The sequence below is a fragment of the Coleofasciculus sp. FACHB-1120 genome, from assembly GCF_014698845.1.
Lineage (GTDB): Bacteria > Cyanobacteriota > Cyanobacteriia > Cyanobacteriales > FACHB-T130 > FACHB-T130.
Map to the genome: position 1 here is coordinate 57,672 of NZ_JACJTV010000004.1, position 57,671 is coordinate 115,342.

General features: G+C 47.3%; 49 protein-coding genes and 1 pseudogene (2 of these 50 cut by a window edge). 25 read left to right on the plus strand and 25 right to left on the minus strand.

Annotated elements, in window-relative coordinates:
• From H6H02_RS05815 to H6H02_RS05850, 8 genes are all read left to right on the plus strand, one after another.
• On the plus strand, nucleotides 1-286 hold the 3' portion of the coding sequence (locus H6H02_RS05815) for a hypothetical protein (RefSeq protein WP_190815549.1). It extends 116 nt beyond the left edge of the window; 286 of the gene's 402 nt are visible here — the last part of the coding sequence; its start codon lies off the left edge, out of view; it ends in the stop codon at nucleotides 284-286.
• Between the two features lie 92 nt (nucleotides 287-378).
• A complete protein-coding gene (locus H6H02_RS05820; RefSeq protein ID WP_190815551.1) occupies nucleotides 379-816 on the plus strand; it encodes a hypothetical protein in 438 nt (145 codons plus the stop codon).
• 239 nt (nucleotides 817-1,055) lie between these two features.
• Nucleotides 1,056-2,222, plus strand: a complete 1,167-nt coding sequence (locus tag H6H02_RS05825; protein WP_347342567.1) for a glycosyltransferase — start codon at nucleotides 1,056-1,058, stop codon at nucleotides 2,220-2,222.
• A 160-nt stretch (nucleotides 2,223-2,382) separates the two neighbouring features.
• Nucleotides 2,383-3,132, plus strand: coding sequence for a sugar transferase (locus H6H02_RS05830; RefSeq protein ID WP_190815555.1), 750 nt, complete (start codon nucleotides 2,383-2,385; stop codon nucleotides 3,130-3,132).
• A 554-nt stretch (nucleotides 3,133-3,686) separates the two neighbouring features.
• The gene (gmd, locus tag H6H02_RS05835; RefSeq protein ID WP_190815558.1) at nucleotides 3,687-4,766 is read left to right on the plus strand and encodes a GDP-mannose 4,6-dehydratase; all 1,080 of its coding nucleotides are present in this window, start codon (nucleotides 3,687-3,689) and stop codon (nucleotides 4,764-4,766) included.
• Nucleotides 4,767-4,895: 129 nt separating this feature from the next.
• Complete coding sequence (locus tag H6H02_RS05840; protein ID WP_190815560.1) at nucleotides 4,896-5,840, plus strand: GDP-L-fucose synthase; 945 nt, start codon at nucleotides 4,896-4,898, stop codon at nucleotides 5,838-5,840.
• A 161-nt stretch (nucleotides 5,841-6,001) separates the two neighbouring features.
• Nucleotides 6,002-6,574, plus strand: coding sequence for a 5-formyltetrahydrofolate cyclo-ligase (locus H6H02_RS05845; protein WP_347342568.1), 573 nt, complete (start codon nucleotides 6,002-6,004; stop codon nucleotides 6,572-6,574).
• Nucleotides 6,575-6,816: 242 nt separating this feature from the next.
• Nucleotides 6,817-7,695: a carbohydrate ABC transporter permease gene (locus H6H02_RS05850; RefSeq protein WP_190815562.1), complete on the plus strand. Its 879-nt coding sequence runs from the start codon at nucleotides 6,817-6,819 to the stop codon at nucleotides 7,693-7,695.
• Nucleotides 7,696-7,731: 36 nt separating this feature from the next.
• Here the strand turns inward: H6H02_RS05850 and H6H02_RS27535 are convergent, their stop codons facing one another.
• The gene (locus H6H02_RS27535) at nucleotides 7,732-7,866 is read right to left on the minus strand and encodes a hypothetical protein (protein ID WP_277922522.1); all 135 of its coding nucleotides are present in this window, start codon (nucleotides 7,864-7,866) and stop codon (nucleotides 7,732-7,734) included.
• A 161-nt stretch (nucleotides 7,867-8,027) separates the two neighbouring features.
• Here H6H02_RS27535 and H6H02_RS05855 point away from each other — a divergent pair, with 161 nt between their 5' ends.
• Both H6H02_RS05855 and H6H02_RS05860 read left to right on the plus strand, forming a co-directional pair.
• On the plus strand, nucleotides 8,028-8,504 hold the full coding sequence (locus H6H02_RS05855) for a hypothetical protein (RefSeq protein ID WP_190815564.1): 477 nt from the start codon (nucleotides 8,028-8,030) through the stop codon (nucleotides 8,502-8,504).
• Nucleotides 8,505-8,822: 318 nt separating this feature from the next.
• Nucleotides 8,823-9,485, plus strand: a complete 663-nt coding sequence (locus tag H6H02_RS05860) for an ElyC/SanA/YdcF family protein (protein WP_347342569.1) — start codon at nucleotides 8,823-8,825, stop codon at nucleotides 9,483-9,485.
• Between the two features lie 82 nt (nucleotides 9,486-9,567).
• Here H6H02_RS05860 and H6H02_RS05865 read toward each other — a convergent pair whose 3' ends face one another.
• On the minus strand, nucleotides 9,568-11,079 hold the full coding sequence (locus tag H6H02_RS05865) for a CIA30 family protein (RefSeq protein ID WP_190815566.1): 1,512 nt from the start codon (nucleotides 11,077-11,079) through the stop codon (nucleotides 9,568-9,570).
• A gap of 78 nt (nucleotides 11,080-11,157) precedes the next feature.
• Between H6H02_RS05865 and H6H02_RS05870 the strand changes: the two genes are divergently transcribed.
• Nucleotides 11,158-11,703, plus strand: a complete 546-nt coding sequence (locus tag H6H02_RS05870) for an HAD-IIIA family hydrolase (protein ID WP_190815567.1) — start codon at nucleotides 11,158-11,160, stop codon at nucleotides 11,701-11,703.
• Nucleotides 11,704-11,959: 256 nt separating this feature from the next.
• Nucleotides 11,960-12,880: an alpha/beta hydrolase gene (locus H6H02_RS05875; RefSeq protein WP_190815568.1), complete on the plus strand. Its 921-nt coding sequence runs from the start codon at nucleotides 11,960-11,962 to the stop codon at nucleotides 12,878-12,880.
• 50 nt (nucleotides 12,881-12,930) lie between these two features.
• Here H6H02_RS05875 and H6H02_RS05880 read toward each other — a convergent pair whose 3' ends face one another.
• The 3 genes from H6H02_RS05880 to H6H02_RS05890 form a co-directional block, all read right to left on the minus strand.
• Nucleotides 12,931-15,384, minus strand: a complete 2,454-nt coding sequence (locus H6H02_RS05880; protein WP_190815569.1) for an HD family phosphohydrolase — start codon at nucleotides 15,382-15,384, stop codon at nucleotides 12,931-12,933.
• Nucleotides 15,385-15,629: 245 nt separating this feature from the next.
• The gene (locus H6H02_RS05885; RefSeq protein ID WP_190815570.1) at nucleotides 15,630-16,523 is read right to left on the minus strand and encodes an ADP-ribosylglycohydrolase family protein; all 894 of its coding nucleotides are present in this window, start codon (nucleotides 16,521-16,523) and stop codon (nucleotides 15,630-15,632) included.
• 92 nt (nucleotides 16,524-16,615) lie between these two features.
• Nucleotides 16,616-17,302: a hypothetical protein gene (locus tag H6H02_RS05890; protein ID WP_190815572.1), complete on the minus strand. Its 687-nt coding sequence runs from the start codon at nucleotides 17,300-17,302 to the stop codon at nucleotides 16,616-16,618.
• Nucleotides 17,303-17,653: 351 nt separating this feature from the next.
• Here H6H02_RS05890 and H6H02_RS05895 point away from each other — a divergent pair, with 351 nt between their 5' ends.
• Complete coding sequence (locus tag H6H02_RS05895; protein ID WP_190815573.1) at nucleotides 17,654-19,021, plus strand: mechanosensitive ion channel family protein; 1,368 nt, start codon at nucleotides 17,654-17,656, stop codon at nucleotides 19,019-19,021.
• Between the two features lie 39 nt (nucleotides 19,022-19,060).
• Here the strand turns inward: H6H02_RS05895 and H6H02_RS05900 are convergent, their stop codons facing one another.
• From H6H02_RS05900 to H6H02_RS05910, 3 genes are all read right to left on the minus strand, one after another.
• The gene (locus H6H02_RS05900) at nucleotides 19,061-19,888 is read right to left on the minus strand and encodes a DUF3153 domain-containing protein (protein ID WP_347342570.1); all 828 of its coding nucleotides are present in this window, start codon (nucleotides 19,886-19,888) and stop codon (nucleotides 19,061-19,063) included.
• A 72-nt stretch (nucleotides 19,889-19,960) separates the two neighbouring features.
• A complete protein-coding gene (locus tag H6H02_RS05905; RefSeq protein WP_190815975.1) occupies nucleotides 19,961-21,268 on the minus strand; it encodes a metallopeptidase TldD-related protein in 1,308 nt (435 codons plus the stop codon).
• Between the two features lie 291 nt (nucleotides 21,269-21,559).
• On the minus strand, nucleotides 21,560-22,084 hold the full coding sequence (locus tag H6H02_RS05910; RefSeq protein WP_190815575.1) for a hypothetical protein: 525 nt from the start codon (nucleotides 22,082-22,084) through the stop codon (nucleotides 21,560-21,562).
• A gap of 337 nt (nucleotides 22,085-22,421) precedes the next feature.
• On the opposite strand from H6H02_RS05910, the gene H6H02_RS05915 reads away from it, so the two are divergent.
• Nucleotides 22,422-22,985: a hypothetical protein gene (locus H6H02_RS05915; protein ID WP_190815577.1), complete on the plus strand. Its 564-nt coding sequence runs from the start codon at nucleotides 22,422-22,424 to the stop codon at nucleotides 22,983-22,985.
• Here H6H02_RS05915 and argB read toward each other — a convergent pair.
• From argB to H6H02_RS05930, 3 genes are all read right to left on the minus strand, one after another.
• Nucleotides 22,982-23,887, minus strand: a complete 906-nt coding sequence (gene argB, locus H6H02_RS05920; protein ID WP_190815579.1) for an acetylglutamate kinase — start codon at nucleotides 23,885-23,887, stop codon at nucleotides 22,982-22,984. The two genes, H6H02_RS05915 and argB, sit on opposite strands and share 4 nt — an antisense overlap.
• An 89-nt stretch (nucleotides 23,888-23,976) precedes the next feature.
• Entirely contained in the window at nucleotides 23,977-24,552 is a 576-nt protein-coding gene (locus tag H6H02_RS05925; RefSeq protein ID WP_199329015.1) for a shikimate kinase, read from the minus strand.
• A 65-nt stretch (nucleotides 24,553-24,617) separates the two neighbouring features.
• On the minus strand, nucleotides 24,618-26,117 hold the full coding sequence (locus H6H02_RS05930; RefSeq protein ID WP_190815581.1) for an NB-ARC domain-containing protein: 1,500 nt from the start codon (nucleotides 26,115-26,117) through the stop codon (nucleotides 24,618-24,620).
• A gap of 226 nt (nucleotides 26,118-26,343) precedes the next feature.
• On the opposite strand from H6H02_RS05930, the gene H6H02_RS05935 reads away from it, so the two are divergent.
• Nucleotides 26,344-26,571 (plus strand): hypothetical protein, encoded by a 228-nt coding sequence (locus tag H6H02_RS05935; protein WP_190815583.1) that lies wholly within the window; start codon nucleotides 26,344-26,346, stop codon nucleotides 26,569-26,571.
• Nucleotides 26,572-26,685: 114 nt separating this feature from the next.
• Here the strand turns inward: H6H02_RS05935 and H6H02_RS05940 are convergent, their stop codons facing one another.
• Entirely contained in the window at nucleotides 26,686-28,194 is a 1,509-nt protein-coding gene (locus H6H02_RS05940; protein WP_190815585.1) for an NB-ARC domain-containing protein, read from the minus strand.
• 384 nt (nucleotides 28,195-28,578) lie between these two features.
• On the opposite strand from H6H02_RS05940, the gene H6H02_RS05945 reads away from it, so the two are divergent.
• On the plus strand, nucleotides 28,579-28,770 hold the full coding sequence (locus H6H02_RS05945) for a hypothetical protein (protein WP_190815588.1): 192 nt from the start codon (nucleotides 28,579-28,581) through the stop codon (nucleotides 28,768-28,770).
• 141 nt (nucleotides 28,771-28,911) lie between these two features.
• Here H6H02_RS05945 and H6H02_RS05950 read toward each other — a convergent pair whose 3' ends face one another.
• The 4 genes from H6H02_RS05950 to H6H02_RS05965 form a co-directional block, all read right to left on the minus strand.
• On the minus strand, nucleotides 28,912-29,628 hold the full coding sequence (locus H6H02_RS05950; RefSeq protein ID WP_190815590.1) for a LapA family protein: 717 nt from the start codon (nucleotides 29,626-29,628) through the stop codon (nucleotides 28,912-28,914).
• A gap of 79 nt (nucleotides 29,629-29,707) precedes the next feature.
• The gene (locus H6H02_RS05955) at nucleotides 29,708-30,328 is read right to left on the minus strand and encodes a flavin prenyltransferase UbiX (RefSeq protein WP_190815592.1); all 621 of its coding nucleotides are present in this window, start codon (nucleotides 30,326-30,328) and stop codon (nucleotides 29,708-29,710) included.
• Nucleotides 30,329-30,407: 79 nt separating this feature from the next.
• The gene (locus tag H6H02_RS05960) at nucleotides 30,408-32,711 is read right to left on the minus strand and encodes a ribonuclease R family protein (RefSeq protein WP_190815594.1); all 2,304 of its coding nucleotides are present in this window, start codon (nucleotides 32,709-32,711) and stop codon (nucleotides 30,408-30,410) included.
• Nucleotides 32,712-32,793: 82 nt separating this feature from the next.
• Entirely contained in the window at nucleotides 32,794-32,949 is a 156-nt protein-coding gene (locus H6H02_RS05965; protein ID WP_190815596.1) for a hypothetical protein, read from the minus strand.
• 709 nt (nucleotides 32,950-33,658) lie between these two features.
• Here H6H02_RS05965 and H6H02_RS05970 point away from each other — a divergent pair.
• Entirely contained in the window at nucleotides 33,659-34,519 is an 861-nt protein-coding gene (locus H6H02_RS05970) for a hypothetical protein (protein WP_190815598.1), read from the plus strand.
• A 140-nt stretch (nucleotides 34,520-34,659) separates the two neighbouring features.
• Here H6H02_RS05970 and clpP read toward each other — a convergent pair.
• Nucleotides 34,660-35,271: pseudogene (clpP, locus tag H6H02_RS05975) on the minus strand (ATP-dependent Clp endopeptidase proteolytic subunit ClpP); the annotation flags it as partial.
• Nucleotides 35,272-35,502: 231 nt separating this feature from the next.
• Here clpP and H6H02_RS05980 point away from each other — a divergent pair.
• The 4 genes from H6H02_RS05980 (at nucleotide 35,503) to H6H02_RS05995 (ending at nucleotide 39,295) form a co-directional block, all read left to right on the plus strand.
• Entirely contained in the window at nucleotides 35,503-35,793 is a 291-nt protein-coding gene (locus H6H02_RS05980) for a hypothetical protein (RefSeq protein WP_190815603.1), read from the plus strand.
• Nucleotides 35,794-35,810: 17 nt separating this feature from the next.
• The gene (locus H6H02_RS05985) at nucleotides 35,811-36,116 is read left to right on the plus strand and encodes a hypothetical protein (protein ID WP_190815605.1); all 306 of its coding nucleotides are present in this window, start codon (nucleotides 35,811-35,813) and stop codon (nucleotides 36,114-36,116) included.
• 175 nt (nucleotides 36,117-36,291) lie between these two features.
• Complete coding sequence (locus tag H6H02_RS05990) at nucleotides 36,292-37,113, plus strand: hypothetical protein (RefSeq protein WP_190815607.1); 822 nt, start codon at nucleotides 36,292-36,294, stop codon at nucleotides 37,111-37,113.
• Between the two features lie 118 nt (nucleotides 37,114-37,231).
• Nucleotides 37,232-39,295, plus strand: a complete 2,064-nt coding sequence (locus H6H02_RS05995; protein ID WP_190815609.1) for a thioredoxin domain-containing protein — start codon at nucleotides 37,232-37,234, stop codon at nucleotides 39,293-39,295.
• Nucleotides 39,296-39,828: 533 nt separating this feature from the next.
• Here the strand turns inward: H6H02_RS05995 and H6H02_RS06000 are convergent.
• From H6H02_RS06000 to H6H02_RS06010, 3 genes are all read right to left on the minus strand, one after another.
• Nucleotides 39,829-41,484 carry a penicillin-binding protein 2 gene (locus tag H6H02_RS06000; protein WP_199329033.1) on the minus strand — a complete coding sequence of 552 codons (1,656 nt, stop codon included), beginning with the start codon at nucleotides 41,482-41,484 and terminating at the stop codon, nucleotides 39,829-39,831.
• A gap of 336 nt (nucleotides 41,485-41,820) precedes the next feature.
• On the minus strand, nucleotides 41,821-42,345 hold the full coding sequence (locus tag H6H02_RS06005) for a hypothetical protein (protein WP_190815613.1): 525 nt from the start codon (nucleotides 42,343-42,345) through the stop codon (nucleotides 41,821-41,823).
• A gap of 248 nt (nucleotides 42,346-42,593) precedes the next feature.
• Entirely contained in the window at nucleotides 42,594-44,981 is a 2,388-nt protein-coding gene (locus tag H6H02_RS06010) for a GAF domain-containing protein (protein WP_190815616.1), read from the minus strand.
• A gap of 614 nt (nucleotides 44,982-45,595) precedes the next feature.
• Here H6H02_RS06010 and H6H02_RS06015 point away from each other — a divergent pair.
• The 4 genes from H6H02_RS06015 to glgB all read left to right on the plus strand — a co-directional run bounded on the left by H6H02_RS06015 (nucleotide 45,596) and on the right by glgB (nucleotide 49,963).
• Entirely contained in the window at nucleotides 45,596-45,745 is a 150-nt protein-coding gene (locus tag H6H02_RS06015) for a hypothetical protein (RefSeq protein WP_190815618.1), read from the plus strand.
• 292 nt (nucleotides 45,746-46,037) lie between these two features.
• Complete coding sequence (locus tag H6H02_RS06020) at nucleotides 46,038-46,757, plus strand: glutathione S-transferase family protein (protein ID WP_190815620.1); 720 nt, start codon at nucleotides 46,038-46,040, stop codon at nucleotides 46,755-46,757.
• 33 nt (nucleotides 46,758-46,790) lie between these two features.
• Entirely contained in the window at nucleotides 46,791-47,099 is a 309-nt protein-coding gene (locus H6H02_RS06025; protein ID WP_190815622.1) for a hypothetical protein, read from the plus strand.
• Between the two features lie 557 nt (nucleotides 47,100-47,656).
• Nucleotides 47,657-49,963 carry a 1,4-alpha-glucan branching enzyme gene (gene glgB / locus H6H02_RS06030; RefSeq protein WP_190815624.1) on the plus strand — a complete coding sequence of 769 codons (2,307 nt, stop codon included), beginning with the start codon at nucleotides 47,657-47,659 and terminating at the stop codon, nucleotides 49,961-49,963.
• 93 nt (nucleotides 49,964-50,056) lie between these two features.
• Here glgB and H6H02_RS06035 read toward each other — a convergent pair whose 3' ends face one another.
• The 5 genes from H6H02_RS06035 to hpsA form a co-directional block, all read right to left on the minus strand.
• Complete coding sequence (locus tag H6H02_RS06035; protein WP_190815626.1) at nucleotides 50,057-50,593, minus strand: type II secretion system protein; 537 nt, start codon at nucleotides 50,591-50,593, stop codon at nucleotides 50,057-50,059.
• 304 nt (nucleotides 50,594-50,897) lie between these two features.
• Nucleotides 50,898-51,569, minus strand: coding sequence for a prepilin-type N-terminal cleavage/methylation domain-containing protein (locus H6H02_RS06040; RefSeq protein ID WP_190815628.1), 672 nt, complete (start codon nucleotides 51,567-51,569; stop codon nucleotides 50,898-50,900).
• Between the two features lie 45 nt (nucleotides 51,570-51,614).
• The gene (gene hpsC, locus H6H02_RS06045; protein WP_199329017.1) at nucleotides 51,615-52,667 is read right to left on the minus strand and encodes a hormogonium polysaccharide secretion pseudopilin HpsC; all 1,053 of its coding nucleotides are present in this window, start codon (nucleotides 52,665-52,667) and stop codon (nucleotides 51,615-51,617) included.
• Between the two features lie 51 nt (nucleotides 52,668-52,718).
• Nucleotides 52,719-53,510 carry a hormogonium polysaccharide secretion pseudopilin HpsB gene (hpsB, locus tag H6H02_RS06050; protein ID WP_199329018.1) on the minus strand — a complete coding sequence of 264 codons (792 nt, stop codon included), beginning with the start codon at nucleotides 53,508-53,510 and terminating at the stop codon, nucleotides 52,719-52,721.
• Between the two features lie 71 nt (nucleotides 53,511-53,581).
• Nucleotides 53,582-57,671, minus strand: the 3' portion of a protein-coding gene (hpsA, locus tag H6H02_RS06055) for a hormogonium polysaccharide biosynthesis protein HpsA (RefSeq protein ID WP_190815630.1). Its footprint extends 845 nt past the window's final position; only the last 4,090 of its 4,935 coding nucleotides appear in the window; its start codon lies beyond the right edge, outside the window; the stop codon is at nucleotides 53,582-53,584.

The following is a 57,671-nucleotide window of genomic DNA, read 5'->3' on the forward strand; positions in this document are numbered from 1 at the left end:
TGCTCTCACAATTCAAGTACAACAACAGGGAAATCTTAGAGAGGCAGTAATTGCTACCAATGAGACAATTAACCGCCTTGCTGACCGAGTGGATGCCCTCACCATTCAAGTACAAGAACAGGGGCATCAAGTCCAACAGCAGCACTATCAAATTTTTGCCTTAAGTGATGCAGTGCAAACCTTGGCAGAAACCCAAGATGATTCTCTCGTGCGGTTGACGCAACTGACAGAAGCTTTACAACGCCTTGTGGATGCCATCGAAGCAACTGAAGAGACCGAATCTTAATCTCGGTCTCTGGTTTGCTATCGTATCCCGATTGGCTGTCAATCCCAGGGAAATAAAGTGGAAGTCCCCATCAACTCATCAGGAGAGTTTTCATGCACTTTCTTCGTCGGTACGCTGTCATCCTTCCCGTGACTGCCGCCGTCAGTTTCTTGCTCGTCAGTTGCAGCGAAAGCAAAATCACTCAGTGTCAAAAGATATTCAAGATTACCAACGAAACGGTGAATGAAACCAAAACCGTTACCAATGGAGGTCAAAATAGCTCTCCAGAAGCGCTAGTCAAAACAGCCGAGATTTGGGATAAATCAGCTCAAGAAATGACCAGTATCCAAGTCAATGACCCAAAGCTGAAAAAGTTTCAAGCTGATTTTATTAGGATGTATCGAGAGAGTAGTAAGGCAACTCGCGAATATGTTGCAGCTCTCAAAAAAAGGGATTTCCCCGCGGTTGATGCCGGATTTAAAAAATTGCAAAAATCCTATAACCCAGAAAGAAATTTAGTGAATGGGATAAACACCTACTGTGGAAGTTAATCAAAAGTTGCTTGCGATTTCTACCCACTTTCTAAAGCTCAAAAATTAGGAGAAGAGAAGAATCAAGCTATTTTTCTGGGCTAAGTTCTAGGAAGTCTATTTTTGATTCCATGTAATCCAGTGTCAGGCGTGCAAAAGTGCGGTAATGGACTTAGAGCCTACAGCGATCGCTCAAGAGCGATCGATCGCTGGCTGAGGAGTGAGTAAAATTTACACTCAGCCCTTAAGTACGCGCAACTGTGAAGTCAGCTTTGTCATTAAAGTATGCCCTCGTCCATGAATGGTTGACCCCCGAAGCTACTGGCGGGTCAGAACTCGTTGTCCGAGAAATTCTCAAGCACATTGATGCCGACCTCTATGCCCTCATTGACTTTGAATCCACCAATTCCGAAAGTTATCTCTTCAATCGCCCCATTGGCACCACATTCCTGCAACACTTCCCGAAAGCCCGCAGTGGCATTCAAAAATATCTCCCCCTATTGCCGCTAGCGATTGAACAGCTGGACTTACGCGACTATGACGTAATTCTCTCCTCTGCCCACGCTGTCGCCAAAGGAGTCCTCACCAGTCCGCAACAACTGCATATCTGCTACTGCCATACGCCCATGCGCTACGCCTGGGATTTAACTTTTGATTATCTAGACAGTAGCCGACTAGGACGGGGTCTCCCAGGCATCCTGACGCGGTATCTCCTTCATCAACTGCGTCAGTGGGATGTCCTCTCCGCAAACCGCGTTGATTATTTCATCGCCAACTCCCAACACACCGCACGTCGCATCTGGCGCTGCTATCGGCGGGAAGCAGAAGTCATTTATCCACCCGTCAATATCGAGCGGTTTTCCTTTCAGCCCCATAAAGAAGATTTTTACCTCACCGTTTCCCGGCTGGTGAGTTACAAGCAAGTATCTTTAATTGTCCGATCTTTTAACCAACTGGGACGCCCGCTTGTGGTGATTGGCACGGGTCCGGAACTTGACGAAATGCGCCAACTAGCGAAACCCAATGTAAAAGTGCTAGGGTCACAACCAGATGATGTTGTTGAGCAGTATATGGCTCAAGCAAAAGCATTTGTGTATGCAGCCTGTGAAGACTTTGGCATGGCGTTGGTAGAAGCCCAAGCTTGTGGCACTCCTGCGATCGCCTATGGTGCTGGTGGGGCATTAGAAACCGTTCTGGATATTCGGGAACACCCGACACAGGGGACTGGCTTATTTTTTCCAGCCCAAACAGAAGCGGCTTTGATAGAAGCGGTAAAAACCTTTGAAGCATCGCAAGGATTATTTAATCCGGAGATTGCTAGAGTCCGCGCTTCTCAGTTCGCCCCTCAAACTTTCCAGAAGCGCTATCTAGCCTTTCTAGAGAGCTGTTATCAAGAATTTCAGTCATCCTCAGCCATTCGTCCCTAATCATCCGTCATGCTCTTTAGCCGGTTGCTAAAAACCCATGACTAATGACCAATGACCAATGGTTAATGACCAAATTCCATTTTCTGGGACTCTATTAGCTGTCTTCAGGCGTCTTGTGGCTTTATGATCGGGACTGTGTGGTGTGAAGTGAAGGAGTAAGATGACTGCCGAAAGCCAACTTATCTCCGGCAAGATGTTGTGGGCGTTCGTGAAGCGAGGTTTTCAACCACTCGCGCCGACAGGTAGGCCCAGAGGTTTGAGCAAACAGCGAGACCTCCCCCTACAGCGTCTAGACCGAGATTTCGCTAAGCGATGTTTTGATGTTCTGTTTTCACTGTCGGTTTTGATTTTGTTTTCTCCCGTTTACCTGCTGTTGGCCTTGCTGATTGCCCTTAGCACACGAGGCCCGGTTTTTTATCTCCAGGAACGAATCGGGAAAAATTACCAGCCTTTTGGTTGCCTCAAATTCAGAACGATGGTGCCAAATGCAGACGAAGTGTTGTTGCAAATGATGGCAACCTCACCCCATCTGCGTCAGGAATTCGAGGATAATTTCAAACTCAAAGACGACCCTCGAATTACATGGATTGGTAAATTTCTACGGGTGACTAGCCTGGATGAGTTTCCCCAATTCTGGAACGTTCTGAAAGGGGATATGAGTGTTGTTGGACCAAGACCTCTAGTTGCTGAGGAGTTGTCAAAATACGGACATCACATTGACAAAGTGTTGACGATTCGACCTGGAATCACCGGATTGTGGCAGGTTTCTGGGCGTAATGACATCCCTTACCCGCGCCGAGTGCAGATAGATGTCTATTACGTCAATGCCAGGAATTTCTGGCTCGATTTGTGGCTGATTGTAAAAACAATTGGCGTTGTCGTTTCCCCTAAAGACAATGGTGCCTACTGACAAATAGCTGACGTTCGGCCATCTATCACTCAAATAAAGTTCTTTAAACAACGACTCCTACAGCTTTCCTCCTTACGTGGAGAGAGCTGTAGGACTTTGTGATTCATTAGTTTGATGAGTCTTAGAAGACTGTGGAGTTCCGCTTGCCTCTAGAGCGGGTAGACTCTTCATACCTGATTTTACGGTCTAGATCAGTGAGTTGTTGTGATGGCGATTAATCAATTTGTCTCGCTCGGAATTTATGCAACAGGTATTGTAGGTACTCTTGCAAGAAGCTTTTCTCCTCTTCTTGGCTCAACATTTAGTCCACCGTTGAAATACGTAAGTCTTATTGCCGATGCTTAGAAGAATCTACGTATATTCCTGATGTTGCGCCAGAGATTTTAAGTTAACGTAAGGAGTGAATTAAGGATTTCCTCTACTTACAGAGGGATTTTTCATAAAATTGGGTGCAAGTGACTCTTGCTGCAACGTTAGCGAGAGAAAACTTACAGGATAATTACCACTTACTGTTAAGACGATTGTTTCGTCACAGGCTATAGGGAATACTAAGTATGACGCAACGCAAGCGAGCGCTAATTACGGGCATTACAGGACAAGACGGTTCTTACTTAAGTGAATTTTTGCTTGAGCAAGGCTATGAGGTTCACGGGATCATTCGCCGGACTTCTACATTTAATACAGACCGGATCGATTATATGTATGAAGACCCTCACAAAGAGGGTGTGCGGTTGTTTCTGCACTATGGTGATTTAACCGATGGCACGACGCTACGCCGGATCTTAGAACAAGTCCAGCCGGTAGAAATTTATAATTTAGGTGCCCAATCCCACGTCCGCGTTAGTTTTGACTCGCCGGAATACACGGTTGATGCAGTCGGGATGGGGACGTTACGCCTTTTGGAAGCGATTCGGGACTACCAACAACGTACCGGCATTGAGGTACGGTTTTATCAGGCAGGTTCTTCTGAGATGTTTGGTAAGGTACAAGAAGTACCTCAGAAGGAAACCACACCGTTTTACCCCCGCAGTCCTTATGCCTGTGCGAAGCTTTACGCTCACTGGCAAACGGTAAATTACCGGGAATCCTACGGTCTATTTGCGTGTAATGGGATACTCTTCAACCACGAAAGTCCACGGAGAGGAGAGACGTTTGTAACGCGCAAGATTACCAGAGCGATCGCTCGCATTGTTGCCGGGAAGCAGAAAAAAATCTACCTGGGTAATCTCGATTCCAAGCGGGATTGGGGCTACGCAAAAGACTATGTAAGAGCAATGTGGCTAATGCTACAGCAGCAGGAAGCGGATGATTACGTTGTAGCAACGGGAGAAACTTACTCCATTCGTCAATTCCTGGATATTGCCTTTGAGCACGTCAATCTAGATTGGAAAGACTACGTAGAGTTTGACGAACGCTATTTACGTCCAGCTGAAGTGGATTTGCTGATCGGCGATCCCACGAAGGCTTACCAAAAGCTGGGTTGGAAACCATCGGTTACTTTTGAAGAATTAGTTCGCTTAATGGTGGAAGCGGATATGCAAGCTTTGGGTTTGAATTGTCCGAATGGCAACGGTTTGCACTCGCCTCTGGATCTTGCCACGATTCGCCAGAATGTCGGTAGTATGCACGATTAAATCGTTTTGACTTGTCGGGGCAAGGGCGATCCCCGTGCCCTACTGAGTGATGAGTGATGAGTTTTGCATTAACTCATCACTCATCAATTTTTGGAGATATCCTGAATCCAGTGGAGGATGGCAAGAGATATGGCAACTTTAGATTTGAGCGATAAGCGAATTCTCGTCACTGGCGGAGCTGGTTTTTTGGGGCGTCAGGTCGTAGATCGGTTGTGTAAAGCCGGAGCCGATCAAAACAAGATTACGATACCGCGATCGCGCGAGTACGATCTCCGCTCCTTAGAAGACTGTCAACGCGCCGTTGAGCAGCAGGATGTCGTGATTCACCTCGCCGCTCACGTCGGTGGCATCGGTCTGAATCTGGTAAAACCCGCTGAATTATTCTATGACAACCTGATGATGGGCGCTCAACTGATTCATGCTGCCTATCAAGCAGGGGTTCAAAAATTTGTTTGTGTAGGGACTATCTGCGCTTATCCCAAGTTCACTCCAGTACCATTCAAAGAAGATGACCTCTGGAATGGTTATCCGGAAGAAACTAATGCTCCCTATGGCGTTGCTAAGAAAGCTTTACTGGTGCAACTCCAATCCTACCGGCAGCAGTATGGCTTTAACGGCATTTACCTGTTGCCAGTAAACTTGTACGGGCCGGAAGATAACTTCGATCCCAAGAGTTCCCACGTGATCCCTGCCTTAATTCGCAAAGTACATGAAGCTCAAGCTAGAGGCGATAAGCAGCTACCTGTATGGGGCGATGGGAGTCCCACTCGCGAGTTTCTCTACTCTACGGATGCCGCTTTGGGTATCGTCATGGGTACGCAGGACTACAATGGCGCAGAACCCGTCAATTTGGGAACGGGTTATGAAATTTCTATCAAGGATTTGGTAGAACTGATTTGCGAACTGATGGGCTATCAGGGCGAAATTATCTGGGAAACCGATAAGCCGAACGGTCAACCGCGCCGCTGTTTAGATACAGAACGGGCGAAGCAAGAGTTTGGCTTCACTGCCCAAGTGGACTTCAAGGAAGGGCTGAAGAACACAATCGATTGGTATCGGCAACACGCTGAGTAAGTGTGAAAAACTTGCGATTGTGAAAAACCCGTTTTGCTAAACAAAACGGGTTTCTGCGTTTTCAGGAGGGAAAATAGCGATCGCAAAACAAGTCCGCAGGATATCGAGTCAGGATATGGACGATAGGCTCCCCTCGGCACAAACCTAATTTATTAAGACTTGTGAACAAAGTCAATCATCAACTGGATAAACAGCAATTGAGGCGATCGCTTCTCAAAACACGGCAATTGATGCCTGTGGAGGAATGGAGAGAAAAGAGCGATCGCATCTGCACCCACCTCGAATCTTCCTACCTATTTACCCAATCCAAAACTGTCTTAGCTTATTTCAGTTTTCGACAAGAACCTGACCTCAGCCCTCTAATTAGCGATTGTCGCCAATGGGGATTTCCTCGCTGTGTTGGCGATAGTCTTATTTGGCATCTCTGGAAACCCGGAGACTCCCTACAAAAAGGCGCTTATGGTATTCTTGAACCGCACCCAGATAGCCCCGTTTTACACTCAACCGAGGTAGATTTAATTCTTGTGCCATCTGTAGCTTGTGATGTGCGGGGATATCGTTTAGGTTATGGTGGCGGTTATTACGATCGCTTGCTCAATTCATCCGAATGGTCAACCAAATTAACTATCGGCATTGTCTTCGACCTTGCTTGCTCCCTAGAGCTGCCGATTGATAGCTGGGATAAATCTTTGCAGGGTGTCTGTACAGAAATGGGGTTGAGAATGATGCGATGAAGTCTCAAAATCTCAATTTTAAATTTTCAATTTCCGCGCAGAGGACATTGTCCTCTGCGCTCCAACCACCTACTTAGAACAAGCATTTGGTTAGACAAATATACTTACTATAATATGACTTAATTATATTAAAAGCAAGAGTTTTCTCAAAAACAAATATTATAACTTGTCGGTAAAAACAGCAATATTTATTCATTTTACATTGACAAATTTAAAGTAGAAAAAGCAGCTATTATCGCCCAATGATAAATCCTAAAACTCAAAAAACAAACGCAATTTCTCGCATTTTTACCAATCAAAACTCAAAAGTTAAAACTTTTTGGATGTATGGGTTACTAGGAGCGATCGCGCTAGTGATGCTTTTTCCCCTACTTTGGCTCATCAGTACCTCCTTAAAATCTCCCACTGAAAATATTTTTCAGTTCCCACCCCAGTTAGTGCCACGAGAGCCAACATTCCAAAACTTCATCACAGTTTGGCAAACCAATCCCTTTGGTCAGTATTTGTTCAACAGTACCCTGGTGGCAGTGCTGACGGTGGGCTTAAATCTGCTGTTCTGCTCGCTTGCCGCTTACCCGCTGGCACGGCTGGATTTCCGAGGACGAGACATGGTTTTTGCGGCTGTCGTCTCCACGATTATGATTCCGTTCCAAATCGTGATGATTCCCCTGTACATCTTGACCGTGCAGCTAGGTTTGAGAAATACCTATTTGGGTGTTATTTTGCCAAGCATCGCCTCTGCCTTCGGGATTTTCCTGCTGCGGCAAGCATTTCAGGGCGTTCCCAAAGAACTGGAAGAAGCCGCTCGGATGGATGGCTGCTCGGAGCTGGGCTTGTGGTGGCACGTCATGCTTCCGGCAATTCGCCCAGCACTGGTGACGCTGGCAATCTTTGTGTTTATCGGTTCTTGGAGTGATTTCCTCTGGCCCTTAATTGTCCTCGACCGACCCGAATATTACACCCTCCCCTTAGGCGTCGCCACCCTTGCCGGGGCATTATCCCTAGATTGGCGACTGGTTGCGGCGGGTTCTGTCATTTCCATTACTCCAGTGCTGCTTGTCTTCCTCTTTTTGCAGCGATATATTGTGCCGACAGATGTAGGTAGCGGCGTCAAAGGTTAATGGCGCTTCAGATCAAGGCGATCGCGCAAAGATTTATCAAACCACCCTATCCAACCAGGGATTTCCCTTAGAAACAGACACAGCGGTGCCACTGTTAGCTTGATTTTCAGTTCCAAGAGTCCTAAATTCAACGCGAAAGCGATCGCGCACGAGAGATTTAAGTGGATTCATCTCGATTTAAGTCATGCAATCGGGTGATGAAAACTCACCCAATCGGGTGAATTTTGGGGGAGCAACCTGGCTGTTTGCGAAATTTCAATGACTCAGCTGGATGTTTCAGAAGTACCGATTTAAATTCTTGCAGCGATTTCCTTCAGGAGCAGTCACTCTCTATGATTCACCACATTTCTCTCCCCGCTGAAAATCCCCTTCACGTCGCCAATGTCTTTGCAGAGATATGGAATGGAAAGGTTGCCCCATTCCCACCAAACCCAGGCAGTTATATCGTTATTGCCGGCGATGAGTACGGGACGATGATTGAGATTTATCCGGTTGGTACCGAAATGATACCTGGTGAAGGTTACGAGCAGGCAGCATTCATTCAAAACGTTTTGTACTCACCGTTTACAGCTACCCATGCTGCCATATCTGTACCGACGAGCCAAGAACAGATTGAGAAAATTGCCACCCGTGAAGGCTGGCGTGTGCTGCGCTGTAACCGGGACTCGTTTTTTGACGTGATCGAGTTGTGGATTGAGAACAAGCTATTGATTGAACTGCTTCCCCCAGAGATTGCTCCTCAATACGTAGCATTTATGCAGCCACAAAACTTGGAGAAGTTGTTCTTTGCCACTGCTACAGCAGCGTGAAACGTCAATTAGGTAGGGTAAGTATTTCCCACCCTGCCTAATCAGACAAAGTTGATTCGCTCGTTAATCTTTTAAATTCTGCTCGGAAGAACAACTGAAGACGTAAGAGGCATAGAAATTAGATTTCTTCCGGATATTTCTACATTGTCTATGTAAAACAAAGATTAGTTAGATGCACCCTGATATTTACCCCTGGACACAAGCCAGGGGTTTTTCTTTTGAAGGGGTTATTTTGACCGATTGATATTTTCCGGAGTTGGGATGTAATTCCTTGAGGCTAGCTAGAACAGATTTCTGATAATCTTTGGGGGAGTTTGAGTGAGCGTTCGTCAATGGTTGTTGTCTAACTGGCGTCGTGTTTTTCTACTCCTCGTGTTGGGAAGTGCCGCGATCGCTCCAGCGACGATCTACTATGTGAGTGCAGTTACCAGAAGCGATCGCTACACCGATCCCGCCCAGGTTCCGGCTCAGCACGTCGCCATTGTTCTTGGTGCAGGCGTATTGCCCGACGGTAGCCCAACGCCGATGCTAGCCGATCGGGTGGAAGCGGCTGTGCAACTTTATCAGATGGGTCGTGTTAAAAAACTCTTGATGACGGGCGATAATAGTCGCACCGACTACGATGAGGTGAGCGTGATGCAACGCTACGCAAGCGATCGCGGTGTACCTGCTGCTGATATTACTCTGGATTATGCGGGTTTCAGCACTTATGAAAGTTGCTATCGCGCACGAGAGATTTTTGGTGTGACGCAGGCGGTTGTCATCACGCAGCAGTTCCACCTGTCACGCGCCGTGTATACTTGCCGTCAATTAGGTGTGAATGCGATCGGCTTGGGTACACCCGATTGGGGACGGTATGGAGATGAGGTAATGAAATCCTATTCGACGCGGGAAGCACTAGCGACTGTAAAAGCCGTTTTGGAGGTTAATCTTATCCGCCCTCAACCAACTTTTTTAGGACAATTTGAGGGAATAAAGTAGGGGTAGGCAAATATTAGTAAAGATAGTAGACTTCTTGCACGGAGTTTTTTATAAAACCCCAGAGGCAAGAAGTCTATTTGTTTTACGATTTGATTGCTGCGACGCGATCGCTTTGCAAGCTAGAGAATAAACTTTCCCAGTCGGGAGAACTTTTACTCTCTTCTGCCTCTTTTACCTCAAAGGTGAGATTACACGCTTTGGGTTGTTCTAGCGAGCGCACGCACAATTCAGCAATATCTTCCCGGCTGACTTTGCCCCGAATATTGTCACCTTGCTCGAAAATTAACGCCTTGCCTCCCGGTTCTTCAGTCAACGCACAAGGTCTAATAATTGTGTAAGGAATTCCACTTTCGCGGATACTCTCTTCTCCGCGCAATTTCCAAGTCAGGATTCCTCCTAGTTGGTCGTTCATTCTCACCGCTGGTGGTTCTTCCTCTAAATTAATGCCAGGACGACCAGGACGAGTCACACCTGCCGAACTGATCATGACAAATTGAGGCATCGCGCCGCCATAAGCTTTGATAGATTCCACCTGCAAAGCAAAGCCGCCTGGTGAAAATTTTGGATTTAGTTCTCCGTCGTATTCAAACTTGCTCAACATCAATTGGAACGAGCAAATTTTGCTGGGATTAATGGGTTCGCCATCTTGCAAAGTTTTGGCACGAAAGACAGGAGTTAAGTCAGCGAAGGGAACGCGAACATCGATCCAGGTATTGGCTATGGTATCAAAGGAATAAGAATACGCAACGCCATCCCATCTGGATTCTGTGCGGATGAAAAATTTGTAGCGTTTTCCATCGCCTCTAACGCGCAATTCCACACCCTCGTATCCTGCCAAATTAATCGGAGTGTCGAAGTTGCGGGTGCGAACGGAAGCAAAACCACCAGAGTTGTCGGTTGACACGTTGCCAGCAAAAAGCGCCGTGCCTTCCACCAGTTGTATCCCACTCTGGCTTACGCCACCCATCACGACATCATCCACCGCGCCCCAAGTATTCTTGATGTCATCTGAAAGGTTGCTAAAATCAAATACTACTTTTTCAGCTCCCCCCTTCGTCTGAGGGCTAAAGTAGTTGGCAGCAACTTGCACTAAGTTCTTGATGCCTTGATAATCCACGATTTCCGGGCTGTCTATGACTTCGGGCATATAAAACTTGATACCCTGATAATACTTCGCCCGATCCGGTGTATCTCCCTCAACTGGCTGCACTCGAACACCAGTGCAACAAATCACAGCACTAACGTTCGACATCATTTCCGGAGTCAACGTTTCTGGGATGGTGATATCTCCCTCAAAGAGTTCTATATTGTCGCCAAGCATTTCCCGCACTTTCTGAGTATTTCTGACAAGGGCACGCACTGGATAACCCCGTTCAACCAGTCGCCCCACGACTCGCTTACCAACACCACCCGTCGCCCCAGCAACCAATATCACTCCCACGCGCTTTTCTCCAGTAGGTTTGTCTTGATTATCCTTGGTGCGACCTTGCAGCAACCGCTGAAGGCAGTTGAAGAAAGGAATCACCTCGAAATAGGTCAGCGTTTGCAAAAATCTGCCGAAATCCCATTTAGATCGGTTATTTTGATTCGTCATTTTCTTGTAAAATTCACGTTTTTAGCTGATTCCCTTTATCTTTGTTTAATAGCCCACTGATTTGAAAACAACTCTCTAATGGAGCAAGATCCTTCAGCCGTCAATGCTGAGACGAATTTACTCATCCTCGATCTTGATGGCACGGTGCGATCGCCACTCTCAAATCACAAGTTTATCCAGCGTCCCGGCGATCAGCAGATTATTCAAGGCGCTGAGGGAGCGATCGCTTACTTCGCCGCGTCCGGCTGGAAAATTGTCGGCGTAACCAACCAAGGGGGTGTCGCCAGTGGTAAAAAATCTCTGCAAAGTTGCATCAAAGAGCAGCAGTATACTTTGGATTTATTACCAGAGATAGAAGAAGTTTATTTCTGTCCCGACTTTGAAGGAAAAAAATGTTTTTGTGTAACCCGCAGCGATGTTGTTAACCATAGCAAGCATCCTGAATCAGGAAAGTTTCGCAAACCGAATCCAGGAATGCTGAATTTAGCGATAGAAAAGCACTTAGCAGACAAAGTTTTAATGGTAGGCGATCGCTCGGATGATAGAAATGCAGCAAAAGCCGCAGGCATCAAATTTCAGCAAGCAGAAAGCTGGAGGCAAACCTATGGCGATACTGACGTTTGAATAAATGGGGATGAGGATGCGATCGCTGAAGTGCTTTCCAGCCCCGCTCCGCTGGGTGAGTTAACCATTACTGTGCCAGAATCAGTTATCGATACTTACGCAACTGTAATTGCAATTGATTTTGCTCCAGCAAATACAGATTCATAAGTTACTATTTCTTTTAGCCCAAAATTGGCTATTTTTTAACGCAAAGAGCGTAAAAGTACGAGCAAAGATACGCAAAGTAAAGATGTAAGCTTAAGGTTTGTTAGCGCCTATGCTTCAGTTTCAACCGCCTGGTTTTGAGCAAAAAGCCATAGAAACCTCGCTGGGTTCGATGGTTTACTACACCGCAGTAGAGGACTCGTGGTTAGGGCAACGACAAGCTGAATTGCCACCGTTAATCTTCCTGCATGGCTTTGGTGGCGGAGCCTCTGCCTACGAGTGGTCGAAAGTGTACCCGGCTTTTGCGACGACTCACCGCATATTCGCCCCAGATTTAATTGGTTGGGGAGAGTCGGCTCATCCAGTCCGAGATTATCAAATTTCAGACTATTTGAAGACGCTGACGGAGTTTATTGAAAAAATTGCGATTTCTAGAGGAGAGCAAAGCTTTACCCCGGTAAAAGTTGTGGCATCTTTGCTGACGGCGGGTTTCACAATCCGTCTGGCTATTGAACGTCCGGAGTTATTCCATTCGCTGTTTTTAGTTTGTCCATCTGGGTTTGCCGATTTTGGGCAAGACGCTGGGCGCAGATTACCGCTTCAAGTAATTGGAACGCCGCTGTTAGACAAGCTAATTTATACGCTTGGGGCGACAAACGAAGTGGCGGTGCGGAGTTTTCTAGAACGGTTCCTATTTACTCAGCCAGAACGATTGTCTGAAGAGATAGTAGAGGCTTATTTGGCGTCAGCGCAGCAGCCGAATGGGGAATACGCGGCGCTGGCGTTTTTGCGGGGCGATCTTTATTTTGACCTCGCCCTGTATATCCAGCAATTGACGGTGCCGACTTTTATTCTGTGGGGTGAGGAGGCACAATTTATCAGTGTAAATCTAGGGAAGCGTTTGGCTGCACTGAATTCCAAAGCAATTCGCGGGTTTCAGCCAATTGTGGGAACGGGAGTGCTGCCTCATTTAGAGCAACCAGAAGTGGTGATTGGACTGCTTCAAGGTTATTTGTCAGCAGCGAATTGCTAATTGTGTTTTTCTCAGTCTGCGAAATAGAACGTAGCTAAGAGAATTGCCTATTAAACGGATGCTTTACATCCTTTTTCTGCGTTAACTGTGAATTTGGGATAAGCAATGCGTTGGTGATTATATTGTTGCCAGACTTGGACGAAAACTTCAGCAATGCGGGATAATTCTTCTCGCGTTAAACCAGACTCAGCTAACTGGCTGTCTTGCCAACGGGCGCGGAGAATTTTGTTAATCATGGAGAGGGCTTGTTCTGGAGTTGCATCTTTAAGCGATCGCAATGCTGCCTCACAGGAATCTGCCAACATCATTACCCCTGTTTCGCGCGACTGGGGAATCGGCCCGTCATAGCGGAAATCTTCCTCCCGCACAATTTTAGTCGGGTCTTTCTCGGCTATCTGCTGCGCTTGGTGATAAAAATAGGCAATCAACATTGTTCCCTGATGTTCTGGGATAAACCCCTGAATTGCTTTGGGCAACCGGCATCGCCGCGCCATCACCATGCCCTCAGTCACGTGTTTTTTGATAATCTCAGCACTCTTCCAGGGGTCGTTAATTTCATCATGCTTGTTAGGACCGCCCATTTGATTTTCAATAAATCCCAATGGATCGTGCATTTTCCCAATATCGTGGTACAAAGTACCGGCTCTCACGAGTTCTACATTACAGCCCAGTTCCCGTGCTGCGGCTTCTGCTAGGGTGGAAACGAACAGCGTATGTTGAAAAGTTCCGGGTGCTTGGGCGGCTAAACGTTTCAACAAGGGACGGTTTGGGTTTGCGAGTTCTGCCAGACGAATTGGTGTCACCAAGTCAAATACGTGTTCTAGATAGGGACTCAGACCTAGTGCCACAATACTCCAGGCTAAACCGGAAAAACCGCATAAGGCAGCTTCTTGGAGTACGGTGTACCAAATTGAACCCGTTGCGGTACTGAGAATCAGATGCACAATCAGGTAGACTGTGCCTTGAGTTAATCCGACGCCAACGCCAAGGAAAGCGAGTTCTTCGCGCGATCGCATTTTCCCCGCCAGTACGCTCATCATGATTCCACCCGCAGCACCCGCCAGCAAATAATCCCAAGCGATAGGCAGGCTAATTGATAACACGCCACTTAGCAGTCCCACCACGGTGACACCTAATGCAGAACCGTGAAAACTGCCGACTAATAAACCAACTGCTGGCAAATTCGTATAGCGAACACCTAAACTCACTAATACGGGGGTACTCAAAGTCAGCAGCAATATCAGCAAGTGATCTCGCTGCCGAATTTGAGGATGAAATCGCCGTTCCACCCGCCAGAACGTAGCTACGGCACCCGTGACCAGAATTCCAAAACCAAGCAATCCAGACCAACTGAGGCTCCGGCGGCTTAATTGAAAATACTCTAACAGGACAAAATCCTCTTGGGAGATGGTTGCACCGCCACGGACAATCACCTCATCCTTCCGAACTGGGATTATTTGCAGTTCTACCGCTTTTGCTGCCTGTTCTGCCAGTTGTTTCGTTTGTTCTTGATCTTCTGTTAAGTTGGGGCGCAGTCCCCAGAGCAACAGTTGGGTTGCCACCGGCTCAGCTTCCGGGGGAACGAGCAAATTCATCTGTACTCGTAACGCTTCCTGCAAGATACTGTCGGGCAAGCCTGGGGGAATGCCTTGAGTGAGCATCCGTTCGGCAACTTGGGGGATGCCGGTTTTTGTTTGCTCCCAAGTTTCATTTGACAAGTCAAGTAGAGAGGCATCGTAGCGCCTTTCTGGATTGCTATCTAAGAAGGCGGCGGCAGCTTTGGCGTATTGTTCGCGGGCTTTGTTGATGGTGTCAATCAGGGCTGAAAATTCTTGGGGGCTTGCAACCTGATAGTAAGCTTGGAGTTCGGCGACCGCAGGTGTTGCGGAACTATTCGATTGACCGTTAGCATTTGGAAATGAACCCGACGGGGATTGATTTACTTGAATGTCGGTGTCAACCGCTGCCAATATGGAGCGCCACTCCCACTCCGCGCACTTGCGGAGGTCAATCTGAGTGGCAGGAGACAATACGGTAGTCGAAACTATTGGAAAAGAACCAGCTCGTTGTCGGAGGTCTTCGGCAATACGAAGCGATCGCTCCAAATCCTCGTAAACTTGTTCAGTTACGTCCTGCTGGATTGTCAAGACGGGTACGGCACCTGTGCGGGCTGCTTTCCGTTTTTCTTCTGTGGTGAGAGTATCTACCACATTAGCGTCAAACGGTGCCCGAATCGTCTGCGGTGCTATCTTGCCTACGGCAAGCTTCGGCGCATTGTAGTAGCGTTCTCCCATCGTTCCGGTAAGGGACACCACTGCCAGCACCCAGACAATCCGGGGACGGTTTCTGCGGTTTTGAAGAGTAGCACTAAGACCTAATCCTAGACCTTGCGCCGGTATAGCGGCAGGCGAATCAAAAAATCGGGATGGTAAAAGACTGCGAAGGGGCTTGTACGTTTGCCGCCATTGAGCAAGCTGGTTTGTCAATGACTGAAGCGTCTTCATGTTTATAGTATGCCTGTCGTTTTAGGCGACAGGAGTAATAGGAGCGAAAAGTAGATTGGCATTGATAAAAGGCACCTTACAGCAATCTTTATCCGTGGCGGCACCCGATTGTTAGCTTCATCCTACCTTACAAAACACTTTCAAAAATGCCTATCCCCCAAGGGGGATTTATCCGATTAGATTTAATTTTCTTTGACCAGCTTAGCTTGCAGGGAGTAGCCATTGCTGGCGTTTAAAAATAAAGATTAACGCGGTTGAATGACACGGGGCGCTGCGATCGCGCTCATTTGCTGGACTTGCTTTGCTGTTGAGGCATCATAAACACCAGACCAGACAGCGAAGAGATTGTCTGCTAGTTGAAACAAGTGGGAATCTGAGGTGATTCCCCACCTAGGTTGATTCCAAGATAGCCGCCATCCCGCAGGAATGCCTACTGTACTGTTGTACGCTCCTGACAAAGCACCTGTGATGGTGCAGGTAATGGGGGCTTGGTAGCCGCTACGGGCAGCGCGGGCGACACTCAGGCGAAAATCTTCTAGAGTACTCAGAAAGCAGTAAAAACTGAGAGCGATGGGGGTACTCTGAGGCTGGGCATTCCGACATAGCTGAGTACGAGCCAATTCTAAGCTCGCATTTTCTTCTAATAAAATTTGGACTTGCTGTAATTGTTGCACCAGAGGCGTCTGAGAATCTGCTAAGAAGGCAAGGGTTTTGGGAATCAGAGTCGCCCGATTGAGTTTTTCTCGAAGGCATTGGGCGATCGCGTATCCCACTGCTAACGCCCCATCTCTTAACTCTGGCTCATCTTGCCAGATGCTGACAACTTGTTCTAAATTTTGCCGCAGTTTGGCTTTATATTCATGGGAGAACAGCACAATTGGCAGCGTAGCAATAATGGCTCCTGGCGTAGGCGCGTTAGCACTGTTGGCGTCTAACTCTAAAAATTTTTCCGTGAGGTGACGCCAATCTGCCAAATCAAACTTACCCTGCTCAATTAAGCTTTCTGTTCCCCAAACCGCCATTTTGCCCCAGCTCGTAGGCTGCTGAGACTGTTTTTTACTCAAAGGGGTGAAATCTAAATCTCCCAATGCAGCCCCCCATAAGGTGCCACGAAACCGATTTAAAAGAGAGTAGCGCATGATTTCTATCGTAGAGGCGATCGCGCCTTAGATGGCGTTCTCTCCACATCTGCCGTGCTAGAGCCTACCATGTCCCCAGTACAATTGCCTCTTTACTCAAGATTTTCCCTTGTAATGACTTCTCCTGTTTGGATATTTTTCAAAAAGGGAATTCCTATTCCAACTTCTATCAAAAAATTATAAGATGAATTGTAATCATCGACGATATAACATCCATTAAAGCTGCGAGTTTTCTTGAGGGAAATATTCCAACTTGGTGGAGATACACTCCAATATTTAGCTTTGTCACTAATTTCGTTTTGTAAATTTGTTCTACTAATTTTATAGGGGGATTCAACAATATCGATTAGCTCATAACTGTATTCATATTTGTCCAAAACTCTTAGAATATCTTCCCAATTTTGAACTTTTATTTTCTTGTCAAAAATTTTTGAATTCAACCAGGAGTCCCCAATTTCAACCAGTTGTTTGGCGATTGATTCTACCCGCAGCTTGTCTTGCTTGAGAAACTCTAAATCTTCTGGAAGTAATACCCTGTTGGGTAGGATAGTCCAAACTTCAAAGGAAGTCTCTGTATCCAGTGAAAAGGTAGATTTTTTTATACCTGGTATATCTTCAAAAACTTGCACAGCACTAATGGGTGCTAAGGAATCTAAATATTTAGATTTCGTAGAGCCTGTTTCAACCTCCGGTAAATCCTTAGGATAATTCTCAGCTAAATGATAATCTGGAGCCTTACATAGCTCTTCTGGAAGATAGGATTTAGTTGAAGTTTGCACTGCGCTTCTCCTCTGTTAGCTGGGGGTTAAAACCCAATCGGGTCATGCAACTGGTGGAAAATGTGAGTTTAAATAGAGTAGCAGAGCGGGTAAGAGCATTCCGTGTTGCAGTTTACTAAAAATAAATAATTTTTAATCAATCATGTTTTTCATCTGTCCAAAGACAGATAAAGGATAAATAACCAACGCCGAGCGATCGCTCATCAAATTTTATAGAGGGAAAACAAGTCAAGCATGGGGAAGAGAAATGCCACAACTGAAATTTAGGGTAAGGTTCCCTATCTCTAGTAATAAGAATTCAGATGCAAAATGCACGAATTATGCTGGGTCTGGTTGTCCTTGAGAATGGATATGAAAACCCTTTTTCATCGTTGTACTTGGCAGCAAGGCTCACAGCGGCTTCAGATTTTTATAGTCATCACTAGCATTTTCTTGATTACCATTCCATCTGGACTTGCCCAGGAGACTACCTCGCCAAAACCTTCACCCGTAAGGATTTCAACAGAAGAACAATATTTTGCTGATGTTGTTGTCAGAGGACGTCCAGTTTTTCAAGTAGGTAGTTTATCGGGAATCACTGCCCAAGAGCGATCGCAAATTATCAATCGACGGATTGCCAGCATATTGTTGCAATCGGAAGCTTTGGGGTCAGTCACCGTTAAACCGGACGATCCACGGAAGATAGCCACCTTACAACTCAATAACCGTGTCTTAATGACCGTTACTCAACAGGACGCCCGCGACTTTGGGGCGTCTGTAGAGGTACTTGGCGAGAAATGGGCGAATCAATTAAATCAAGCTTTCAAAAAACCGCCCCTAGCGATTGATGTCGGACAGCGACTTTATATTCCTGTACGCGATATGGTGCAGGACGCCATCCGCAGCTTGCCCTCAATTTTAGGAGCGTTGGTCGTCGTTGGCATCACCTGGGTAGGCGCTAGAGGCGTGCGTTACATTGCCTTGAAATGGGCGCAGAAAGAGACAGAAGGCGATCGCAGCACTGAAATTCTAATGGGGCGAGTGGGATACGGCGGAGTCTGCGTAATTGGCTCAGTCGTCGCTCTAGGTGTCTTGGGGCTTGACATTGGGGCCTTACTGGGGGCGTTGGGACTCACTAGCGTCGCGATTGGTTTCGCCCTCAAAGAAGTTTTCAGTAACTACATTTCTGGGATGATTTTACTTGCCGCCCGACCTTTTCGGTTAGGCGATCAAGTGACGATCAAGGAATTTGAGGGAACCGTTACCCAAATCCAACTGCGGGCAACTACTCTAAATACCTATGATGGGCGGAAGGTGTACATCCCGAATCAAGAAGTTTTCCTCGCCAGCATTATTAATAACACCGCTTTCAAGCATCGCCGCAGTTCGGTTACGGTTGGCATTGCCTATGGTGCCAATATTTCTACAGCTAAACAAGTGATTACTGATGCGGTTCTTAAAGTCAAAGGCGTGCAGTCAAAACCAGTACCAGAAGTCCTTGTTCGGGAACTGGATTCTGGAAAGGTGAATTTGGAAATCCGCTTTTGGGTGGATTCTCGGCGTCTGGAGTTTTTAGAAACCACTTCTAAAGCAAATGAGGCGATTAAAGAAGCCTTGCACAAAGCAGAGATTGAAATACCTACCGAAATTTATACATTGCTGGTACGCAAATCGCAGACTGAGGTTGATGTCTATCCTAACGACTGGGATTCCCAGAAGCGGCTTCCGAATGGCAAGTAAGCTGTTCTAGATTCCCAGCCTGTTAGGACCATCACTTTTCTACTGTACTTGTGGCACGGATGGGGGTGCAGAACTAATACCGCTTCCCTTACCTCGGTTGTATTTCAAATAAAACCCTGCGACTACTAACAAGATAATCGCGAGGGTACCAATACCGAGGGGACTGGGAAGCCAGAATACCGCCTCAAGATGGTTCACCTCACCGGGTTTGAGCGTCCAAACTAACAGATGTCCTTTCTCCGAGACAACCGGGTTTATAGCATTCTCCGCCTTCTCAACACTCCGCGCGCCCCAAGGGGTTCTCAAGCTAAAGTCCAAATCGAACAGCGAACCGGGACTAACGATAACGTTACCGTTAGTAGAAAGAACGCCGAGCGATCGCAAATCCAAATCGTAGCTTAAGCGATTCCGTATCCAGAACAGGAAATTCCCCTGTCTCAGAGTCAGGTGGGAATTAATATTTGGTAAATCTGTATCTGTCGCCGCCTGAAAACCTTTCTTTGCAGGAGGATTAAAAAACTGGTTAAACTTCTCCTCCAGTTCCGCGCCGGTAGCGAACGGAATTGTCACCACAACTTCCTGGTTTGAGATGCGCTTCGTTTTCCCTTGCAATTGTCGCGCCCGACGCTGAAGGCTATCTAACCATTCCTGTGCCTGATCGCTGCTTAATGCCGTCAGCTGTTCACCCAACTTGATATGCTGGACAATCTCACCACGGTTCGGATTCTCGAACCTCACCCCAGCATCATACTGAACGCAGCCCGACAGCAATACGACCGCTAACAGCATCGCCCAGAGAACCCGCATTTTCGGCAACACTTTACCGAAAGCATCCCTCACACTCCGACTCAAAACAGCTAACTTCACGCCTTTCTCTCCTCCTTACTCCTCTGATTGCCTTTTCTCGTGCCTGAATCTACTCTTGCCTGAAGTCGTTCCTTACCCTTGTCTCGCCGCTACACCCAACTGCTGGAACAACAAACACGGCAAGAAACTACCCCCGCCTACCCATTCCGGCTTATCGCCCAAATCCACCAGATTTTTAAACGCCTCAAAAATACTACCAGCCACCATCGTATTCTTGACTCGACCGACAATCTGACCTTTTTCTACCTTGTAGCCTAAATCCAGATTGACAGAAAACTCTCCAGCCATTTGATTCGACTGTCCAGCACCGAGAACCTGATCCACAATCACCCCCTCATCCATGCTGGCAATTAAATCCGCTGTCGATGTCTTCCCAGGCGCAAAGCAGAGATTTACCAACTCCGGGTTAGGACGAGACAAACCACCCCGAAAGCCGTTTCCTGTAGACTCACAGCCAGCCCTGGCTGCCCAGCGCCGATCCCAGTAGAATTCTTTGACTGTGCCATTGTCGATAAACACTTTGCGACGGGTAGGCGTCCCTTCATCGTCAAAAGCACAGGCAGATGGTCCGATGCTGGGGTCTTCAAATAAATTTAAGCGTTCGTCAAATAGGGTTTCGCCCAGTTTCCCGACGAGAGGAGAGGCTTTTTGGACGACACTTTGACCGGAGAGAACTGTCTTAAATAAGCGTCCGATGGCACTAGCGGCGGCTCTAGGATTAAAGAGAACGGGGAAAGATCCGCTCTTGATGGTCGCTGGCTGCTCTGCTAGAGCGTATTTTCGTAACAAATCTTCCAGGAGACGGTTAAAATCTGGGACGCCTTCACGGGCAATATCAGAGCTATAAACCTGAAGAAAATCTTCACCCCGTACCAAATTCCCCGAAAGGCTGGCACTGACAACCTGGCTGGTGCGCGAGGCGTAGACATCCTCACTGGTTGCAATCTTTACGTTATTTGCCCGGACGTGAAATCCCACATCTACCAGAATATCGGGGTTATAGTCGTGGATTTGGGAAATTAAGCGATCGCCCACTTCCACTAATTCCTGAGTTGTTGGTGGCGTATATGTTTTTTCGGGTTCCGTCACCTGTACAGCCGCAGCAAATTCAAACTCAGCTTTGTCGCCAATTTCTGAAGTTTGTACGGCAGCATCCACCAAATCTTCCAACCGCGTCAAGTCACTAGAACTGGCAAAACCCAGCCTCCCCTCATGTCGCACCCGCAGCGCAACTCCTTGCAGCGCTTTGGTTTGCAGGGATTTTAAGCGATTATTTTCAAACTCAACTGGTGTGTCTTGGCTTGATAGATAGTAAACCTCAGCGGAGTCGGTTCGTCCCTTCGCCAATTTCAGAATCTGCTCCAGCGTCCCATCAGTCACCATCTCAGGTTCTCCCGCTTCAACCATCCTCATCTTAAAGCTACCAGAGGAACTCGTTGCACTACCGCTGTAAATGCTGTAAATACAGATAGGAATTTTACCGACTGCTGCTAATTGTTCTACGACTTTTGATTAGAGAGAAATCTCCTCAAAAACTTAAACAGAAGCTGGATTTGCGATTAGATGAATTTTATCAACTCAGGAAAGCCCACCCAGTCACGCCATATTAGGCATGAAAAAAAGGCTTGCAAGAAGCCAAACAAGAACCCAATCACCGATAAAATTAGGCGTTCAAAAACTAAACCAAGCCAATCCGCCGAGTGTCAAACCAATAGCAATCAAGGCAACCCAAATAAACAAATTGTCCTTGGTATTTACTTGGCTGAGATCGATAGGTTCCGGTTCTGGACGCTTTTGAGGAGTTTTCGTAGCACCCTTAAGATTGCTCCCCCGGCGAAATTCCGCTTCGCTGTCAGCGAGAGTTGTGAGATCGGGAATCTCAGTCAGCCATTCTGGACGCCTGCTGAGTTGTGGGGCTTCCATAATGTAGAGTAAGCGACGGCTTTGCTTGCTAGTTTGTGGATCGGGATGATGTCGCAGCTGTTTGCACAGAGCGATCGCTTCTGTAGTTTGTCCTGCTGCTTCATAAGCCGTCACTAGCCAAATCTGGATTTCTCCTCCCAATTGGGAGTTCCGCGTCACCAAGCTACTCGCCTTCTCTAAATGCTGCACTGACTGGCGGTAACTTCCTCGCTCAAATGCCGCTGTGCCAGCCTGGTACTCGGTTTTAATAATGTCCTGGGTTTCTGAATTCACTGTGCCAATCGAATTTAAAGAGAACTTTTTTCCGGTTTGTACGTCATCATCGATAGCCCCTTTAAATTTTAGCGAAGCAGATTATCCTGTAATCAAGACGGCTAAAATAAATTGCCTTTGCCAGGGTTTTCGAGAGCATCCCAGAACAGACAGAAGTTGCCAGCCGCCAGATCGGAATCTTTGGCGTCCGGAAGAGGTGGTTTCGGTTTCGTTGTTTTAACATCACCCGTTCAGGTGAATCAATGAGGGGAATTTTCCTCACCTTGCCAGGGTTTATCTTAAGAAGTCATTCAAAATTTCATAATTAGTCCCATCCAAAATCTTAGGATGTAAAACCATGCTCAAAACACTCCCTCTGCCGCCGCATCGTTTTCATTGGTTTTGTGCCACTGCCTTAGCACCCCTGACGCTGGGCATTACAGTACTAACCGGGGCAATTTCCCCAGCCAAGGCACAATTAATCATTCAGCAAGGCGTGCCTACTTATGGATTTCCCCAACATGGAGTTCCTCAGCAGTCATCAGGTAGCTTTGTCTATGGCAGTCCGATTCCCAGTCCGATTCCGATAAACCCAACGACGGGGATGAGCGATCGCGGATCGAGTAATTACTATCGAGTCAATCCCAACTCCTATCCGAGTTATCCCGACTATTCCCAGGGTTATCCTGACGGCTATTACCAAGGTTATCCTGACAGCTATTACCGGGGTTATCCCAACTCCTATCCAAGTTATCCCAGCTACCCGGTGGGATCGAACAGGAGAGTCAACAATTCGACACTAATCAACCCCACCCTGATCAATCCCCAGATTCGGGATTCCATCCTGATTAATCCAGTGATTGTGAGACCGAGAGGGAATCGCAGACACTTCAACCGACCCAGGCAGATTATTATTCGCTAACGGCGCGACCCTACGTCATATTCGGAGGCGATAATCATCGAGCCGATACCAGCGTCGGTGAAAATCTCTAATAGCAGTGCATGGGGAATGCGACCGTCAATAATATGAGTAGCCTGAACGCCTTGGGCAAGCGATCGCACGCAACATTTCACCTTGGGAATCATCCCACCGCCCACGACACCCTTTTCAATCAAACGCCTCGCTTCTGCGATATCAACCTTGGCAATCAGAGTGGAGGGATCTTTGTAATCCTGCAAGATCCCTGCTGTATCCGTCAGCAAAATCAACTTTTCTGCCCCCAACGCCGCCGCCAGTTCCCCAGCTACGGTATCCGCATTGATGTTATAGGCTTGTCCACTGTCATCAGTTGCCACGCTAGACACTACAGGGATATATCCGCTATTGACCAGCGACTGCAAAAGCTTGATATCGATACTGTTGACTTCTCCCACAAAACCAATGCCCTCTGCCCCTTCTGGGCGGGCTTTGATTAAATTGCCGTCCGTACCGGAAAGCCCAACGGCGGAACCGCCTGCACGGTTAATTAAGGAGACAATTTCTTTATTGACCCGACCCACTAAAACCATTTCCACCACTTCCATCGTGGCGGCATCGGTCACGCGCAAGCCGTTTTTAAATTGGGGTTCGATTCCCAGTTTAGCCAGCCAAGAGTTAATTTCTGGGCCACCACCATGTACCACGATGGGACGCAAGCCTACGCAGGATAAGAATACAATGTCGCGCATTACCTTATCTTTGAGCGAAGCGTCTTTCATCGCCGCGCCGCCGTATTTGACGACAACGGTGCGACCGGCAAATTGCTGGATGTAGGGAAGTGCTTCGCTTAGCACTCGAACACGAGTCGCTTCAGCTTTCTTGAGGTATTCGCTATCGTTAAGCATTACTTAGCAGGATGATGCCAGTTATCGTTTTCTAGAAGTTTAGTGCATACTGGCGTCTGCGGCACGATGGGAGGCGGCTGTTTCCAGATTTACTGACTGTTATTCTCTTGCTTTGGCTTGAGAACTGAGGGAATGGCTTCGATGACTTGCGTAGCAATTTGTTCGGGAGTTTGCCCCTCGCCAATGGTGATGTGCAGATCGGCTTGGGCATAGAGTGGTTTCCGTTGCTCAAAACGCTTTGGCAATTCGCTCGCTATGTCAGCATTTTTTAACAGAGGTCGGGTGGTATCGTGTTGCAAACGGGCGACTAAAAGTTCCACAGGCACATCCAGCCATACAACTAGACCGTGTTGAAGATAGCTCCAATTTTCTCGCTTCAGGATAATACCGCCGCCAGTTGCGATCGCTAACTTCGTATAAGCCGATAATTCCGACAGCACTTGGCTTTCCAATGTCCGAAAGCTTTCTTCGCCGTCACTGGCAAAAATCTCATTAATCGATTTTTTGGCAACTTGCTCAACTACAGCGTCAGTATCGAAAAAGCGATAATCCAAATGCTTCGCCAATAAGCGACCCACGCTAGTCTTCCCAGCACCCATCATGCCAATCAGATAGACATTAATGCCCTTCAGTCGGTCGCGCACGTTCTGATTGCTATTTTCCATATTTACAATTGCAGGAGCGATCGCTGTCCTAGTTTAGCCATCAACTGAAAAAATTGACTCTTTACCTATATATCAAATTTCCAGGTAGCTATCTTTTCCAGGTCTTCAAGCGACGATTGCCACTTCTCCACCAATCCCCCGCGCACGCTGCTTCTCACCCAAGGATGCAGATCGTAGCGTGGATTCCCTAGCTCATCTTGTACATCTTCAATCAAATACCATCGTCTCAGATCTGCCAGTGCTGCATCCAACTCTGAATCCAGCAATTCCCCAACTTGAGACAACTCAGCTCTATTAACCGTTGCATCCATCCCACCCATGTAACGCAGTACACTTTGTGCTGCCATATCGATTCGCTGCCATGCTGCCTCCAGACAGAAGCGGTAGAATGTTTCTACTTGTCGGCTGGCAAACTTTAATTCCGACAAAATTGGCTCAAGTGCTTGATCGTGGAATACCCGTCCAGCCAGAAAATGCAATGCTAAGGGTGCGCCGCGAGACAATTGATGCAGTTGATAGAGCTGTTCGTTGCTTGCCTGCTTGAGTATCGAAATGTTGTTGTACTTTGCCTCGTCCTCCAGCAATTTAGAAGACCATCTTGCCTCAAGTCCTGGGATTTCAATTAATCTCACATAGGGAGGTTTGGTGCGGTGTCGGCTAGTAATCAGTACCCGGCTGGGGTTAAGCATTTTGACAAGGTTCGCCAGAATCTCTTCAACTTGTGCAGTTTCGGCATTGTCCAAGACGACGAGTAGTTTTTCCGCTCTCAAACGCTGGTGAACTCGCTCAGGCGAGCAATCCAATTGATGGGCGATTTCATTTAAAAATTTCTTCCACGTCAGCGCCTCATCATGCTTGTCCTGGCTGATGTAACCATCCACCCACTCGCTTTGCCTCGCTGTCACCCACACTACATCCGCGAACAGATTTCTATTGAGCGCTTCTTTGGCAATTTGGCTTGCAGCTTCGGATTTCCCATACCCCGGACTGCCGCTGAGGGAAAAAATAGAGAGTTCAGCGGGATCGTCTAGACGGTTCAATACTTCTTGGATGAAGCTTTCTCGCCCCCACACCATCCGACAGCGAGGGTTGGGGATAAACAAGCCCTGATGGCGTTCTTTGTCTCGCTCTAGTGGCGCGTCGGCTGGGGCGTTGGGGGTTGCATTCTCCTCCCAGCATCCGACAATAGGAGTGGAAGACAAGGTGTCTTGAGTAATGTCTTCCCCGATTGGACAGGACTTGCTGTCCTGAGAATTGTCTGGAGCATTCTTGGAAAACTCGCTCCATTCATCATAGGAACAGTTCAATAACAGATGACATAAGCCATTGGCAATCCGATACTCGCAGGTTTGGCGGCTATCCGAGTTCAAAATCGCTTGTAAAGCTTGGCGAGAGGGTTCGAGCGTATTGAGTTGTTTCCGCCACGCACTCAAAAAGTCTTGCATTAGGGCACGTTTGCCTTCAGGCTTGTACTTTCTGTTGAATTCTTCGTGTAGCTTTTTCTTTAAGCTTGCGGGCAAGAAAACGTTACTGTTATCTCTTCTGAGGTCAAATCCACCAGCCATATAGATACCGATAGACCTTATTTAGTATTTCCGACCAAATTCCGAGTTTTGTGGTAATCAGTTCATGCAAACTGCTGATTTGAGCAACCAACTTAGCTTTAAATTACTTTGAAATTACCTTATAATTGCTTTGTTTCAATTTCAGTAATGTTACGGTTGCCTAATAAGGTTAAATTGTGAAGTACGGGTAATCTCACTTAGGTTCATCAAGATTGGGTGTTCTACCATGAAAAATAACCTCAGCAATATCCGCGAAGTTGTCCAACACGCCTTGAGTACAGGCTACCTAACTGTTGCAGCAGAAGAGCATCTACGGGGACTTTTAACAACTAAGTATGGACTGGAAGACTTCAACGCTTTTATGCAATTGCAGCAAGCTGCGATGCTGGGTCAAGTAAGGCAAGAGTCTCGCGAAATCGCCCTTTCTCAGCGGCTTTCCTGTGGGAGTTTCTAGTTCTCTATCAGATCGCTGCCTACCCCGGACAGGGATGGGCAAAGCCGTGATACTACAGGTTATAGCCAAAAGTAAGCCAAGAGTTGGCAAAAGCCGTCCTTTCCAGCCCCCCTGTTAACCCGGTAAACTCAGACGACGGCTGGTTTCATATCTCCCAGACGGAGCGTTAATTAGCCCCAAGCTTAATAAAAGAGCCACATCTTTGGTTGTCATTTCTTCACAAATCTGCTCAACTAATTTGTCAGCGAGATACGCCCTGACGACAGGCGGTAGGGTGAAATTACTCGAGGTTTTTTCAATAAGCGATCGCCGTCGCAAAGATTCCATTGCTTCTAGCTGCTGCCGCTTCGATACGCCTGGTACCCCCTCGTCTCGCAAGGAACGGATAGGAACTAACTTGTGACGAATTGCCAGCCAGTACATGACTTTTTTTTCTAAATCCGAGAGGCGGTTGAATTGCCGATCTAATAGGTCGCGAATATCCCCGAAAACAACCAGACCTTCTGCTAAAAAGTCGGTAATATTCCCATCAAAGACATCTTGAATCGTTGTTGCTACGATTTTCAAGACTAATGGATTTCCCGCATAGCGGTTGATCAGGACTCTACATTCTTCGGCTGAGCCAACTAAACCTTTGAGTTGCAGTAACTCTTGCCCATCGGATGCTGACATTCCCCTCAGTTCTAGGGAACGAATCGGTAAGTTTTCTCCTTCCAGGGATGCAATTTCTTTCGGTTTCTCCCGACTGGTGAGAACCAGGCAACTGGGATGGCGTTCTTCTCCCAGACGCCGGAACAGTTCCGCATATCCCTCATGTTCGGGACGATAGTAGCCCGCGTATTGGATCGGGGACAAAATTTCCTCAGCTCGATCTAGGATGATCAGACAGCGGTGCGATCGCAGATAAGCCATCAGCAGGGAAATTCCCTCATCTGCGGTTGCGTCACCAATGATTTCCTGCCCTTGAGACAGAAATTGGAGCAAGCTTGCAACCAAATCTTGAACTGATGGAGCATGACGTAGCGATCGCCAAATGACAAACTCAAAATCTTGCTGAATCTGTTCTGCTAGTTTCACAGCGAGAGCGGTTTTCCCGATTCCCCCCATCCCCAACAATGCCACTAAGCGGCAGCTGTCGTGGACAATCCACTGCTCTAAGGTTGCCAATTCTTCTTCGCAGCCGTAGAAAGCGGCTACATCAATCACTTCTTCCCAGTCTTGGTTCTCGATTGCCGTCCCGATCGCAGATGTCTCAGCTTGACTCTGTTCGGGTAAGTTAGCGGAATCTGTTTTATATCCAGCTTTTGAGAGCAAATTGGTGACGCGGCTCCAGTTCTTTATTTTGATTACGTCACCCGTCTGGCGAATCAGGAGTTCTTGAATGTATTTGTACAGCCCATTCGATAAATAAACTCTAACAGCACTGCTAGTGCGACTTTTGTAGACAGTATCTGCTATTTCTGCTGGACTGTACCCACACAGCAATCCTCTTAAGAATTTCTTCTCAACAGGGGTCAGACCCCTTCCCTTGGCAGAAGCTAAATCTATGTATAGCTTTTCTAAATGCCAATTATTTGCCGCTTCTGTAAACTCGTCATCCTGCCGCTCAACAGTTGATGCCATTCCTTCGCATTGCTACCCCGATATAAAGGCTGTCAACGGCTGATTCTAACGGATTAATTATGAAATCCTAACGAAGTTAGAGTGAAGTTCTAACGAATTTAATAACGCTTGTTAGGTGAAGTTTTCTTAATATTTTGGCTATCCTTGAATTCTAGGAGAACTTCATCTAACTTTCATCTAAATTTCATTATATTTTTATAGTTTTTTTAGAGGATAAAGGAGGTGAAGCAATGATTTTACTAGGGTTTGACGGCATCTGCCTAGTGTGCGGCTTAATTATATTGCCTTGCCCGCAGAGCAGGCATCCGTAAATTGACTGACGTAATTTCCGCATTTTAAAACCCTATGGTTTCTCCTGCTGTTGATTGAGTTGATGAAAAATATATGATGCTAATCCGCGAACTTGTTGAACAAGCACTGAATATCGGATATTTGACAGTTGAAGCTGAAGAGCAACTGCGACAGTTATTAAGAAAGAAGTATGACCACGAGGATTTTAATGCCTTCATGACCTTGCAGAAAGCCGCAATGGCAGGTCGTGTTAAGCAGCAATCGCGCGAACTGATGCGGTTATAAGCTGGGGTTATAAGCAGTATGGGGTTAATTTTTAGGCGTCAAGGACTTGAGCATTCAGGAATCAACACAATTAAGAGTGCAAATGCTTCCCCGGAGTGGGGTTGAGGAAAATCCTAGTAAAAAAGTTACGCTGTAGGCTTGTCACTCTTTCCAATCATTGTCAAACTCGTCTTCGTCTTCAAATCCCCAGTCTTCCTCATCCTGATTGGTTTTCCGTACAGGTTGAGGTTCCTGATAGGGGGGTGTAATCACCCGGTAATTGGCATCATAAACAGCTTCAGTTTTTCCTACCCCAGAATTGCGCGGTTCCCGATAGCTGTAAGAATAGACGGAACCCGATCGAGAGGCGCTTTTCGGTTCTTGCTGACGCTCGTAGGTTGTACGCTCTCTTTCTTCTACAAATTCTTTTGCAAATGGTTGGGGACTGGGAGTGCGATCGCGGGGTTCCTCCGATTCATCCCAGTCATCATCATCTGCAACCTCGTCTTCCCAGTCATCTCCATCCGTATCGGGATTGCTTTCTTGCGGCGGCGGGGGAGGCGTGTAACTGGTTTGTTGAGTGCTAGAGGTAGATTGGGCAGTTTCACGCCGTGGCTGGCTAGGACGAGGAGTTTCTGCGGCTTCTAGTGTGCGGATGCGTGTTTGCAAGGGACGCCTTTGTAGATAGCTCAACAATTGTAAGAAACTGCCAGTCAGGGCACCCAGTGCGATCGCTGCCAAAATCCAAACCCCTACAGGTAGTGCTTGCGTCTTCGCACCCAAAAATACCAGCGCTAGCACCGGCGACAAATTTTGTAAAGCAAGTAGTGCTAAGGAGCCTAGCACCAACATCAGCAGTAAAATCCGAATCGCAGGCATAATCTATTAAAAATTAAAAATTAAAGCTTAAAAATGCCAGAATTTCTTCTTGTATTTTCAATTTTACATTTTTAATTTTTCATTTTCCTTCCCATCGGTTAATTGGGATACAGTCAATATCCAGCTGATCTAAGGCACGCGCCACCACAAAGTCTACTAAGTCTTCAATTTTTTGGGGATTGTGATACCAAGCAGGAATTGCTGGGACAATTCTGGCACCCGCTTCTGCCAAAGCGGTCAGGTTACGCAGGTGAATCAAGCTAAAGGGTGTCTCGCGGGGCACGAGAATCAGTTTCCGTCCTTCCTTGAGTTGGACATCTGCTGCTCGCTCCAAAAGGTCAGAGCTTAAGCCAGCTGCTAGCTTCGCCACGGTACTCATACTACACGGCATAATCACCATCCCTAGGGTGCGGAAGGAACCACTGGCAATATTGGCTCCGACATCGCCCCAAGGGTGGCAATTAAGTTTCCCCTTTGATTCGACTCCAGATTCGACTCCAGCTTGCTGTCGCCAAAATAGTTCCTGTGCCACTGGTTCTACAGGCATCCGGATATTTTGCTCTGCCTGCCAAACCATATAAGTAGATTTGGAAGCAACGAGTTCGACGCTGTACTCAGCTTGGAGCAGAAATTTTAAGGCACGCACGGCATAAATTAAGCCGGAAGCACCTGTGATGCCGAGGATAAGGGGTTTGGTCATTGGTAATGGGTAATGGGTAATTGGCTAAACAGCTAATGGCTCATGGTTCTTGAACACACCATGAACCATTAACGATTAGCTAGTCATCCAATTCAGGATCGACAGAAGGATCTGCTTCTATATCCTCATTGCTGGCTTCGCTACCGCCGCCGACAATGACCAAGTCAATTTGCTGACGATAGTAATCAACGCTCTTAACTTGGACTTCCACGCGATCGCCTAGACGATAAGAAACGCGGCTTTTCCGCCCCACCAGGCAAGCATGACGAGAGCGAAACTCGTACCAGTCATCTTTAAGAGAGCTGACGTGTACCAGTCCTTCCACCAGCAAGTCTTCAATTTCCACAAAGAAACCGTAAGACTGGACGCCGGTAATTAAGCCCTGAAAGACTTCTCCCGTACGTTCCTTCATTAGCTCGGCTTTTTTGAGTCCTTCCAGATCCGCTTGTGCATCTGAGGTCAGCTTTTCACGCTCGTTGAGATGCACAACGATACCCTGTAGCTGGCTTTCTAAATCTTCTTGCACGTCTGGTGGCAAGACATTCCAGTTGATATTGCCGTGGGCAGAACTATGACGCAGATTCACGCTTTCTTTGGCGCGAGTGGTTCGGCGATCGCGTCCTTTCTCGAACACAGCAAGCAATACCCGCGACATCAGCAAATCTGCGTAGCGTCGCAGCGGTGAGAGACAGTGGGTGTAGGGGCTTTCGTCCTCGCCGATTCCCAAAGCCAAACCAAAGTGAGAGCCGGGAGCTGTACTGTACCCACAGGGTCTCAGGGTGGACTGCAACAGATACATCAAGACTCGCTCTGACTGGGATTGAGCGAACATTTGAGTAAAACGTTGATAATCCCGTGATGTCACCGCTTCTTCCTGCTCTAGGCGCAGTTCCATGCCCAGATTACTCGCCAACTTCATCAATTCCTGCACATCCTCCGGGTCTGGAGAAGGCTGAATGCGATACGTTGCAGGCAGAAAGAGTGCTTGCAAATGGGTAGCGATCGCTTGATTTGCCAGGAGCATCAACTCTACGACGAGAGAACGCACTCCTCCCGAATATACAATTGCTCCTAGGATGCCTTCATCGTTGTAGTGCAATTGAGTACCGGGCAGATTCAGTTCAAATCCTCCCCTCCCTAGGCGCTGTGCTTTCACCGCTGGACTCAGCTCGTAAAACAACTGACTGAGCATTTCAAACACTGGCGGTTCGGCATCTTGATGACGCTCTAAAATTGCCGTTGCTTCGTCGTAACTCAGTTGGCGATCTACTTGAATCACCGTGGGTTGAATCTCATACTCCACCATTTGTCCGGTGGCGGAATCGAGAGTTAACAGTACCGAAATCGCTAAGCGAGCTTCGCCGGGTACCAAGGAGCAGCGACTTGCAACGGCATCCGGTAGCATCGGTAGCACCATGTCTCCCAGATAGACGGTGTTTCCGCGCTTTCGAGCTTCCCGATCCAGCGCCTCTGAAGGCTCGATGTAGTGGGCAACATCGGTGATGTGAACGCCCAACTGCCACAGTCCAGCCTCTGTTTTGTTAAGAGTCAGAGCGTTTTCTGTGACGTGCTGAGCGGTTTCGTTCTCACTTCTCGCTCCTGAAGGCTCAGGAATAAAGGCAAGCGTTAACAAATTCCGCAAATCCTGCCGCTGCTTGAAATCTTTTTGACTCGGCTGTTTGGGCAATTCCTCTGCGGCTCTCAGAACCTCAGCCGGAAAGTTGCGGGGTAAGTCGTGCTTGCAACAGACAATATCGGTGTCTGCAGCTGCTTCTGCATTGCTGCCGAGAATACGAGCGACTTTGCCAATCGGTGGCTGCGATGCCAGGGGATAGCGCAAAACTTCGACGTGAACCAGGTAATCGACGGCTTCCGCCAAGTTTTGACCGTTCGGATGCAGATTCAGTTCAAATAGCAGCCGATCGTCTAGGGGAACGGCTCTAAAGCCGGTTTCGACTTGCTTGACTCGTGCCAAGACCGAGGGATTGGCTCGTTCTAGAATCAGCCGCACTTCCCCTTCGGGAGAGCGTTTGCGGTTTCCTTCTTTGGTGACTTTGACCAGAACGCGATCGCCATTCCAAGCGGTACTCAGATGGCTCTCTCGGACGTATATATCCTCCGCTCCTTCTACCTCCTGAATGGCAAAGCAAAACCCTTTACTCGAACAGCGCAGTTTGGCTTCGACGACATCTTCTTCTTGGACACGCCGATACTTACCGCGATCTTTGACCAAAATGCCAATTTTTTCTAGGGCATCCAAGGCAATTTGTAGTTTAGCTAAGCTCTCTTCATCCTGGCAACGCAGTTTTTTTTCCAGAACCTTAGGAGCGACTAATTTGTCATCTGTGAAATTAGAAAGTAGTGTAGCGATTGAAAATTCCATGCAGCTATGAGTTTGCCTCCACCATAAAAACAATTCTGTTTGTCTAAATTTGTCAGTTGATAAAGACGAGATAACCTTGTCTCTACGACAGTTGCTTCTTTCTTGCTACTGACTGCTGACCACTGACTGCTAACCACTGACTGCTGACTATTGACGCCTGAAAGCGATTTTTCTCCTTGTTATCCTGACGCCATGCCCGGAAAGCATGAGTATTTTTACCCTGATGTGGCAGCGCCAAATTCGCCGCGTTTTTAAGAGCTGCCCCGCTGCTACGTTGGTGGCGCGTTTCTCACCCTACAGTAAGGAAAACATTGTCATCGTCACCGAACGCAATGCTCTAGCCTTCTTAGCGCTACACGAGGAGATGCATATCGCGATATACGCTATGCGAGGAGTCGCAGATAATCGCGGCATACACTACGCGAGCAGAAGATTTTGGACTATCGATTTTAGACTTTGTAAACAGGCAAAATTTTGACTCTTTACAGATTTTGGACAACAGACGGTTGCGTTTGGTAGTCTCTAGCCCACGGTTGTTCGTCTTTAATCTACAGTCCACAGTTGAGCGTCAAGGGAACATCGTCAGGCAACCAATCTCTCCTTCACCCCGCCTTTGCTAGTATCAAGCAAATGTCCTGAACTAGAACTCCGGATGCAACCAGCGACTGGCAGCAACCAGTGCTTTCTCTGTTCAGGTGCTTGACGACAAAAGCGACGACAAGCAATTTGTCTGACTGCCTTTTCTCAAGCTAACCACTGTGAAACGGACTCGGTCACTTGCGAGCGTAGCGGGCAGTAGCGAATGGTTTTATACCATACCGATGAACAGTCTCTAATTATTTTAGTTTCTTGCGGTACCTTCTCTAAAATCGTTTTTCAGGGGGCGTACTATACTTAACGTTGATGGGAGCCAAAAAATCCCACTAGGTTTAGGGGGTGGGAGTATTATGTTTTCTGAATTCCGAGTTCGTTATCCCTTAGGTAGCCTGACCACCGAGTTACTAACCATTCATGAAGGAAAGTACGTGGTCAAGGCAGCGGTTCAAGTCGAAGGGGTGATCCTGGCGACAGGTTTGGCAGCAGCTGGTGAGATTGAGCTGGCAGAAGACAAGGCAACAGCCAGAGCGTTGAACTGTTTGGGAATTCCGGCTGGAAGTTCTACCCAAAACAACACTCCGGTTACGCAGTCTGATGCTCAGAATACACAGACTTTTACGGTTGAGGTGCCAGTGGGGGCGATCGCGAACCCCAAACGCGAAAGTGTCATTTCGTCAGAAAGCCCCTCGCAGCCAAGCCCAAATCGGATGTTTTCCGATCCAGTCAGCTTCAATGACATGGCTGGAATGTCCTTTTCAGATCGGGGGCAAAAAGAAGCCGCTTCACCACCTCCCGTCGTACTATCGAATCAGGATGTCCCATTTGCGGAAGAGTATTCCCCTGCCCATACTGAGCTTTATGGGGATGATGCTGCAAGCGAGGCACCCGAAGAAATATCGGGAGGTTTGTTTGGCAGTCAGCATAATCAGTCAATGACCACATCGTCTGGTTATCACGCTAGCGAAGAAGTCATGCAACCCAGCCCGATAGATATGACTATCGGTAGCACGAGTTCTGCTGCTGAGGAGATGGACTTGTCGGAAGCGATGGCTAGAACGACAGTAGAAATTAAGCGCTTGCGCTGGACTGCTGAGCAAGGAAAAGATTATCTGAAGCGAACTTACGGTAAGCGAGGTCGTTCGGAGCTGAATCAGGAACAATTGCTGGATTTCCTACGTTATCTCGAATCTCTACCAACACCGGAAAAGTAACTGAGCAACTTTAGTCAATAGTCAATAAAAAATGGGGCATCCCCCATTTTTTATTTATGGGGTATGTAACTTTCTGTATTTCTCTCCCAATTGATCGGAGGGTTAACAAAAAGTTGCACATCCCGTTAATTTTTAATTCTCTATACAGCGGTGACGGGGGTGAGGCTTGCGGAGGGAGTCCGTTTAATCACCTGATCGATCAAGCCGTAGTCTTTGGCTTCCTCTGACGACATGAAGAAATCGCGCTCGGTATCGTCCTGAATCCGCTCAATGGGCTGACCTGTATGTTTAGCCAGGTATTCATTCAGCTGTTTTTTGTGGTACAGGATTTCCTTCGCTTGGATCTCAATATCGGTGGCTTGACCTTGAGCGCCGCCGAGAGGCTGGTGGATCATGATCCGGGAATGGGGCAGACTCATCCGCTTGCCTTTGGCACCCGCGCTGAGTAGGAAAGCGCCCATACTAGCGGCTAATCCGACACAGATGGTGCAGACATCCGGGCGGATTTGATTCATGGTGTCAAAAATGCCCATCCCTGCGGTGACAGACCCACCAGGAGAGTTTACATACAGGTAAATGTCTTTCTCCGGGTCTTCGGCGTCTAAAAACAGCAGCTGAGCCACGATTAAGTTGGCAAGGTCGGAATCAACTTGTTGTCCCAGGAAGATGATGCGCTCCCGCAGGAGCCGGGAGTAGATATCAAAGGCACGTTCGCCACGACCTGATTGTTCGATAACGGTAGGAATCATGGGGTCTGCTTTTTCGGGTGATTTTTCTTAATTTTAGCGATTGTAGGAGAAAGTACCGGGTGCTGGAAATACTACCGATACGACCCTAGCGGAAAGGTTGGCTTGCAGGGGGCTAGTTGGGCTTGTTGGCTGGAATGTAGAACCTCTGGGAAAATCCGTCTGTAGCACTGAAATGGTAGGCGTATTTTATCGTTGTGACCTCGGGAGTTCGGTTTTGCAACAGCGGCACGCATCTTGCTGGTTGTCCTTGTCAGGAAACAATCGCCCAACTGGGTGAATCAATGGGACGAAGTGCGATCGCTCGATCAAATCGTACTGTTAAAACTATCCTGGGATGGAGGGAGCCGAGTCATGCCCATACCTAAAAGATTTCTGCAAGCCGCCACGATCACCTTTTTGCTCAATGTAATCGCCGCACTGAGTGTACCGACAGCAATTCAGACGCCACAATCGCTCCCAATTGCTAAATCCAACACCAATAGCGAGTTGGCTGAATCGACTTCTGCACAACTGCATCCTTATTAACAAAGGAGTTGCCCGCGATGACCGTACAATTTAAAGATTTAGAAGCGATCGCTCAACAGAAGATTGACTTAACGCCAGATGCCGCACTGGCTGCACAGGCACGGCAATATCAGGGTGTACCTTCAGAAGAAATCTACGATTTACTCGAAAGTGTTGCAGAACCTTTTACTGTGTTGGCTGACTCTCTCCCTATAGCACTGCAACAAAGCGCCAGACAAGAAATTGAGTTTTTTGTCTGTTTATACCAACAGCACGCGATCACTCCTAGCGCCCCAGTTGATCGCTTGGACAGGAGCGGCGTCTATAATCTACACAAGCTATAGCAGTTGGGGGGCTTTTTTCTTTCTCTTTCCTCTGCTTCCTGCGAAGCAGGCAATGTTATTGAACTCTAAACAGATGAAGAACACCAATGAACTAAAAAATAGATTTTTTCATCAAGGAGAATAAAATCTCTAGACATCAATATCATATTTTGTGCCAAAGGAAGTTGAGTCAAACATGAAAAAAAGTATTTTTTTATTCTCGTTATTAGCATTCGGTTCTTTTGCAGTAGTTTATTATTACTGGAAACAGGCGACCCAACTTCCTGAGTGGTATATTAGCAAAGAAAAAACGACAACTGCTCAAGCTGCTCAAATTGACTTTCGTAATGAAGCTGAAGTTAAAACAGTTAAGGCGAGGTTGCAAAGAAATGTTGACGCCAAAATAGAAAATAGTATTGAGGCTCGGCAAGGCTTGCAATCAGAATTAAGCAGGCGGGATGGTGGAGGTGATGAGAAAGCTGAGACTAATAGAATTTCCAATAATAATCCTCAAGCCGAATTAGGTAATCAAAATATAGAAATCGATTTGAGCGAAAAGGAAGTAAACGATTTAGTAATTTCAACAATTGCTAAAGATGAAAATAGTAGTAAATTCCTGGCGTCTACCAAGGCTCTCAATACAACTATCAAGAATGGTCAGTTAGAAAGCGGAGTTGTCTTTAATGTCTCAGAGGTTCCCAAAGAAGAACTGAATCAACAAGAGAAACAATTGTTAGAAAAGGTAGTAAAAACCTTCCCCTTCTTAGAAGAAAAGGAAGTTTACATTGGTGTAGAAGGTAAGCCAAAGGTAGAAGACGGTCAATTAAAACTTGACGGGCAAACAAAAATAAAAGTGGGGAATTTGAGTTTTACGACCGCAGAACTTTCCCAGCGGCTGGGCATTCCTCAAGAGAAGATTGAACAAAGATTAAAACTGGAACTGGAACTGGGACGCTTAAAAATAAACGATATCGAAATTAAGGAAAATAACGCTTCAATCAAAGGGTCGGTGAACTGATGCACTCGCCCGGTCACGATTGAGCAGAATCTAGCGTGGGGTGGAGCGATCGCTAGATTCATCACGTTAAACTGCTAGGGGTGAAAACGTACTCATATCGAGTTCTGCTATTAGCCCCATGACCAATCGCCTCAATCAAGCTGAAAGCCTGTACCTCCGCAAACACGCTGAAAATCCCATCGACTGGTGGCCTTGGTGTGAAGAAGCCCTAGAAACCGCTAAGCGGGACAATAAGCCAATTTTCCTATCAATTGGCTATTCTAGCTGCCACTGGTGCACGGTGATGGAAGGAGAAGCATTTTCCGACCAGGCGATCGCAGAGTACATGAATGCCAACTTTATCCCGATCAAGGTAGACCGGGAAGAACGACCTGACATTGATAGTATTTATATGCAGGCGTTACAGATGATGGTGGGTCAAGGCGGTTGGCCCTTGAATGTCTTTCTCTCTCCTGAGGATCGGGTGCCATTTTATGGCGGCACATATTTTCCGGTAGAACCGCGCTATGGGCGTCCCGGATTTTTACAAGTGCTGCAAGCGATTCGTGGTTACTACGATACAGACAAGGCGAAGTTGCACGCTGTCAAAGAAGAACTTCTCGGTCATCTCCAGCAAGCAGCCATTCTCCAAACCAGCATCGGGACGGATATAAAACCGGCGCTGACAAACAAGGATTTGCTACAGCAGGGATTAGAAACGAATACCGGAATCGTGAGTTCTAGCGAACATGGCGCTAGTTTCCCGATGATGCCTTATGCTGAGTTGGCGCTGCGAGCAATTCGATTTAATTTTGCCAAATACGATGCCAAGCAGGCTTGTACCCAGCGCGGTTTAGATTTGGCACTGGGCGGGATTTACGACCATGTGGGCGGCGGCTTTCACCGCTATACGGTCGATCCCACTTGGACGGTGCCGCATTTTGAAAAAATGCTCTATGACAATGGACAGATTGTCGAATATCTGGCTGATTTGTGGAGTGCGGGGATACAAGAACCAACATTTGAAAGAGCGATCGCAGGCACATTTCAATGGCTAAAGCGGGAAATGACGGCACCTCAGGGTTATTTCTATGCTGCCCAAGATGCGGATAATTTTACCCATCCAGAGGAAGCAGAACCAGAGGAAGGGGCATTTTATGTCTGGACATACCCTGAAGTTGTCGAATTGCTGACTCCAGAGGAGTTAGAGGAAATTCAACTGCAATTTACCGTAACCCCAGGAGGCAACTTTGAAGGCCTCAACGTCTTGCAGCGCCGCCATCCGGGTATTTTGAGCGAAACAGTAGAAAGGGCACTCGGAAAGCTATTTGAAGCCCGTTACGGTACGTCTCCCGTTGCCCTAGAAACCTTTCCTCCCGCCCGCAATAACCACGAGGCAAAAACTGGCAACTGGTCGGGTCGAATTCCGCCAGTGACAGATACTAAAATGATTGTGGCTTGGAATAGCCTGATGATTTCAGGTTTAGCCAGAGCTTACGGAGTATTTGCCAAGGAAGAATATCTGTCTTTAGCTGGAAAAGCAGCTAATTTCATTTTGGATTGTCAGTGGGTGGAGGGGCGCTTCCACCGTCTCAACTACGACGGAAAACCTTCGATACTGGCGCAGTCGGAAGATTACGCTTTGTTTATTAAAGCGCTGCTAGATTTGCACCAAGTAACTCACGCTAGTTTCTGGATGGAGAAAGCGATCGCCCTCCAAGAAGAATTTGACGAATTCCTCTGGAGTGTGGAACTGGGTGGATACTATAACACCGCCAGCGATGCCAGTAGCGATCTGTTAGTGCGAGAACGCAGCTATGTGGATAATGCCACACCATCAGCAAATGGAATCGCGATCGCTAACTTAGTGCGTCTGGCTTTACTCACCGAAAATCTTACCTATCTCGACCGCAGCGAACAAGCTTTGCAAGCCTTCAGCAGTGTGATGCATCAGTCACCTCAAGCTTGTCCCAGTTTGTTTACTGCCCTAGATTGGTATCATCACTGTACGTTGGTTCGCACTACTGTTAACCACCTGACTTCTTTGGTTGGGCAATATCTGCCTACAACGGTATCGATAGCAGAGTCGAATTTGCCATCAGGTGCGGTGGGATTAGTTTGCCAAGGACTAACTTGCCTGGAACCGCCCCAAAGTCGCGACCAAATGTGGGAACAAGTGCAGCGAAGTCAAATTCGCAACTAAAAGTGCCAAGTTAGAAATTAAAGAGGTAAGATTCAGTTCTTCTTTTTTAATTTCACCTTCGGAATTCGCTTTAGCGATTAGCCACAATTTCTCTTAGGGTGGTACTTCACAATTCATTTAGGACTGCGATAGCAATCCTGTTTTAATTGTGAGATGCCAGATGTTCAGACCCCCGACTTCCGCGAGAAGTCGGGGATATTGACTCTACAATTTTTGGGGGCGGCTATATAGACTTTCCTACTTTATTTCTGTTAGAATAAAACCGATAAGGAAGAAATAAGCTTTAATATTTAAATCCGACAGATTTGTATTATCTAAGTATACCTTGTGCAGCTCAAATAAGAAATTCATATTGAATAAAAATTTTGCGCGATCGCTTGTACGCACTTGTCCTCATCTCTAAGTTAAAAAGGCAACTACCTGTTAGATTTGCCGAACTAATTTAACAGGTAGTTGCGATTAGTGAATTAACCCTGAACGATTGCCAATTAACGAATGGAAACCTTAACAGCGGTTTCTTTCCGCTCACCTACTTAATTTTTAACTTCAGAAGGTGGAATTTTCTCAAGGCTAATTAAGGCTTCCATTACTGATTTCACGACAGGTGCGGCTACGGTGGAACCATAGACCTTGCCCTTCGGTTCATCGACAACAGCTAGAACCACATAACGGGGAGCATCCACCGGAAAAATGCCCACAAAGCTAGTGATTCTGGCAGAGCTAGAATATCCCCCTGTAGAACTGGCTTTCTGGGAAGTGCCCGTTTTCCCTCCGATTCGATAGCCTGGGATTTGTGCCGCTTTCCCCGTCCCCTTCGTGACAACAGATTCCATCATTTCTAACACCGTCTGAGTCGTCGTTGGAGAGAAGACGGGGCGCGGCGTGGGTAGTGTTGGCTGCCAGTACATCTGACCTTGGGAGTCGATGAGTCCCCGGACGAGATGGGGAGTCACCAGTTTGCCGCCATTGGCGAGAGCAGCGTGCAATTGAGCCAGATGGATGGGAGTAAGGGAAAAGCCCTGACCAAAGGAGGTGGTAGCAGGTTCAATCCGAGAGGACGTAAACTGCTCTTGGCTTTTCATTTGTCCGGGTGATTCAAAGGGCAGATCGATGCCAACCGCTTGTCCCAGCCCCAGCCGTTCCAGCCAACCGTAGTAGATACTCGGCTTGAGTTGTTGTATGACCTGCACCATGCCGACGTTGCTCGACTGTTGCAGAATCTGAGAAATCGACAGGGCACCGTGACTGCCCTCTTCAGCATTTTTGATCTGCCAGCCAGCAACCTGAATCTGACCTCGATCGTAGAATACAGTGTCGGGTTTAATGGCTCCAGCTTCTAGAGCGATCGCGATATTGAGCGGCTTAAACGTCGAACCCGGTTCATAAAGGTCTGCCAGCGCCCAGTTCTTAAACAAACCCACGTCCGATGTAGAATACTCATTCGGGTTGTACGTCGGCTCTGCAACCAGCGAAAGCACCGCACCATCCCGCGCATCCATCACGATCACAGTGCCCCGTTTGGCACTAAACAACTCCATCTGTTGCTTGAGGGCAGAACGAGCCGCACGTTGCAGGCGACTATCAATTGTCAGTTGGAGTTGCAGCTCATCAAAATGCAGCAATCCTTCGGGCAGGTGATCCGGCATCAACGTTCCGTTACCAGCGCGGCTAAGCCGGACGGTGCGGACAGCCCGAGTGAGTAAATTTTCTTGGCTATATTCCACACCCGCCTGACCCCGATGATCGACATCCACGTAGCCCACTACGTCTGCGGCTAGATCCTGCTGGGGATAGAGGCGAGCGTAATGTTGAATCAGCTCTAAGCCGTCGGTTCGCAAATTGGAAATATCGTCAGCTTCTTCTTCCGTCAGGGCGTAAGCAACCCGAACTCCACTTTCCTGCTTGTTGAACTGCTTAACCAAATTGTCAACAGAAACTCCCAAAATCACCGCCAATTTCGTCGCAATTGCCTGCTTAGATTGTTTAAACAGCTTTGGGTGGGCGTATAGCGTATAGGCGGGACGGTCAGTTGCTAAAACGTTCCCACTGCGATCCACAATCGAGCGGCGGGGAATAAAGGGGCGCAGATAGACCATCTGCTGCTGTCGGGCTTTTTGCAGCAGGTTCGGTGCCTGCACCACTTGTAGGCGATACAAATTGATCGCCAGTCCTAACCCGCTCAGAGACATGATTAGCCAAACAAACAGCAGCCGTAAGGATGAAGTACCCAGCAACAAGGACGGAGACCGCAATAGGCTCCAATCAAAAGACTTCTGAGGTAAGGACTTCTGTGGCAAAGACTTCTGCGGTGATGTCTTCTCCTCTTGCCGATTGTCGTCGCCTTGCTTTGGTTCTAATGACTGACGACTTTTGCCGTTCCGAGTGGGTTTTCGAGGCAGTTTTTTCACTGACTCTGGGATTCCACTTCGATTCTGGTTCACCTCGCCCGTTCCTTTGGCTGTTCCAGAAACCTTTTGCCTAGGCAGCGACCTACGATTGCTGACTCCTGACTTTTCCATTCCTGGTTAATAGCCCAGCGGCGTAGTTGGGGATGTTTCTAAGTTAGGAGCGGCTACGGGTTTGGGCAGTGACTGGCGTTGGGGTGCTGGCGGCAGAAAGATGGTGTTGGCTGGATTGGGAGCCACTAAACCCGTACCTGGAAGCTCAGCTTCTTGAGCTAGCTGGTTTTTCAGCGCTTCATTTGCCGCTGTCATTTGCCGCTCGTGACGTTGCAAAGTTTCCAACTTACGGTACTCCTGGCTCCACATCTGCTGAGTATAGACCGTCCAGGCATAAGCTCCCAGGGTGCTGGCAATGAGGAAGAAGCACAACAGGTTGGAGGTGCGCTGCAATGTCATCAGCGATCGCAGCCATGCGGGTGTTTGTGCCTGAAATTCCCGCTGTTGGGAGCTTCTGCTACGGGTTCTGGATGATGAATGGCTTTCGGAACGCGAGGGCATCACGTTCCCTCTAGGTCGCCGAGAGGAAACAGCGCTTCTTCTATCCGGACGGTGACGATCTGGAATCAGGGAGTGAGGGGCAGCAGCCATAAGTAGTTCTTGTTATTTAGTTATCAGTTGTCAGTTGCTAGGGACGAGTTTTTCGCCGCTCAAGGTCAGATTGCTTTGCCACTGACTGCTGACCACTGACAAAGGACAATAAACCAATCAATTTAAACTCTAGACACAAGAGCTGTCCATAGTCCATATTTTCTCGCATCGATGCAGCATTCTAGTCAAGATGGTTAATTAATCGCGAACGTGTACCTAGTCGCTACCTTCGATGCAACCACAGCTTATCACTCTCCCATTGAGTCTTTTGGCAAAGTCGTCGCGATTGCTTTGAGATGAACGGGCGAAGGTTCGGCAGGATGAAGGATGTAGGGCGTTGGGATGTTTAGGGAAGCGGCTGGGGAGCAGCTTGCATGATCCAGGGGATAGGATGAGGGATGATTTTCTTCTTCCGAGTTTTTGGCGGCTGATTCCTGAATACTAGCTTCCTTCTCCTCACCCCGCGCTAACAAAGGTTGAGGGGGAATTAGAGGAATTTCAACGATAAACTCTGCACCTTGACCGAGTTGGGAGTCGCATTCTAGCTTACCTTTGTGTTGAGTAACGATGATTTGATAACTCACTGCTAAGCCCAATCCAGTGCCCTGGCCCACGTCTTTCGTGGTAAAGAACGGATCAAAGATTTTCGACTGAATTTCTGGAGGAATTCCTGGCCCGTTGTCAGCGATCGCAATCCGCACGCCAGCGACGCCTAGAAATCCGTCCGGCACTAATTCGGTACGCAAGGCGATTTTTTTATCCTCTGATGACTCCCGATTGAGCGCTTCTATCGCATTCATCAGAATACTCAGAAAGACTTGATTGAGTTGCTTCGGGTAACACTCCACTAAAGGCAAGTCACTATAGTTTCTCTCTATCTGGATTTCATTGCCTAGCTGACTGTGCAGCAAAAACAGCGTATTTTCCAGCCCTACGTGAATATCTACTGGTTTTAGAGACGCTTGATTGTGGCGCGAGAAGTTTTGCAATGATTTAACAATTTCGTGAATTCGCTGGGCACCTGCCTGCATCGAATTCAAAATGCGCGGTAAATCTCTTAGAAGGAAATCTAGCTCTACCTCCTCAGCGAGCTTCTGTAATTCAGCATTTGGATTGAGATAGAGAGTTTGATAGCCCCGCACTAACCGAATTAGGTCATTTGCATACCTTTCCACATAAGGAATATTGCCGTAGATAAAATTCACTGGATTATTAATTTCGTGAGCAACGCCAGCTACTATCCGACCCAGACTTGACATTTTTTCACTTTGAATCAATTGGGATTGGGTTAACCGCAGTTCGATCAGCGTTTGGGCGAGTTGCTTAGCTTGAGCGGCGCTTTCTGCTGCCTGGTGCTGAGTTTTGGCGTATAAGTTAGCTTGTCGGATAGAAATCGCCAGTTGATCGGCAACCGCTTGGGCGAGTGTCCGGTCATTTTTTGACCAATACCGAATCTGCGAACACTGATTGAGATAAAGAATTGCGTTGAGGGTTCCGTTTGCCTGCACTGGCACGACCAGGGAAGATTTTATCTGAGCTTTTTGATACTCTTCGTTTGCTTCCCCAATTCGGGCATCCTGCTTGATGTCGGGAATGCTGACTTGTTGACGATGCTGAATTGCCCATTGGGTCAGTGGCCCGTGGGTATCAAAGTCATCAATGCTCGGGGGAAAAGGCTCCCGACACACCTCAAACAGGTATTTCCGCCTAAAAGCGGCACCATCAGCGGGCAAGGGTTGCAATAAGAAAGTTTTATCTGTTTGCGCCTCTGCTTCTTGCTCCCCGGCTTCACAAGCGATCGCTCTTGTCTCTACAAGCTGCTTCCCTGCTCCCTGGCTTCTGTTCTCCTCTTCCAACGTGTCGCTATGTTCCACCAGATGAACCAGACACCGATCTGCTGAAAGCGCCTGCATCAGATGCGCGATCGCTTCGGTCAGAATTGTTTCCAAGTTAAAACTCTGCCGGGTTTGACTGGTAATCTGATTCACCAGTTGCTCTCTTTGGGCTTGTTTCTGAGTTTGCTCGTAAAGCTGAGCTTGACAAATCGCAATTTCTAGCTGCTGGGCGATCGCTTGCAGAAATTCAATTTCGGAGTTTAACCAGGTGCGGGGTTGCTCTGAAATACAGACAATAAAGCCAACCCATCCTTCTTGTCGTTTAACCGGAACGAATAAGTTAGCCCTGTCCCACGGGAAAGAACCTTGGGGATACCCACTGGTGTCCATTTGTTGGCGATCTCGCTTTAGCCAGGAAAGCCATCGATTGATCATTCCTCCTGTCGGTGGGTGAGAACCTGCTGTTTGGTTGTTGATGATTAATTTCCCGGCAGCGATCGCACTCTCCACTGCACCAAAAGTTTCTAATAGATGGTATCCCAGTTGAGAATTCTTTTGCTCTCCATTGATCCGCTCGCAGACAACTTGTACCCGCTTGGTATCCTCGAAATACCACAAAAAACAACACCTATCTAGGTGTAGCAACGTGGCAATTTCGTCCACCGCAGTTTGCAGCACCACTTGCAACTCTAACGAGTTGCGGATGCGATCCACGATTTTCTGTAGCAGCGCCCAATGCTTTTGCGGGTGCTGAATCCAGGCTGGAAATAATTTGCTGAGATAAGCCACAAGAGAAAACACGCCGCCTCCCTTAAACTCTTCTTGCGCGTCTAGTTTGGTGAAAAATTTAGGCAGCAGTCAATCGTCCTGTTGTCAAGTCATTAGCAAATGGTTAAGCCTCGTTAGCTTATCAGTCACTTTGGTTATGAATTGTATTCAGAATAACTGATACTGAGCTTTTACATCTCCATAAAGGTTGATTTTCTAGCTTCATTAGGTTGCTTTGACTGAAAAAAACTGAATTGGCTTTCCAATATGGAAATCATCAAAAATTTTATCTAGACAGAATCCCCTTAGGTCGGTATAATTCAGGCGCGTTTTCCTCATGGAGTTCTGCTAAAAAAGAAATTCAGAAACCCTCAAAGCAATATCACTCTCAGGAGTGAGTGTGAATCTAGTAGCGCAAGAGTATCCTTGCGTAAGTACGAAACCCGAAGAATCCGGTGGGACGCACCGGAATTCAGGCTAAGGGAGAAAAGAACCTCTAGTCTTGGGGAACAACCCAAAACAGGCTAAGGGCAACTGGTGGAACCAAGAATCCTTGATTCACCTGCGGAAGCGTCTAAGCAAAAACCGCAATATTGTGATTAAATAGCAAACGATTCCTTTGATTGCAATCTCTTAAAGAGGAGTGTATGAACAAAAAAATAGTGAGTCTGCTTTTAGTTCTCGGCTTAGCTACCACCTTGGCAGCTTGTCAAGAAGGAACGGGCGATGGTGGAACAACTACCAGCCCTTCGCCTGCTGCTACTTCTCCCAGCCCTTCTCCCACTACATCCCCTTAGGAATCTAGTTTTCGAGCCTGACCTCTCATTAAGGGAATTCATCCCTGAATGGGAATAAAAGCTGGGATGGGGTTCTGACGCAGATGAACCGCCGATCTGGTAATTGCTCCTCACACATTCACTCGGTATCTACATACCACCTGAATATTGAAACCCAAGACAACTGTTATGTTGGCAGCAACTGACTGGGTAAGACAACTGGCGTCAAAAGCATTAGTTGCCTGCCCTAAAGTCTGGGTAAAGTCTGACTATGTTTCTATCATGTTGTTGCGGTAGGCGGCTTTGGCATTAAATGCGACTACTGCAATTTAGTACTTCTCACTATTGTCGGAAAGCCAGACTGGGGTTAGGTTACAAGCAAATTGCTTATCAAGTTGAGAATTTAACCCCAGGGCTACATATCCTCAAACTCAAGCCACTCACCGGGCTAACCACAGTTCCGGTGCTGTTGCCACAAGTAGAAGATACTCAGGGAGTCAGCAGTGAAGCTACGCCCTTAGAGAAACGAAATGAACTACAAGCGATCGCTGACTCGACGCAGATTTTACAATTTCTCGATCGCTATTGCCCAGAACCAGCGCTAGCATTACCCGATCGCCAGCTACAGGCAGAAGCCTTGATGCTGGAAGATTGGTTAGATGAAAGTATCGGCACGGCAACTCGCTTTGTATACTATGATTTTCGTGCCGGGGCTGGTAAGCAAATCGACCCTTCACCGTTTAGTCAGCTGGTGATCCAGGTAGTGCGGCGGCAATATGGCATTAACCAGGCAACAGTGGAACTGGCAACAAATCGGCTGAAGGGAGCAATGGAAGTGTTGTCCAGCCGGTGGCAGAATAGCCTCTACCTGGTGGGTAATCGCCTCAGTGTTGCAGACATCGCCGCAGCAGCTTTACTCAGTCCTCTGGCGCTGATTCCTCAATACCGCGAAGGTTATCCCTGGTTGTTTGAGCGGATTGAGCAGATTCACCTTCTTTGTCGGGAACCACTACCCCCCGGACTGGGAAATTAAAAATTAAAAATACACTAAATATTAAACATAGAAATGAAAAAACCCATTTTTTCACTATGTCTATTGCAATTTTCATCTCAACTACTGGGGGTGATGCCTGCTAAGAGCCTGCCACCACCAGAGGATATCCCTGAAGAAGTATTGCGAACAGAGATTATTACCGAGGCGCGATCGCCTATAGATGGCAAGCAACTCACGGCTGCTGAGTATGCCCAATTGCAGAACGCTCTGCAAACTCGTCCTGCTGCAACATCCCAGGTGAATCCCAAACTGCGAGAATTAGTTTTTCTGCTCCGAGTGCGGCGACTGCTGCGTACCTTTGGTGTCCCCACGCCCAAGTAAATGCGGCAACTACTATAGATATTCTCGTTTATTTGCGTTTTCTGTGAGGGTAGGTAATGGCAACGAGAAAAGCGTTTGCCTAAGTTTTTGCCTAAGCTAAGTAAGTCGCTATCATAAACTGCGTACACCCCACTTGAAAATATGCCTTTGTTTGCTATATCTACTTGCTTGCTCTTACGCTTAACTCAGTACTCAGATTCAGATAAAGACGTAGATTGGGGTAATTCTAAAAGTTATCAGTTTTAGCCTAAATAACAATGCACTTTTATATACATTGTCCTACGTAGAAGAAATAACTGTGTCCTGCTACCGATGACAAAATATACAAAAATCAAAAAATGTATATAAATATTAAAGTGCTGTTAACCCGAGGGAGATTTTGTTTCTTCTACCGCTAGCTGCTATAGCCCTAACATATGGGAAGCCTTTCCGGCTCAGGGCAGACGCTACGCGATCGCCCTAAACCAACGATAAGAGCGATCGCACTCCCCACGTGCGCGTTCAAAAAAGCCTTATCGAGAACCCATTCATTCAAGACCTTTAGGATCAGTAAGTTTATGTCCATGACCATCGCCCCCGAACAGATTGAGCGGATTGTTTGGAATCAACATCAAGACCCATTTGAAATCCTGGGTGCCCATCCTATTGAGCAAAATGGCAAAACTGTCTGGGCAGTGCGAGCCTACCTACCCAATGCCAACGCCGCCTGGGTAGTTTGCCCCCAAGAACGGACAGAATATCCTATGCAAGCAGTGCATCACCCTCATTTTTTTGAATGCACTATTGAGATGCCAGAACTGGCAAACTATCAGCTGCGGATTCAAGAAGGGGAACACGAGCGTGTTATCTACGACCCCTACGCCTTCCGTTCTCCCCACCTGACAGAATTTGACCTGCACCTGTTTGCAGAAGGGAATCATCATCGCATCTATGAGAAACTAGGTGCCCATGCGACGGAAATTGATGGGGTGACAGGAGTTTATTTTGCAGTTTGGGCACCTAATGCCCGCAACGCCTCTGTATTGGGGGATTTTAACAACTGGGATGGTCGTAAACATCAAATGCGTAAAGGTTCCACCGGCATCTGGGAAATGTTCATCCCAGGTTTGGGTGTTGGGGAACACTATAAATATGAAATCAAAAACGCCGACGGTCACATTTACGAAAAATCCGATCCCTACGGCTTCCAACATGAAGTGCGTCCTAAAACAGCATCGATTGTCACTGACTTAGATTCCTACCAATGGAATGACCAAGATTGGATGGAAAAGCGCCGCCACACCGACCCGCTCACCCATCCTATCTCCGTCTATGAAGTACATCTAGGGTCTTGGCTGCACGCTTCCTCCGCTGAACCGGCGCGGTTGCCAAATGGAGAGACAGAGCCAGTGGTAGTCGTCTCTGACTACAAACCAGGGGCGCGTTTCCTCACCTACCGGGAACTAGCAGAACGGCTAATTCCTTATGTTAAAGAGCTGGGATTTACTCATATTGAATTATTGCCAGTCGCTGAGCATCCTTATGATGGCTCTTGGGGGTATCAGGTAACAGGGTACTATGCCTGCACTTCCCGTTTTGGGACACCTGAGGACTTGATGTATTTTATTGACCAGTGCCACCAGAACGAGATTGGGGTGCTAGTGGACTGGGTTCCGGGTCATTTCCCCAAAGATGGTCACGGTCTCGCCTTTTTCGATGGCACCCACCTTTACGAACACGCCGACCCCCGCAAAGGCGAACACAAAGAGTGGGGCACTCTGGTATTTAACTACAACCGCAATGAAGTGCGGAACTTCCTGGTTGCCAATGCCCTGTTCTGGTTTGACAAGTACCACATTGATGGGATTCGTGTGGATGCTGTAGCGTCGATGCTTTACTTAGACTATTGCCGTGAGCATGGGGAATGGTTGCCGAACCAGTACGGCGGCAGAGAAAACATTGAGGCGGCTGATTTTCTGCGTCAGGCAAATCATACGATTTTCAGCTATTACCCTGGCACCCTGTCAATTGCAGAAGAGTCAACTTCCTGGCCTATGGTGTCTTGGCCTACCTACGTAGGAGGATTGGGCTTTAATTTGAAGTGGAACATGGGCTGGATGCACGACATGCTGGACTATTTCCACATGGACCCCTGGTTCCGCCAGTTTCACCAGAACAATATTACTTTTAGTATGTGGTACAACCACAGCGAAAACTTCATGCTGGCCCTATCTCACGATGAGATAGTCCACGGCAAGAGTAATATCATTGGCAAGATGCCAGGAGATGAGTGGCAGAAGTGCGCGAATGTCCGCTGCTTATTCGCCTTTATGTTTACTCACCCTGGCAAGAAAACTCTGTTTATGAGCATGGAGTTTGGGCAGTGGAGTGAGTGGAATGTCTGGGGTGACTTAGAGTGGCATTTGTTACAGCATGAGCCGCATCAAAAACTAAAGCGGTTTATGAGTGAACTTAACCATATCTACCGCAGCGAATCGGCTCTTTTTACTCAGGATTTTGCTCAAGAAGGTTTTGAGTGGATTGATTGCAGCGACAACCGGCATAGTGTGGTGGCGTTTATTCGCAGGGCGAAGGATTCGGAGGAGTTTATTGTCACTGTGTGCAATTTTACTCCTCAGCCGCATAGTCACTACCGTGTAGGCGTCCCCGAGCCAGGATTCTACACGGAACTGTTTAACAGTGACGCCCGCGAGTACGGCGGAAGTAACATGGGCAATTTAGGCGGTAAGTGGACAGATGAGTGGTCATTCCACAATCGTCCTTACTCTCTGGATTTGTGTTTGCCACCGCTGGGAGTGCTGATTTTGAAGCTTGACCGGCAGAAGACAGCTGCCGCAATGCAGTCTTGGTTGTCTCAGGGATAGTCGGGTTTCTTGTTCCCAGACAACGGTTCTGGGAACGGAAATCTAGACGCGATCGCATTCTCTACTACCGAGCGATAATCGCGATCGCATAGATTACACTTTGCAACTTTTATCTTGCGCTGTTCGCATCGCTCCCAGAAGAGTGGAAATAAATACACACCGTTTAACTTCCCCACCATTCTTAACGTTCAGCGTTAGCCTTGCCAGATATAAGTTCTCTTGCGGATTCATAATTACGCAACCTCTGTAGTCAAACCGGACTCGGCGCGGACTACCTAATGACTGTGAAGCTAAGGTGGTATTAGGAGCATCTATTTGAATATTTTGCTCAAAATTCTGCCATTGTCCGGGGCTAGGGTTAATACCGGCACGATTAACTGCCCACTGAACGACCCCATTTTGTTCTTGAAAACTGGCTTCCCAAGCAACTTTGTCACGCTTAGCATTGCTTTGAGCTTCTCGCATCGCTCGGTAAACTTGGTTTTGGGCGACTCCGAGACGTTGGGCATTGAGAAATCCTAACCAACTGGGGGCAGCGATCGCGCTCAAGCTCCCTATTATCAAAATTACGACTAAACTCTCTATCAGCGTGAACCCACCGCTGGAGCAATTAGATAACTTTTTACGCATTAGCTAGATACTAAAAAGACACACCCAATTTCTCAAGTTTCCTTGTTTGATGTATCTTTTGAGTTCCGTATCCTCGCTGATTTTTGCAATTGACTATTGGTTGTAGTCAGTATTTTTTCCAATAGCGATCGCGCTTAAGATCCCAATAATTACAACTAAGGCTAAATCTAAAAACCTGAACCCACTGTTGGAGCAAACAGATAATCTATTTTGAATTATTTAGATCCAAAAAACGCGCCTATCTTCTCTAGGTGCGTCTTTCTTACTTAGTGTCTTAACTAAATTAAAAGATTAACTTAATTTTTTAACTAGCATTGCATTCATCATCTTGCGATGTCTGGATGGAACCTAAAAGAGTTCTCACTTTGACGCACCGCTTCATAGCATTGTTAGTGAATCCAGTTAACTTTAATGTCACGCCAACAATTAAACCTTTATTCCCCAAGTTTGGCGCGGTAGGTTGAGTTGATAGAAGTCCTTGATAATCGAAGGTAATCGTTGGTGGCGTTGTTGACAGCGCTGTTGCAGATGTAACTACCGGGGCAGCGTTTAAGGTAGTACCAGCAGTATTCGGAGTATTAGTAAGGTTTGTCCCAAGCAGAACTATCCCTTTAATGTCTTGATTCTCGGCTAAGTTCTTCCAGTTAGGGGTACTTCCCTGCGGGTAAACAGCAACCTGTGGAACTGCATTTGAGGGACTTGAGACTGTTTCAAGGGTTCTGAAACTGACGCTGTAACTGAGTTTTGTTCTTTTAGCTTCTCTTTGGGCTTCCCGAAGCGCATTCAAAGCACCATCGTTAACAGCATTCACTCGTTGTCGGTTTGTAAAAGACAGCCAACCAGGAGCTGCGATCGCGCTTAAAACTCCGATAATTATAATTACTACCAGTAACTCGATCATCGTGAATCCAGAGGTAGATTGATCACGCGATCTCTTCAATTCCTGTATCTTTTTTAACAGCTCTAAGTTTTCCATACTTTTTTACCCTATTTAATTTAATGCTTTTTCTACCTATGGGGGTCATTTATTATATAGAAAACCACGCCCCTTTACCTGGATACTTGCGCTTGGAAAATAAATTGAGCTGCTAGGAGAGTAATCAGGAGGATTATCAGCAGGGCTAATCCGCGCCAAAGCATTTCCTCTGATAAACACTTGTGCCGAAAGCTGGCTTGGATCGGAATTGATGCAAGCATAGAACCCACCTGTTAAATTAGCCGGAACCTTCTGCGGATTCGTAGTTGCTCCTGATGGATTCGGACAATTGTGTGTTAGCCCATTTGTACTTTGGTCAATATAATCTACCAATACTTGAATTTTAGGACTGGTTGCAGTGTAAGCACCTGAGTTTGTCCACGAATTCATGGCCAGGTTAAGACTACTTGCTGCTTTTAAGTCAAACATCTTAAACCCTGAACTTGGCTGTTCATTGGGATTTGTAATATAAGCAGATGGATTATTAGGATTTCTGACTCCATCTCTAATTTCAAATCTACCAATTCGGGCAGCTTTAGACCAAGTATTGTTACTAGGAGTAAGGTCTTTAATCAAATAGTAGGCAACTAGTGAATAAACATTGGCATCATTACAGTTATCAACTCCATTTGAAGGAGGCGGACAGGTAGCTCCAGCAATAGTTGGTAAGGCTTTTGGTCGTGCCAAGCGCTTCCATAAAACAAGAATCGGTACGCATTGAGTTGTTGCAGGAGCGCAACCCACTGCTGCTGAACCTGTAGCAAAAGGTGGAATTTGGTTTTTAATGCCAGAAGTAGCTGGATTAGTTGTTGAGTTATTTTTCAATCCATCATTATCGTAGATATAGACTGCTTGTGCTAAATCTTGTGAAATGTAATCAAGGGCATCTTTAATTTCTTGCTCTGAAGCAGATTTGGCTTGTTCTTTGCGGTCGTTGTCTAGAATGTTAACCATGAACCCTAACAAAGGCGCAATGACAAGAGCAGCTAATATCATAGCTACTAGCACTTCGATGAGGGTAAAGCCGCCATCCTTTTTGTGAGTTAACTCAGAGCGTTTTAGCTGACTGAGTAACATAAATTTAATTGAATTCATCATGCTAAGGTTCCCTCTTCTTTCACAAATATTTAGCAGTCAGAACTGAGGCTGCTAGGAGCAACTATTAGTATTACTAGTGTTTTTCAAGCGACTGCACAACGTTTTCAGTGAAGTGTCACTGCCAGCAATCTCTGTCGTTGTTTCAAACAGCGGGGCTTTGCGATCGCCTAGCCCCCCACTATAAGTTGATTGCGTGACTTTCGCTGGATTATTCTTCTTCAAAGAGCCGGGAAAGTTAGGGCTAAAAGCATCTGCCCTGTAAACTCGCACTCCTAGGCGGTAGCCCTCTTTACCATCAGTAGATGTAGTAGCTGTGCGAAAACCTTGAACGACCAAATCGCTAATACTATTCGGGCTACAGCCTACTGTTTCATCAAGATTTATACAGTAGGTACTAGCTGGCGACGAGCAGTAAGTTGCATTCGTAGTGCAGGTCAAATTTCCTGAAGGAGCATCAGCATTAAGAACACTTGTGCTACCAGATGTAGCTGTGGGAGCGGTACCAACTGTGGTCGTAGGAGAGGTAATTGCTCCTGAGCGAACACCATCAATGTATGCTCTTGCAGCATCCGTCCCCCTTTCTACCCGCTTTGCCTGAACCCGCGTTGCCACTGAGAGAACGATCACGGGTGCTACCCCCACCATCAAAATAGTTACGACGATAATTGCCAGCAAAGACTCAATGATCGTGAAGCCGGATTGACTTGACTGGGAGTTATACTTCTTGATTTTGTCACTACACGGGCGCTCTCTCCTTGCCCCCCTTGTTAAGGGGGGTTGGGGGAATCTCTTGTCTGACAATCGGGAGACGGTATTAGATTGCTGCTGTTTGAGTTTGATCATGGCTGGGTCTAACCCAATCTAAAGTTTTGCGGGTGGGGTTTGTAGAATTTTTTGCCTACGGCTGCTAGAAATTAACCGCCTGTCTTCTGCGTGCAGAAACTAGTCGGACGCTGATCTGTATCAACGGCATTAGTAGCAGTATTTGACAACTTAGCGCACAGTAAAGCTTGCACCCACGGGTCATCCCGACCGACTTCCCTGTAAAACTCGTTGGGATCGCCCGCCGATGGTGTTGTAAACCGTTGAGAGAACAAGTCAGGCATCTGAGACAGCAGGGCTACATCAAAGCCCCAGTAACGCTTTGGTTCTACATAGAAAGCTGTGCTACCCCCAAAAATTTGAGAGCTGTACAAGCTCGTATAGCCAAAAGGACTGGTAGTTGAGGTTGCTGTTAGAACAGGCCTGAACGGGGCTGTGGCGTAGGCACTGCGCTTGAACTGAATGAACGAACCGCTGATGCGAGCAGGAGTGGTAGTTGCCCAGTTCTCTATGAATCGTACAAAGTTTTGCAGACCGCCATTAGATTCATTCCTGGCACCATTGGCAGGACTATCGCCTCCAGCGATCGCTAGATTGAAGATCGTGCCGGTAGCCGGTTTTTGCAGCCACAGTGATTTGTTGGCGATATACTCACTAGGAGCAGTAGTGACATTGGCATAATCAATTGTTGTCAAGTTCTGAAATTGCAAAGCAGGCGCTAAAAGCGGCTGACCCGTTGCGGCTGCTGGCATTTCGTGGATAAACAGTTTCTTGCCACCGCTGTAAGAATTTCCTACAGTTGCATCTGTATTATTACTAACGGTTTTAAACACTAAAGCGTTAGGTTTAGCCGTTGGTAGTGTACCTGCACCGTATGGAATCTTGGTTATCGTGCCGCTGGCTATTCCTAAAGGAACTAGTTGGTTTGCGGCTGTAGCTGTTGTAGTACCATCATTAGCCACTAGGGTGTTGCCACTTTTTCTTAAGAAAGCAACCCGCCGAGCATAACGTTGATATTTTGGAACGGCAGGTACAGCTGTTGTACCTGCTTTATGTAAGGTGATATCGAAAATGCTACCAACGACACTTGATGCTTTCTTAGATGTATCTGGATCGACAAACCAATCATCATCTCCACATAGAGAGACGGGTAGCTTTATGCAGACTTCCATCAAATACTCTGGGAAATTCCCCCGTCGTTGAATCGGCGTGACGAAGTTGTTGAAGTAAGAACTGGGGACGTAATCAGTATCAGGAGTATCGCTAGCGTAGGTCGCATCTACAGGTTTTTTGGATGTTGTACCAGCGGCGGCACTACCACTACCTGTCGCATTAATCGTGGCACCGCTATTAAGACCATTCGTGACGAAGTTGTTGCTCAAGAAACCTTGTTTTTTGAGCGTATCAACTGAGGTTTTATATCCCTGATTGTTTCTCAGGTCATAGTCTCCCTCATTGCGGAAACCGAACCTGAAGTTATCAGAAAGGAGAGTAACCGAATCTGCAAGCACAGTTGCAGGTCGCCAGAAGTCACCGCCAGGGCAGTTGCCACTAATGCCCGGTTGCCCACTGCGACAGGCAAATTTGTTTTCGGGAGTTTGACGACTATAGAACGATCCCGGAGTATAGTCACTGGTTCCTAACAGTTCCGTAAACTCTTCCAGCTCATCCGTTCCTCCGTTTGTTTGGTGCTTGTTAAAGCCATTAGTTGTATCAGCTTTAATATAAGCTGGCAAGTTTGTTGCCAATATCAAGCCTTTTTCAGCGCCTGGAGGATTTACCAAAGTGTAGGTGTTAGCGGGCGTAGCACCCCCACGAGCTAGAATGCTGCCGTTAACTAACATAATCGCGTTCGGTCGCCGGGTGGGGTCGAGCTTATAGTCAACTGGACTTTTGCTCTTCCTTTCTGCCATCAGATTACCTGTTGACGGTGCAGGTTCGCTCAAATCCGGCAAAGCATCATCACGGGTAGCATAGATAATGCCGCTGTCTGGCAGCAGGTACTCTGGTGAGGGGCCGCTTGGTGCCACCGTCCCCCCAATTGCTTTTTGTCGCAGCCGATTTAAATCCAACACTGTTGCACGAATTTCCAGCGGCTGACGCTCTTCTAAAGGAAGGTTATAATCTCCTGCCGGTTTGGAAAGTCCTCCCGCTGTGGCGATGGTAGATTTATTATCCTTGTTGACAGCTCGGAAGGTTGCCAAACCCCCATCAGCATCAGCATCGTCCGTTTGATACTCATCTTGCTCAATTGCTTTAATTTCTCGTGCATCGAGAAAACTGGTTTCGTAAATGGCTCCGTCGGGTATGACAGTAGCATTCCGAACTAATGTGCCATCTGCAATTTTTAAGGAGCAAATCGTGGAATCAATTGCCGATTGCTGCGCTATGGTGAGAGCTGAGCTACCAGATAGAGCGGTGAGCGCATCGCGGAGTGGTTGATTCACAAAGCGACCGTTGGGGAAGATTAGGTTCGCTTGATAGTAGAGTCGATCCAATATTGAAACACCACTATTTGCTGGGTTCTCAGCTCCCGCTCCTAGTGTACCTGGTGCTGTATAGGGAAATAGACCTGTAGAGGCGTTTGGCACTGCTGAAGTAGTAGGCAGTGCAGCATCTACAGGTCCTGCATCGTAACTGATGCCATTGTTAGACCTGCCTGTAGTTCCACCACCAGTAACCCCTGGCGGGCCGCCGAACCCCCAATTGTTTAGCAGTGGAGGTGGGTTTTTAGCCGTAATACTGGTGCTGGGGTCGTAGTAGCTGCTGACACAGGCAATTGGCTTTTGACGCTGTGTAAGGGTATTAGCAGCGCTGCTCTTATAGTGATACACAGCCGTGGCTCGCATCACTAAATCCCCTCTTCTATCCCCGCCAACATCAGGAAGATCGGAAGCGCCATTTCGATTGGTGTCTTGCCACATAGGCATAGAGTCAGGCCAAACACTTTTAAACTGTGATTCGTCTATATTGAGGGTTGATAAATCGTTGGGAACAGATGGTGGACTGGGCAGGAAAGAGGCGCTGAGACTTGCAGCACCGATAGGGGGGTATGGATATACGTTAGGGTCAGGAACACGATAATCCGTGTAAACTCCTGCACCAGTGACGACGCGCAGACCGCCAACGGCATCAAGCGGTTGATTAGGTGGTTTTGCAGCATTCTCTTCCCAGAAGCCGTCCCGATCGGTATTTCCTAAATCAGATAGAGGTACTACCTGGGTGTTGCGGTAGCGCCACTTCGTATCTGGCTTACTGCCGTCAAAGGAATTCCACTGTGTATCCGGTTTAACTTGCTGCTTTCCTTGCTCACTCACAAAAGCCCCTGGAGGTTGCGAGTTGTCCCACCAGGTAGCGGGTAAACCGTTACCAACAAGGATGCGATCGCCCACAAGTGTCTCTTTGGCATCCTTTTTCTGTTTGGTCGGTTCTGTTGCAGGTGGTTTAGCTGTCTGTAACGTAATACTATTATTAGTTGCTCCAGAAGATGGAACGACTGGATATATCCATTCATCAGGCGGACGCAGTGTGTCCCCACTTCCTACATAAGTTTTAGAAGCATCACCAGCGGTACTTTCCGCATAAGGAACGCGACGCATCCGATCTTTGAAGTAATTCTCTAGTGCGGTTCGGCGAATTTCTTGTTGTTTTAGTACCGAGGCACCCGTTGGAATTTTCTCTTTAACTTCCGTTGGGTCGTTGGCCGAAGTAGTATTGGCATTTGTCCACTTCGTTACCAATTGATTGATTCTGCTAGTAAATGCTTGGCTATTGTATGCTGCCTGACTAGGCAGACTACCACTGACAGATTGATCGGCTCCTCCTAAGTTTTTACCCGAATGGCTGTTTGGCTGGAATAGATCGACCCTGACTGCGCTAACACCACCCCCATTGATGCTACCAAGAAGTAAATTACCGCCAACGGTAATTTTGGCGTTTTCTTCTTGAAAGAAGCAAGACTCATAGCTGCTGACCTGGTAGTATTCAACGTTTCCAGCACCCACTTTTCCAGTGATGAAGTTGCCGTTAGTTTGAATGCGTCCATTGAGTTTAATGCCAGAACCAGGAGTAATTTCTAAGTCATCTTCATACACAACCGCATTGTTGCTTAGAGGAATCTGCGCCCGGTCTTGCTGGTACTCTATAGCAGAAAAGGCTCTATTTCTATTAGTACCTGGCGGG

Bases quoted from the DNA above. Each gene is read 5' to 3' on its own strand.
- H6H02_RS05820 (WP_190815551.1), top strand. From the start codon at position 379: ATGCACTTTCTTCGTCGGTACGCTGTCATCCTTCCCGTGACTGCCGCC.
- H6H02_RS06020 (WP_190815620.1), top strand. From the start codon at position 46,038: ATGCGACTACTGCAATTTAGTACTTCTCACTATTGTCGGAAAGCCAGA.
- H6H02_RS05935 (WP_190815583.1), top strand. From the start codon at position 26,344: ATGAAAAATAACCTCAGCAATATCCGCGAAGTTGTCCAACACGCCTTG.
- H6H02_RS05930 (WP_190815581.1), bottom strand. From the start codon at position 26,117: ATGGCTGGTGGATTTGACCTCAGAAGAGATAACAGTAACGTTTTCTTG.
- H6H02_RS05925 (WP_199329015.1), bottom strand. From the start codon at position 24,552: ATGGAAAATAGCAATCAGAACGTGCGCGACCGACTGAAGGGCATTAAT.
- gmd (WP_190815558.1), top strand. From the start codon at position 3,687: ATGACGCAACGCAAGCGAGCGCTAATTACGGGCATTACAGGACAAGAC.
- H6H02_RS05870 (WP_190815567.1), top strand. From the start codon at position 11,158: ATGGAGCAAGATCCTTCAGCCGTCAATGCTGAGACGAATTTACTCATC.
- H6H02_RS05950 (WP_190815590.1), bottom strand. From the start codon at position 29,628: ATGCCTGCGATTCGGATTTTACTGCTGATGTTGGTGCTAGGCTCCTTA.
- H6H02_RS05955 (WP_190815592.1), bottom strand. From the start codon at position 30,328: ATGACCAAACCCCTTATCCTCGGCATCACAGGTGCTTCCGGCTTAATT.
- H6H02_RS05880 (WP_190815569.1), bottom strand. From the start codon at position 15,384: ATGAAGACGCTTCAGTCATTGACAAACCAGCTTGCTCAATGGCGGCAA.
- H6H02_RS05945 (WP_190815588.1), top strand. From the start codon at position 28,579: ATGATGCTAATCCGCGAACTTGTTGAACAAGCACTGAATATCGGATAT.
- H6H02_RS05915 (WP_190815577.1), top strand. From the start codon at position 22,422: ATGCTCAAAACACTCCCTCTGCCGCCGCATCGTTTTCATTGGTTTTGT.
- H6H02_RS27535 (WP_277922522.1), bottom strand. From the start codon at position 7,866: ATGAATCCACTTAAATCTCTCGTGCGCGATCGCTTTCGCGTTGAATTT.
- H6H02_RS05940 (WP_190815585.1), bottom strand. From the start codon at position 28,194: ATGGCATCAACTGTTGAGCGGCAGGATGACGAGTTTACAGAAGCGGCA.
- argB (WP_190815579.1), bottom strand. From the start codon at position 23,887: ATGCTTAACGATAGCGAATACCTCAAGAAAGCTGAAGCGACTCGTGTT.
- H6H02_RS05840 (WP_190815560.1), top strand. From the start codon at position 4,896: ATGGCAACTTTAGATTTGAGCGATAAGCGAATTCTCGTCACTGGCGGA.
- H6H02_RS05875 (WP_190815568.1), top strand. From the start codon at position 11,960: ATGCTTCAGTTTCAACCGCCTGGTTTTGAGCAAAAAGCCATAGAAACC.
- H6H02_RS06005 (WP_190815613.1), bottom strand. From the start codon at position 42,345: ATGGCTGCTGCCCCTCACTCCCTGATTCCAGATCGTCACCGTCCGGAT.
- hpsB (WP_199329018.1), bottom strand. From the start codon at position 53,510: ATGATCAAACTCAAACAGCAGCAATCTAATACCGTCTCCCGATTGTCA.
- H6H02_RS06025 (WP_190815622.1), top strand. From the start codon at position 46,791: ATGAAAAAACCCATTTTTTCACTATGTCTATTGCAATTTTCATCTCAA.
- H6H02_RS05960 (WP_190815594.1), bottom strand. From the start codon at position 32,711: ATGGAATTTTCAATCGCTACACTACTTTCTAATTTCACAGATGACAAA.
- H6H02_RS06040 (WP_190815628.1), bottom strand. From the start codon at position 51,569: ATGGAAAACTTAGAGCTGTTAAAAAAGATACAGGAATTGAAGAGATCG.
- H6H02_RS06015 (WP_190815618.1), top strand. From the start codon at position 45,596: ATGAACAAAAAAATAGTGAGTCTGCTTTTAGTTCTCGGCTTAGCTACC.
- H6H02_RS05865 (WP_190815566.1), bottom strand. From the start codon at position 11,079: ATGACGAATCAAAATAACCGATCTAAATGGGATTTCGGCAGATTTTTG.
- H6H02_RS05985 (WP_190815605.1), top strand. From the start codon at position 35,811: ATGACCGTACAATTTAAAGATTTAGAAGCGATCGCTCAACAGAAGATT.
- hpsC (WP_199329017.1), bottom strand. From the start codon at position 52,667: ATGATGAATTCAATTAAATTTATGTTACTCAGTCAGCTAAAACGCTCT.
- H6H02_RS05995 (WP_190815609.1), top strand. From the start codon at position 37,232: ATGACCAATCGCCTCAATCAAGCTGAAAGCCTGTACCTCCGCAAACAC.
- H6H02_RS05970 (WP_190815598.1), top strand. From the start codon at position 33,659: ATGTTTTCTGAATTCCGAGTTCGTTATCCCTTAGGTAGCCTGACCACC.
- H6H02_RS05830 (WP_190815555.1), top strand. From the start codon at position 2,383: ATGACTGCCGAAAGCCAACTTATCTCCGGCAAGATGTTGTGGGCGTTC.
- glgB (WP_190815624.1), top strand. From the start codon at position 47,657: ATGTCCATGACCATCGCCCCCGAACAGATTGAGCGGATTGTTTGGAAT.
- H6H02_RS06000 (WP_199329033.1), bottom strand. From the start codon at position 41,484: ATGTCTCTGAGCGGGTTAGGACTGGCGATCAATTTGTATCGCCTACAA.
- H6H02_RS05990 (WP_190815607.1), top strand. From the start codon at position 36,292: ATGAAAAAAAGTATTTTTTTATTCTCGTTATTAGCATTCGGTTCTTTT.
- H6H02_RS05885 (WP_190815570.1), bottom strand. From the start codon at position 16,523: ATGCGCTACTCTCTTTTAAATCGGTTTCGTGGCACCTTATGGGGGGCT.
- H6H02_RS05850 (WP_190815562.1), top strand. From the start codon at position 6,817: ATGATAAATCCTAAAACTCAAAAAACAAACGCAATTTCTCGCATTTTT.
- H6H02_RS05895 (WP_190815573.1), top strand. From the start codon at position 17,654: ATGAAAACCCTTTTTCATCGTTGTACTTGGCAGCAAGGCTCACAGCGG.
- H6H02_RS05855 (WP_190815564.1), top strand. From the start codon at position 8,028: ATGATTCACCACATTTCTCTCCCCGCTGAAAATCCCCTTCACGTCGCC.
- H6H02_RS06035 (WP_190815626.1), bottom strand. From the start codon at position 50,593: ATGCGTAAAAAGTTATCTAATTGCTCCAGCGGTGGGTTCACGCTGATA.